Below are 57,671 nucleotides of genomic sequence, written 5' to 3' on the forward strand. Positions count from 1 at the left end.
ACCTTTTTTGAATATCCTTTTTTGAGGTTAAAATGTGAAGTCAAAGGCGAGCGCTTCGCTTCTCCAGAATCGATTCCGGTTCCTCCACTCCATGCTTCAACACCAGTTTCGATACAATCCATTAGGGATTATTTAATGTATACCATTGAGCGGGACCGTTCCGTACCCGGATCGTTCTTTCGATCGCTGTTGTCTTCACCTTTTTTGAATATCCTTTTTTGAGGTTAAAATATGAAGTCAAAGGCGAGCGCTTCGCTTCTCCAGAATCGATTCCGGTTCCTCCACTCCATGCTTCAACACCAGTTTCGATAGGTTTACAGTGTAATTGCTGTATCCAACGCCACAACCATCATGTCGTTAAATGTTTTTTGACGCTCTTCAGCTGATGTTTCTTCCCCTGTCAGCAAGTGATCACTTACCGTCAGGATTGTCAAAGCGTTCACGCCAAATTTCGCAGCAATGGTGTACAGTGCTGTTGTTTCCATCTCCACGCCAAGCACGCCGTGTTTCATCAATTTCTCAGTCACGGAACGGTCATCGCGATAGAAGGAATCGGAGCTAAATACGTTACCGACGTGGATTTTCATCCCTTTTGCTGTAGCACGATCATAGGCTTCTTTCAATAACGAGAAGGTCGCAATTGGTGAGAAATCATATCCACCGAAAACATGTTTGTTCATGCTGGAATCCGTACAAGCTGCTTGTGCAAGGACAACGTCACGTACCCGTACATGCTCCTGCATTCCTCCGCAAGTACCTACACGAATCAGGTTTTTCACTCCATACTCGCTAATAAGCTCGTTCGCATAGATTGCGAAGGATGGAATCCCCATACCCGAACCTTGCACCGAAATCCGGTGACCTTGATATGTACCTGTGAAACCGAGCATGCCACGAACTTCGTTGTAACAAACAACGTCTTCCAAATACGTGTCAGCAATGTATTTTGCGCGCAACGGATCTCCTGGCAAAAGGATCGTTTCTGCGATATCTCCTGGTTTTGCTCCGATATGTGTACTCATGTGTAATCTCCTCCGATACGATATAGATAATCTTTAGTACGATTTAGATGACCTTTAGTTCTTGATGTGGAGTCTTGTTGTGATCAAGCTTTGTTGATATCAAGTAATGTTAAAGCAACTTTTGACGCTACGCTCTCCCAGACTCTTTCCTCAACTTTGGCATTATAGCACAGCGCTTCGTATCCAGGCAGAGCAGGCACGTACAAGATGAATCCAACCATCCTGAAACGCCTCCTCTTCCCAAGACACTATTTAAAACATGTTTATTACATCCGCATCTGAACGAGGTTATTTCAACTCATTCAAAAAGCTTTTACCATACTCCGGTAATTTCACACCAAAGTTATCAGCTACGGTAGCACCGAGATCGGCAAATGTACTGCGCAGTTCCAACTGTTTACCCTCACTGAAACGTGGGGAGTAAGCAAGCAGTGGTACATATTCACGCGTATGATCTGTGCCGCGATAGGTTGGATCGTTACCATGGTCAGCTGTAATCAGCAACAGATCATCATTTGTCATTTTCGCAAAAATCTCTGGTAAACGTGCATCATAATCTTCGAGGGCTTGCGCATAACCTTGCGGATCGCGGCGGTGACCGTATAATGCATCAAAATCAACCAGGTTCAGGAAACTGAGTCCGGTAAACTCTTCGTCCAACGTCTCAGACAACTTGTCCATTCCATCCATGTTGGATACGGTGCGAACAGCTTTCGTTACGCCTTCACCGTCATAAATGTCGGAAATTTTACCCAAAGCAATCACATCCAAGCCGCCATCTTTCAATTCATTCATTACCGTACGGCCGAACGGTTTCAGCGCGTAGTCATGACGGTTCGCAGTACGTTTCCAGTTCCCCGCTTCGCCGACGAACGGACGGGCAATAATACGGCCAAGCATGTACGGATCTTCAAGCGTGATTTCACGGCAGAACTCACAGATTTCATACAGTTCTTTCAAAGGAACAACGTCCTCATGGGCTGCAATTTGAAGGACAGAGTCAGCTGACGTGTACACGATCAACGCACCTGTTTCCACATGCTCCGCACCCAGTTCATCCAAAATTTCCGTACCGCTGGCTGGTTTATTACCAATGACCTTACGGCCCGTTTTCTCTTCAATGCGCTGAATTAACTCATCCGGGAAGCCGTTCTCGAACACGCGGAAAGGTGTATCAATGTACAACCCCATGATCTCCCAGTGACCTGTCATCGTGTCTTTCCCACGGGAAGCTTCCTGCATTTTGGTGTAATACGCTTTGGGTTTATCCGCCACAGGGATACCCTGGATTGGTTCAATGTTGGACAGTCCGAGACTTGCCATATTTGGCATGTTCAGACCACCACGCTCACGTGCAATGTGACCCAACGTATCGACGTCAAAGTCATCAAATTCGGCTGCATCCGGCGCTTCACCGATTCCTACAGAATCCATAACGATCAGATGTACTCTTTTGAATGTTGACATAACTTAAGCACTCCTTCCAGCTTCCGATAATCTGACTTACAAAAACAGTCCAGTGATGATCGCGGACAGCACGCTGACCAGCGATGCACCATAAAGCAGCTTCAGACCGAAGCGGGCCACCACATTACCCTGTTTCTCATGAAGTCCCTTCACTGCACCGGCAATAATACCGATGGAGGAGAAGTTGGCGAAGGATACGAGGAAGACGGATACGATGCCTGTTGTTCTGGCAGACAATGCCGTTTGCTCGCTCAAACTGAGCATCGCCACAAATTCGTTGGACACCATTTTAGTAGCCATAATACTGCCTGCCTGAATCGCTTCTTTCCAAGGGACACCCATAATAAAGGCAAACGGTGCAAACACATAACCAAGCAGTTCCTGGAACGAAATACCGATCACCGAGCTGAATATTCCGTTAATCAAGGCGATCAGGGCAACAAAACCGATCAGCATCGCTGCTACAATAATAGCCACCTTGAAACCATCCAGAATGTACTCACCGAGCATTTCGAAGAACGATTGTTTCTCTTCTTCCTGCACTTCCAATATATCTTCTTCATCTGTAACCCGATACGGATTCACAATAGAAGCAATGATAAAACCACCAAAAAGGTTAAGCACCAGCGCTGTCACCACATATTTCGGATCAATCATCGACATATAGGCACCGACAATGGACATCGATACCGTGGACATGGCTGAGGCACACAAGGTGTAAAGCCGATGTTTCGGCAATAAACCAATTTGTTTTTTCACCGATATGAACACTTCAGATTGCCCCAGAATGGCCGAAGCAACCGCGTTATATGATTCCAGTTTGCCCATTCCGTTGACTTTGCTTAATACCAGACCAATATATTTTATAACAAAAGGTAAGATTCGGATATACTGCAATATCCCAATCAAGGCAGAGATGACCACAATCGGCATGAGTACGTTGAGGAAGAAAGGAACTCCTTTATTTGCATCCTCAACTAAAGTTAATCCACCAAAGACAAAGGCAATCCCTTCATTCGCATACTCAAGCAAGCTTTTAAATATAGTAGCAAATCCGCCAATCAGCCAGGTTCCCACTCCCGTATTCAGTAAAGTGTAGGCCAGTACAATCTGTAAAACAATCATTACCGCAAGTGGTCGATATCGAATCTGCTTCTTGCCGTTACTGACGATATAAGCCAGTCCAAAAACAACGAGTAAGCCAAGAATGGCAATAAGATATTTCATGTGATCACTCCTTTGAAGATAGTTAATCCCGTTGTATAAACAGCTCAAAGGGTATTGAATCTTACATTCAGACATGGAGGACTTTGTGTAATTTTCAGAAACCTTTATAAAGCGCTTACAATTCAATTTTATAAATAGATCATTCTAGTGAGTCAAACAAAATGCTTGAACACTGTGTAAAACATTCCCGAACCCTGTAATCGTTTCTACAAGGTTCAGGACAAAACTCATTTTAATAAGAAGAAGTGGACTGACCACCTTGCATGATTTTCACGCCAGAGCTTGCTCCGATCCGTGTCGCACCAGCTTCAATCATTTTCTGCATATCTTCGAGACTGCGAACGCCGCCAGAAGCTTTAACACCTACGTCTGGACCAACGGTACGGCGCATCAATGCGATATCTTCAGGTGTTGCCCCGCCTGTGGAGAAACCGGTTGATGTTTTTACAAAATCTGCTCCGGCTCTGACAGCCGCTTGACAAGCACGTACTTTTTCATCATCTGTCAACAGACAAGTTTCAATAATTACTTTCACCAATGTACCTGCCGCAGCTTCAACAACAGCACGAATGTCCTGCTCTACCACATCATCTTTGCCGTCTTTCAGTGCGCTAATATTGATGACCATATCGACTTCTGTTGCACCTTTGGCAATGGCATCTTTCGTTTCAAATGCCTTTGTTTCGGAAGTAGATGCCCCTAGAGGGAAACCAATAACTGTACAGATATCTACGCCAGTGCCTTGAAGCTGCTCTGCAGCGTAAGAAACCCAACCCGGATTCACACATACCGATGCAAACTGGTACTGTTTTGCTTCTTCCGTCAGTTTTGTAATCTCATTCCGGGTTGCGTCTGCACGAAGCAACGTGTGGTCGATCATTTTGGCTAATTGTGGTGTAGTCAATTGAAATCTCTCCCTTATCTGAACTGGTGAACTTATATCCTTACACTACCATGAACATATGTAAAAATCAACTTGAACATTCGTTCACGATTCATTTTGTGGATCGAAAAGTGAACTTTGTGTTACACCAGTGGAAAATTCCTTCTTCCGTGTTTATTTTCCGCCTTACATAGCAAAACATCCGCCTGAATGTCATGGCAGATGTTGTCACTGTTATACCAAATATGGAGTTGGGCAATGGACAAGAGTAGTCAGCCACATGAGTAACCGTTCTATTCGCTTTCCTATAAACGAAGCAACGCCTGCGCCGTGTATTGATCCGTAACCAGAATATTGGCATATTGGCCTTTCAGAGCCGCATGAATTGCTTCAATTTTGCGTCCGCCGCCAGCAACGAGAATGGATTTCTCCTTATTTCTTAATTCAGCCAAGTCAATCCCGACCGTCCTGCTGTTAATTTCCTCACTGATCAGATGCCCTTCCGCATCAAAAAAACGTGAACAAATGTCACCCGCACCGGACTTCATTAGAAGCTCCTGCTCTTGTTCGTTAAAATATCCCAGCTTGAACAGAAGTGCATCCTCTTTCACGGTTCCCACCGTAAATATGGCGATGTTAGCCTGCCTTCCCAGTTCAACAATGCGTCCAATGTGGCGATCGGCCTCGACCATTTTTTTCACTTCAATATTATCGAAGATCACCGGAAGCGGCAGATACCTGGGAACCGTGTGGAACGCCTCTGCAAACAGATGCACAATATCCGCAGCGTAAGTGTTTACATGGGAGTGGCTTACTCCCCCTTTGAGCTGTACCACTTCTACGCCTTTGACCTGCTTGGGCCTGAGTTGACGTGCGACCGCATGCATCGTTGTTCCCCAAGTTACGCCGATAATGTCCGCATCCTGCACCGTATCTTGTAAATAGTCCGCAGCTCTCTTGCTTATATGCTTCTGAATTTCTTCATCACTCTTCAAAGGTGCGAAACATACCAGTGCCGTCTCCAGATTGTATTTGGCTTTCAATTCTCCGCCGATAATATCAATATCCTCCAGCGGGTCCATAATTTCAATGCGCACGTACCCTCGGTCTTTGGCATATTGAAGAAGTCTCGATACGGTAGGACGTGACACACCCAATCTTGAAGCAATATCCTGCTGACTGTAATCGGATTGATAATACAATTTTGCCGCTTCAATGCTTAATCGCTGTTTCTCCAAGTCCATTCCCATGTGCATTCATCTCACTCATCTTAATTATCGTTTTTTCGCTTCGCTACAATACTTGTCTTTATATATTATACATATATTAAAGTTTCCATCACTATATTTTGCCAATAGGTCAGAATACATCCTACTTGCACTAATCAATGACTAACATGCCTTCCACTTACTCGAACTTTTGAATAAAAAAAAGCAATACACATCATACTACTCCAGTCACTGAAGCTGTTTCGATGTTCTTGTTGATGTTCAGGTTCAATGTTCACCATCTAAAGATTCCAATTTACATTCGAAAGCGAGGATTCAACACGATGTCTACTTTATTGTATATTACTGCCCACCCGCACGATCATCAAACCTCGTTCAGTATGGCTGCCGGCAAAGCGTTTATTGATGCTTACAAAGAAAGTCATGCTTCAGACGAAATCATTCATCTCGATCTGTACCGTTCCCATATTCCACATATTGACGCGGATGTATTCAGTGGATGGGGTAAGCTGCAAGCTGGAGGCGACCTGAGCTCTGAAGAACAGTCCAAAGTGCAACGGCTGAATGAACTATCTGACCAGTTCGCGAATGCAGACAAATATGTATTCGTTTCACCACTGTGGAATTTCTCCTTCCCGCCTGTGCTTAAAGCATATATTGATTCCATCTGTGTAGCTGGCAAAACGTTTCGTTATACAGAGCAAGGTCCGGTAGGACTTCTGACGGATAAAAAAGCGTTGCACATCCAAGCCCGTGGCGGTATCTATTCCGAAGGACCTGCGGCTCAGATGGAATCGGGACATCGTTATTTGGGCATCATCATGTCATTTTTGGGTGTACCGAAGCTGGATGGCATTTTTGTTGAAGGACATAACCAGTTCAAAGATCGTGCGGAGGAGATCAAACAAAAAGGAATTGAGGAAGCACAGCGTTTTGCCAAGCAGTTCTAAGTGAGATAAACCGGGCAACCTGCTGTAACTAGGACGCAACTATCCTCCCCATGATAAATAAAACCCGCATCACAGCCCTTAGAGTGGAGTTCTAGGGTTGATGCGGGTTTTTCGTGTACATCCGTACGGTATAACGGTGTGGTATAACTTATATTTATGCTCAGCCCTTGTGCGTTCCGGCACTGGCACGGCTCATCGTTTCAAGCTTGCGAGTAATCGCATGACGGTCTATTTTCAGTCCCCAGATCAACTCGATAATCTGTTCTTTCTCTTCCGGGTGTTCGGCTTGTTTCAATTCCAGCAACAGAGCATGCATCTGCTCGTTAATGTCTTCAAACTGATTCCAGAGATCCTGCCGCACCTCGGTTGAATCCACGTGATGGTTGGCATCGACTTCTTCCTTCAATGCTTGCAGGATCGCGTCTTTCCATTCCTCATCACCAAGTTGTTTTGCAATGTTCAGGAGATCCAGATAATCGTCAACAAGAAGAGAGTTCAATTCAGCATATGTTTTCATCGTTTATTGCATCCCCTTTTCGTTCTATTTACCCAGTATTATACTCGGTATTTCAGGTAATGCAATAGTTGTCGAGAAAAAGGGAATCATTCGCTTGTTTAGATGTCATATTTTGACGAATCTCATATCCTGGTAGTTCTCCCCTTGCGACTGTATAAAATTTACTATTTTAAGATTAAGTCAGATCAAGATTTAAGCTGTTGCAGTAGCTGAACTCGATAAGCTTCGCTTTCAAGGGATTGAATCTCTTTATATTCTGCATCCGTCAAAATTTTAGGTTCGCCTGCGGCCTTGGCAATCATATATATCTTGGCACTTTCTTCTACCACTTGTGTACGGTAATAGGCTTCGCGCAGATTTTTACCTGTCGTAACCAGACCGTGATTGACGAGAATAAGCGCAGCATGTTCGGTCACCTTAGCAGCAACGGCATCGGCGAGAAGCTTGGTCGTTGGCAGTAAGTAAGGCACAAATCCGATATCTCCAACTAGGGCGGACTGATCCGGAAACAGGTGCGGAAGATGCTCAAAAACAAGACTGAGGGCTATCGTATAAGCCGGGTGCGTATGCACGATTGCTTGAATATCCGGGTTAGCACGATAGCTGAACAGATGCATGAGCACTTCAGACGAAGGACGGCTGGCTCCTTCTTGTGTCTCTCCGGTCTCCATATCAATCGCGATCCATTCCTCCGGCTCCAGTTCCTCTAGCGCGAACCCGCTTGGAGATAAAAGCATCGTATTGCCTGAGCGTGCACTAATGTTACCTCCCGGCCCGACAACAAGTCCTTGAGTTACTGCCTTACGGGCATATTTGGTTAGTTCTTCTCTAATCTGCTGTTCAGACATGTTTCTCCCACTCCTTTATTGCTGATGTTGTTTCCGTTGGTTGTATTGCCGGTACTTTCCATATGCTTCCTGCCAGCACTCTGAATCCTGAGGTGTATACATCTCCGTATCGAAGGAGGCCGATACAATGTCACGGATCTCGGACAAACCGCCTACTTCACCAAGAGCCACATATTGAAGCAGGCAATTGCCCGCCGAAGATGCCTCAACGGGGCCAGCAATTACCGGAACTCCCGTAGCGTTAGCCGTAAACTGACAGAGCAGGCGATTGTGGACACCACCGCCAACCATATGAATCACAGGGGGCCTTACGCCTGTAATCTGTTCAAGCTCATCCAGCGTTTGCCTGAACTCCAGTGCCAGACTTTCCAATATACATCGAACGATGGCTCCTACGGTTTCGGGAACCGTTTGGAACGTGCGCTCGCAATATTGTCTGATTCGTTCAGGCATATTGCCTGGGCTCATAAAAACATCATCTCCCGGGGAAACCACCGATTGATGCGCACCTGCTGATACAGCAAGCTGGACTAACTCTTCATGGGAGTATATTCGATTTTCCCGTTCCCACTGGCGTTTACACTCCTGAAGCAACCACAGACCTGAACGATTTTTCAGCGTTCTAACCTTACCGCTCACGGTTCCTTCATTCGTAAATCCAAGCTCAAGAGCCTGCACACTTAACAGAGGTGAATCACGTTCCACCCCCATAAGGGACCAAGTTCCACAGCTAATAAATGCATAGTTCGATTCAGTCACCGGGATCGCCGCAAGTGCTGAAGCCGTATCATGTGATCCCACGGAAACAACTTTCATGGGACCGGTGTGTAGTTCTCTAACCAGATCGTCTGATAAATGGCCTAGTACAGTGCCTGAGTGAACCAATTGTGGAAATAACGACACAGGTAAGCCGAGGCGGCTCAATAATGGTTCATTCCATTTCACTTCCCCGCTATGCAACAAACCACTGGTACTTGCTATCGTATACTCGCATGCTTGCTCGCCAGACAGATAATAGTTAAACAGGTCCGGCAGGAATAATAGACGTGTATCAGCATCCGGATTCATTATATTATCTTGAGAATGGATCTTACTGTCCTGAAGTTCACCGAATAACTGAAATATCGTATTGATCTGCTGAGGCAGCACACCTGACATCGCATATAGCTCTTGTTCACTGATCATCTGAAGCACATCGTTCATCGATTTCGCATGACGTGCATCACGATAATGACGCGGATTCCTACGTAATCTTCCCGCACCATCAATCAGTCCATAATCCACGCCCCAGGTATCCACCGCAATGGATGTTATTCGTCCCGCCATCCCTTCAGCGCCTTTCCGTATCCCTTGTTTCAGCTCGTAAAATAAACGAAGGAAATCCCAGTACAATTCACCCCGAAGCTGAACCGACTCATTAGGAAAGCGATGAACCTCATGTAGCGTCAGTCTGCGTCCATCCAGAGCGCCCCGTACGACTCGACCACTGCCAGCACCGAAATCAGCAGCAAGCACATATGTAGCCTGATTGCTCATTTGAAAGCCTCCTTAACTCGGCAACTCAACGATACAACGGTCCGAATACATGACAAGCGCGGTAATCCGCACTCTCCGGCTCACTTGTGCCAAACAATCCCCATGCACGTGGACGGAAAATTTCTGTCTGAGGTACATTGTGCATATTTACGGGTATGCGCAGCATTGATGCTAAGGTAATCAAATCTGCACCGATATGTCCATACGAGATGGATCCATGGTTCGCTCCCCATTGATTCATCACCTCATAAACCGAAGTAAATGCTCCCGAACCCGTAAGAATTGGAGCAAACCAGGTCGATGGCCATGTGGGATCGGTGCGCTGATCCAGCGTGTCATGAACATGCTCTGGCAGATCCACCGTGTAACCTTGGGCAATCTGTAGCACGGGCCCCAATCCCTTAACGAGATTCAGACGGGTCATGGTTACAGGCATACCGCCTTTGGTCAAAAAGTCAGCCGAGTAGCCTCCCCCGCGGAAATACTCAACGGATGCCGGTCTCCATGAAGTCGCTTTCAGGCAACTTTGGACTTCTTCATCCGTAATTTCCCAAAAAGGCTTGAGCACATGCTTGCCATTTCTCGTTTGTTCTCCAGTCCCATCAAGGGCAGCAGAGCCGGAATTGATCAGATGCAGAATTCCCGCTGTCGCGTGCCCTTCCAGTTGATGACCAGTCACACGCTTCACCGAATCAGGGCTCCAATACGTGCGCACATCCGCAAAAATCTGGGCCGTATGTGTCAGTAGTGAACCAAACAACATGGATACACCGTTTAAACTGTCATTCTCCGTTGCCACAAGATAGGGTGCACGTTTACCATTCCAATCGAACGTGGAGTTCAGTATAGATTCCAAGAAATCTCCATTAGGGGCATGATCCGTCCATTGCCGTTGGCCTTGGAACCCCGAAACAATGGCATGGTGGCCCATAGCTTCCTCTTCATATCCAAGTGAAGCCAGCTTTGGATTGCCTGCCATGAGATCACGTACGATTTGGGTCATTTTAACAACGGTCTCCCATTCGTCGTCTTTACGTTTTCGATCGGACTGAAGATCCTCGGGATTGTTATCCGGTCCTTCAATGCAATTTTCCTTCACCCAGGCTAGTGCCCGCTCGTATTCTTCAGGATCGTAGATTTCTTCTTCAATCCGCCGCGTCAATTCGCTCATATCCACATATTCGTTTCGCATGCCCAGATATTCCTGGAAAAAAGAATCATTGACGATGGAACCTGCAATCCCCATCGACACGGAGCCAATGGACAGATATGCCTGCCCCTTCATTGCGGCCGCCGCAAGTCCAGCACGGCTGAACCGGAGTAGCTTGTCACGCACATCATCTGGAATGCTAGTATCACCGCCGTCCTGAACATCTTCACCATAGATGCCGAACGCAGGAATCCCTTTCTGTGCATGTGCAGACAGCACGGCAGCCAAATATACGGCTCCCGGTCGCTCTGTGCCGTTAAAGCCCCAGATGGCCGTTGGTATAGACGGTGACATATCCATCGTTTCCGTACCATAACACCAGCAAGGCGTTACCGTAATCGTTACACCAACATTCGAACGGCTGAACAACGCCGCGGCGGCGGCGGCTTCAGCAACACCGCCGATACAGGTCTCCGCGACCACGCATTCGACTGGAGAACCGTCGGCATAACGAAGTTCGGATGAGATCAACTCGGCTACCGACGTTGCCATGCGCATCGTTTGCTCTTCCAACGACTCACGCACACCCTTGCGTCTGCCATCTATTGTGGGACGAATACCAATCTTGGGAAAAGCCTGTTGATAACGATAATCCTGATGAGTCATGCGAGAACGTCCTCCTTTTAGTGCATTTCAATAAATGCATGTGGAATTGAGAATATTCTGACTGAACGATGAGCAACAAAGGAAAAAGACATCAGATTACATTACGAGTGAATATTTGCCGATAACCACACGCGTTGAATGATTGAATACGTTTACATAATTTTTAAAAAATAAACCACTCTCATTAATCATCATCCAATGTCGTTCACTGTACCTTGATGGACAATGAAACCATCATGAAAATAACGAGAACGGTCACTGTGTTGAGTAATTAAATAAATTTATAGAGATTGTTATTCAAGAAATAACTTAGAAAACGATTATCTTAACTTTTACTTAAAACGGATTGAAATAGAGCTTATGGAGCTTAATCCAGCAATTTAAAGACCGGTTAAGACCATAGAATGACCTTTTGGGTTATCGGTAACCCTAACTTACCACGCTCCTATGTTGCTGTCAATTACCATTATCCTTTAAAATGAAAGGACTATGTTGTGGAAAGGTTCGATTCCATTTGATTACAATCTATGATATTGCCAAAAAAGCAAATGTCTCTGCGATGACTGTCTCAAAAGTCATTAATCGCACAGGTCGCATCAGCACGGCTACACGTGAACGTGTGCAGCAGGTCATCGATGAACTGGGCTACATTCCTAACTCCAATGCACGAAGTCTGGTGTTGCAGCGAACTCATATGCTGTCTTTGCTAATTACGGACATTACCAACCCTTTCTATACAACGCTGGCCCGTGGAGCCGAGGATGCCGCGCATCTTCGGGGTTATCGTGTTTTATTTGGCAACAGTGACGAGGACTATCGAAAAGAAAAAGAGTACGTGGAGGCGATCCTGTCGACACGAGTAGATGGCGTGCTCTTTGCACCTGCAGGAGATCGCTCTCTTCCCCATCTGCAACAGTTGCAGGCTCGAAACATTCCATTTGTGTTTTTGGATCGAACCGTGCCCGGTATCACTTCAGATGTGATTGCCGGAGACAGCCGTGAAGGCGCAATAGAGCTCATACGTTATCTTATTCAACTTGGACACGAGCACATTGCACTGGTCAACGGTTCTTCTGAAGTTTCGACTGCAAGACTGCGTGAAGATGGTTATATCGAAGGACTGCAGGAAGCAGGGATTACACCTGATCCTTCACTTATACTTCGTACAAGCTATCGTGATTTTAGTGATGATGAAGGATTGGAACGTTTGCTCTCTAGGTCACGGCAGCCTACAGCTATTTTTGCGGCAAACAACATGCTGGCGATTGGAGTGATCCGTCTGCTGCGCAAACGAGGACTCAGAGTACCCGAGGATATTTCTGTCGTTTGTTTCGATGACCTTGATCTGGCTTCCGCCTCTGATCCTTTTCTGACCGTCATTGCACAACCTGCTTATGAATTCGGATATCAAGGAATGAATATGCTGATAGACCGGATTGAAGGGAAACTGTCATCTGACGCTGAAAATATGATCCTATCTTCCGAGCTACGAATACGTACATCCGCTTCTGTTCCGCCTACTAATTGATGTTATACAAATTGAAGTAGAGATTTCACACACTCCACTCCGATGATCAAGTTCGAGAAAAAAGACAAAAAACAGGACCTACCCGAGATCATATCTCTGGTCATCCTGTTTTTTTGTCTGATCAATTTAAGCTTTTAGTTGAATAACAAGCATATCTCTATCAGCTCACTTATAACGGATAAGTGCATCCCATAGCGTGATTATCGTTCCGACTGTAGCGCAAGAGCGATCTCTCGCACTAGACCCGGAAACCAGTCCATAAGCTCTTCAAACGTATACCCTGCATGCTCTGCTTTGGATGTGTCCATCGTCCATGATTGCTGCACTCCGAAAGGCGACATATCTTCGTCCACGGTTTGCTTCAGAATCTGAGCCTGCATGCCCGTCACCGTTTCGATTAACTGCATCATCGCCGTGAGAGTAATCGCTCCCTTGGACGCGGCATTCACAGGTCCAGTTAACGACACATTACCAAGCCAGGCAAGGAACCTTGCCGCTTCCGTTGAATGAATAAACCCAATCCCGGCATCGGGATTCGGCATACCTATCGGTTTTCCTTGCTGTACGTGTTTGATATGAAAATGAAGCCTTCTCGTATAATCATCCATACCAAGTACAATAGGGATACGCATGGCCGCTACCGGGAAGGACGCCGTTTGGAAAAACACAGCTTCGGCAAGCCGTTTGCCTTCACCGTAAGCAAAGTCCTCCTTGTTGCCGTACTGTAGTGGATACGTGTATGGATCAAAGTCCGTCTCCACAAATCCTTCTCTTGGTTCTCCATACACCGAAAGTGTAGAGGTTAACACATATCTTTTGGTTCGTCCCGCAAATGCTTCACAAGCAGCCTTGGCTTCATTCGGAGAGTAACAGATATTATCGTAGACGACATCCCACTCATCAGACTGTGCAGCCTCTGTTACAGACTGCGGGTCTTCCCGATCCATCCGGATTCGCTTCACTTCCGCTCCAAAATCAACCTCCGTCTGTCCACGAGTCGCGATCGTGATCTCGGACTTCCCCTCCCAGATCAAATGATCCACAAGTCGTTTTCCGAAGAAACGTGTACCTCCAAGAATAAGAACCTTTTTCATCTCGTTTCCCTCCAATCGTATCTGTCTAAAGTGAAGGCTTTCTTATCCGAAGCATCGTATGAGCATTACGCTGAAATTCATATGACGTTCTAACTTCAGATAGAAGATAGCCCTTATTTTCCAAAAACATCATCAGTTCATCCATATATTCATAACGCTTGCCTGACAGATCTACCGTCGGAAAAATACGTACTTCATGCCTTGTGACACGTAGCATCTCCAGCAACGTTCCAACATGGAAATCAAAATCCAACCGATCTGCATAGGTAAATAAGAAATGTGCGGATAAGATCAAATCAAACTGCTCTTCTTTAAAAGGGAGATCAGGTAGTTCAGTAGCCACATAACTATCAGGATGATGCCTCATATCTTCCACACAATCCGTAATCGCACGCAATCGTTCTTCCCTCAACCCTTCGATTGTTCCAAATCGATCCCACATGTACTTCCCTTGAACAGCATGGATCTGTTTCATCGTATGTTCAATGTCCTGAAGGCCCTTCGTTTCAAGTTCATTCCTGCCATACTGGTAAACGATATCTGCTGCTACAGCATGAGCCCCAAGCTTCCGAGCCTGACTACTGAACGAACAAGCACCTCCGGGGCAATCCAGGATGTTCTGGCCTGCTAGCTCCTCCCTAGTCAGATCAAACATACTCATGTATTCATCAAACGTTCTTCCTATAAAAACAATCTGGGATAGCTCCAGACCGCTCTCTTCTTGCTGATGCATCTGTTTGCTGTGCTTCATCTTCATGCTTAAGCTGTCTTTCAAACGTTCCCGTTCTTCTCTGCTCTGCTGATCATTCTCAATCCTCTGCTCTTCTCGGCTCATCTCTTTTACTTCCTCTCATATCAAATCTCTCGTTTAATCATTAGGAAAAACAAGACCAATCTGTTGCCTGATCTGATCCATGACCTGCATCGTCTGATGGGAGCGTTCGTACGTGTTCATCGCGGATTCTAATTTTCCTTGCTGCACCAGATTCACGAACTCCTCCACTTCATAATACATCGCGGGATGCGGCTGTTCCACCGTCAGTACCTCAATCGTACCGTCATTATAACGAATCTCTGCATGTTCAGGCGATCCAATCTTATCGATGATGATACTTCCGCGCTCGCCCATAATTTCGCTAGGTACATGTGAATTCGCGATTTTGGAGTACGTAACAACCGCATCCATCCCATCATAATTCAGCAACACACTTCCTTGCCCATCGACACCGGATTCCAGCATCATCGCCTGAGCTTGAACGTGTTTAGGTGCTCCAAATAGCGTGATGAGCGGGTATAAACAATACACACCCAGATCCATTAACGCCCCATTAGCGAGCTCAGGCTTGAAGGCGTTTAACACGATACCTTCCTTATACTTGTCATAACGCGAAGAATACTGCGAATAACCCGCTATGTACTTGCGAATAGGGCCGATTTTGGGCACATGCTTCTCTACACTTTTAAACACCGGAACGAGCGTTGACTTCATCGCTTCCATCAGCAGCACATCATGCTTACGCGCTGTCTCGATCATGCTGTGTACTTCTGCCGCATTAGCCGCCAGAGGTTTCTCACACAGTACATGCTTGCCATTTCTCAGAAAAAGCTCCGCCTGCTGTGCATGCAGTGTATTCGGCGTGGCAATATATACCGCATCCAGCGCATCACTCGCTGCCATTTCTTCCAAATCCGTAAAACGATAGGCTGCATCATACCGATCTGCAAATGCGTTAGCCTTATCCTCTGTCCGCGAATATACCGCAGTAAGCTCGAACCCTTGCACTAGAAGTGCAGATTCCAGCAACCTTTCCGTAATCCAGTTGGTACCTACTACACCGAATCGAACCATGTCTATCTACCTCTTTCGTTTATGACTGATGTTTGTTATTTGTTATTGATTCAGAAGATTAGAACGATCAATGCTATACAAGCGGAGAAATGTTCAGTTCAACTCGTATAGATGACCTATCCTTTATATTGTAGCGTATATTTCAGCAGGAATGAAGAAAGAGCTAAGGCCTCTAGGTTTTAGATGAATAGCATGTGTTGCTTCTTCGTTTGCAGTTGCTGGATTGATCTATTGATTAAGCTAGGGAGGTCCATCATGAAAAAAACAATTTTATTTATTATCATTAGTATGATTATATTTACAGGCTGCTCTAACAAAGAAGAAAATACAAATTATCCAATTTACGAGGGTACTGTGGTTTATAAAGAAGTTAAGAATGATACGTACAGATTTCTTATGCTCCAAAATATAAGTAAGGAAGATTTGGAAAATGGAAATCCCGAGAAATTTGCAGAACTAGGACAAGATCAAGAGGCTGCATATTATTACCTCGATAAAGAAAATTATGATTCGATTGAAGTTGGACAAAAAGTGAGAGTCACTGCTGACATTAACCAAAATGATTCCAACCCGCCTCTTAGATCAGCTCTGAGAATTGAAAACATCAAGGAGTAAGCTTGGATCATTCCTTACGAACTTCGTAACCGCTCAATATTGAGATCTTGCGATTTCAATTCAAAACTTCGTCATTCCCCAACCGTGCAGGGTATAATTAAAGCAGAGGTGAACATTATGAAACCTACAGAGCAACAGAATACCCTGCCTTCGTGGATTCCCCATGAATACTGGAATGCAATAATCCAGAATGATCACACATACGATGGTACGTTTTTCTACGCAGTACAAACAACCGGTATTTTCTGTCGTCCCTCATGCAAATCAAGAGCGCCGAAATCGGACAATGTTCTGATTTTTCAAAATGCAGAGCAGGCGCTGGCTCACAAGTTCAGACCGTGCAAACGCTGTAAACCTACAGGAGAACGCGTGCCAGACCAGGAGTGGATTCACGGGGTTACCGAATATATTAATAAACACTTCGCCGAACCGTTAGCGCTTGATGTACTTGCTGCTGTAAGCCATGGGAGTCCGTACCATCTGCATAGAGTGTTCAAACGCGTTACGGGTCAAACCCCTGTTCAATATATCCAAGCGAAACGTATCAGCGAAGCGCAAACCCTTCTTAAACGTACACGTCTCACCGTCAACGAAATCGCACGCCAAGTAGGGATATCGAATCCGGCATATTTCATTTCCGTTTTTCGTAAACACACCGGATATACTCCTACACTTTACAGGGAAAGGCATGAAAGTTCATGAAGACTCAATTGGCTTATAAAATTCCTAAAACGTTATTAAACAAAGGCACTGGCTTCCTGAACGGGTACACCCACACCTTAAATCCTTATACAGGATGCGCCTTTGGATGTTCCTATTGTTACGTTAGACAGATGCCTGTCAACTTATTTCGTAAGGAAGACTGGGGAAGCTGGGTAGATGTGAAAAAAGAAGCCTCCGGCATACTCGCCAAAGAATTGCTGCGCGCCCGTAATAAAGGAAAAGTAACAATTTTCATGTCGTCCAGCACCGACCCGTATCAACCCGTCGAAGCGCAGGAACAAATTACACGTTCGTTGCTGGAAACGATGCTGATCGAACCGCCGGATTTTATCTTGGTGCAGACCCGGAGTCCGCTTGTTACTCGTGATATCGATGTATTGAAAAAGCTTGGTGAACGTGTGCGAGTAAGCATGACCGTGGAGACAGATCAAGACGATATCAGGAAGCACTTTACCCCCTCTGCGCCACCTATAGCAGGTCGCTTACGTGCACTTAAACAACTACGGGAAGCTGGTATTCCGACTCAAGTAGCCATTGCGCCTGTATTGCCAAGCAGTGAACAGTTTGCGTCTACTCTGAGGCCGCTTGTTCAGCGCGTGTGTATTGATGACTATTTCATGGGTGACGGCAGCGAAGGCAAGCGCACACGGAGACTTGGGATGGAGGCTCTTTATCAGGAGATCGGGATGCAGCACTGGTATCGACCGGATGCTCACAAAATGGTTGTAAAGCAAATGCAGATGCATTTTGCAGAACAGGAGATCTATATTAGTCAGGCTGGATTTGAGCCTTGATTATAAATACATTCTGCTAAATGTCAGATAAAACAACGGTAAATTTGCAATATACACTTGCACACGATACTCTTGCTACACAAAACAGCCTCTTTACCAGTTTCTTGGAAAGAGGCTGTTTATTCCTGTTCATGCTGGTTAGAAGTTGTACCCTTCTTACTGATCCAGCGTATATAGTGGCAGGTTCACTGGCAACGCCGCTGGACGCCGACATGTGCTCTGCATCTTGTAAAAGGTCTGCTCATCCGAAGAGTCATGGAAAGCCCACATGGCTTCAAGCACGTGGTAGGCGAGCTCGCCGCTTGCCCGGTGTGCGCGGCCGCTTTGAACGGCATACGCCATATCCGCCACGCCGATGCCGCGCGTATTTTCCTGGTACCCTGGAAGGAGCGGAGCTTCTGTCCATTCATGTTCACCCATCAAACGATAACGAACTGGGCCACCAAAGGTGTTCGGGTCAGGGACCTGCATTGTGCCATGTGTGCCGTAAATCTCAATCGGAGGTAATGCACTTCCGCCAAATACATCAAAGCTTGTAATCAGCGTACCGATGGCTCCCTGCTCAAATTGGAGCAGACCGGTGACATGGGTTGGAATGTCAACGGGGATGATCTGACCTCTCTTTTTCTCACTCGTAATGGTTCGTTCTGTCATCGCTTTACCCGTCATTCCCGCAATGGACTTAATGGGTCCCAGCAATTGAACAAGCGCGGTCAAATAATAAGGCCCCATATCAAACATCGGCCCTCCGCCGCTTGCATAATAGAATTCGGGATCAGGATGCCAGAATTCATGTCCCCGGCTCATCATGAAGGCCGTTGCCGCTACCGGCTTCCCGATAATACCATCCTCTACGAGCTGCAGTGCTGTCTGGATGCCTGAACCGAAGAAGGTTTCAGGTGCACAACCTACAAGAAGGCCTTTGCGTTTGGCTGTTTCAAGTACAGCCTGCCCTTCTTCACGGGTAACCGCAAGCGGTTTTTCAACATAAACGTGTTTGCCCGATTCCAGCGCACGTATGCATACTTCGGCATGCACGGCAGGAATCGTCAGATTGATGATCAGCTCGATCTCGGGACTCGCAAACATTTCGTCCACAGTGTATACGTTAGGAACGTTGTATGCAGCAGCTTGCTCCTCTGCCCGATTCCGATCCAGGTCGGCAACCGCAACCAGCTCAAGCACCTCGAAACGGTGGCAGTTCTCCATATAGATGCCGCTGATTTTACCACAGCCGATAATACCTACTTTCATTGTTCTCATGCCCTTGCTCCCTTCGCCGTGGATCTGATATGTGTTTAAAGTTCTCTTATGGATGTCGTGTGAGTACGAAATTACGAACTTACAAACTAACTAGTATATTGAATTGTAAAACATTAGGTCTGGTTGTCTGCCATACCTGTGTATACCTCTGTCGCCGCATCGGTTTTGCGGCTCTTCGCCAGTTCCTTACCTGCGGCTGTCCAGAGGAAACCGCTGCGCATCATCTCGGTTACGGGCTTCATATCTACGATGTCTGCATGGTGTCCCAGTGAATTGTAAAATACACGTCCTGCACCCCAGCGCTTCGTCCACGCTACAGGCATATCGACAGGCCCATTGGCGGCGTGAGGCCCGGATACAATCGGGAAACGGGTGGTTGCCAGCACTTCCACAGCCGGGTCCACGTGCAAGTAATACTGCTCACTTTTCACCTGAAAATCTTCAATATGTTCGAAAAGCGGACTGGAGCCACGCTTCATATTCACCATGTATTCCACTCCATCGTTGCCTGGATGAGCCACCCACTGTCCGCCCGTCATAAACTGCCAGTCTACGTTGTTACGGAATGCGTCACACATCCCGCCGTGCAGACCCGCAAGGCCGACACCGCTCTGTACAGCCGCTGAAACGTTATTCACCAGTTCCTGCTCAATCTGCCCCATTGTCCATAGAGGCACAATCAGATCCAGACCGAGCAATTTCTCTGCGTCCGCATACGACTCCAAAGTGTCAGAGACTTCGACTTCGAACTGCTCTTCCTTCAAAATACGCTCAAAAATCGCGGCTACTTGCTCCGGCTCATGTCCATCCCAGCCGCCCCATACAATCAGTGCTTTTTTCATCGCTAGATCCTCGCTTTCGATTCATTCAATATTCTCTGTTTTTGTCTTCTAACCTTATCTCTTCCGTATCGCTTTATTACATCGTTACATCTCTTCAAGGGTTACCCAGCGACGCTCCGTTACCGAACGTTCTACGGCTTCAAGTACGGCTTGGCAGGCAACCCCGTCATGGAAGTTTGGCGACGGCTGACGGCCTTCCGATATAGCGGTTACAAGTTCCAGCATTTCATGTGTAAACGTGTGTTCAAAACCAATTGTATGTCCCGCAGGCCACCAAGCCTCGGCATATTTATGCGCAGGATCGGTAGCGAGTACGCGGCGGAAGCCCTGTACATCCTCATCATCCTTCGTGAAGTACACTTCCAGTTCATTCATACGTTCAAAGTCAAACCGCACACTACCCAAGCTACCGTTAATCTCAAAAGAGTTTGTGCTACGATGCCCGGCTGCGAAACGTGTAGCTTCAAAACTGCCAAGTGCTCCGCCTGCAAAGCGCGCCAGGAACAACGTAGCGTCATCCACGGTTACCTCACCTTTTGGTGCATCCGCACTCGAACTGCCTTTTGCACTAAGACCCGTCATCTCGGAAGCGAGCGGACGCTCTTTGATGAACGTTTCACTCATGCCAATAACCTCCTGAAATTCACCAACGAGGAAACGAGCGAGGTCAATCAAGTGAGCACCGAGATCACCGTGTGAGCCGGAACCTGCGACTTCTTTTTGCAGACGCCATACGAGCGGGAAGTTCGGGTCCAGAATCCAATCCTGAAGGAAAAACGCACGGAAATGATAGATTTTGCCTAAACGTCCGCTTTCGATCAGATCCTTTGCCAGCTGAACAGCCGGGGAGAAACGATAGTTGAAGCCAACCATATGGGTTATACCAGCTTTTTCTGCAGCCTGAAGCATCTCGCGGGAGTCAGCTAACGAAAGCGCAAGTGGTTTTTCACAGAACAAGTGCTTGCCTTGACGTGCCGCCTCCAGCGCAATTTCTTTGTGAGCATCACTTGGAGCGTTAATATCAATGAGATCAATGTCATCCCGCTTCACCAACTCACGCCAATCCGTGACACTCTCAGCCCAACCAAATTGGTTTGCCGCCGCCTGAACTCCCTGCTCATTTCGACCGCAAATGACTGACATTTCAGGCTGTAGCGGTGCAGACGGGAAAAACATGGGCAGACTGCGATAGGCATTACTATGGGCCTTCCCCATAAATTTGTATCCAACCATTCCTACGCGAAGACGTTTTGACATCATCATTTCCTCCCTTAATAGAATGTAAAAAAACATTTAATAGAATGAAAAGAACATTTCATGATAAATGGCAGACTTCAGAAGTTATAAATCAGCAGTTTCTAGCTCCATCTACTCTTCAATACGACGGTTGGAAGAGGCACGAATAATCAATTCCGTTGGTAAAAGAGTGCGTAACGAATCAAAAGTCACTGTGGAATGATACCCTTTCGGACCTCGCGCATCAGCTATGCCATTTGTACCTTGCATCAGTTTGGATACAGCAAGCTCCCCCATCTCGAAAAAGGGAACCCTGACGCTACTCAGCGCTGGAACTGCCATCTCGGCCGCATCCGAGTCATCGTAGCCTACAAATGCCGGAAAATCCTGGGTACGTACGCCTCGTTCCCGCAAGCCATGCATCACACCAATGGCCATCCTGTCATTCGCTGCAAATACCGCATCAATCTCATGCAAACGATCAGCTATCGAAGCTGATGCCTCAATGCCGCTACGCCTGCTGTAGTTGCCTTCAAATAACAGACTAGAATCCAGCTCCATGCCCGCCTCATACAGCCCCAATCGCACACCCTCCAATCGATCCTGACTGTTCGAATAGCTGTCGGGTCCATTCAAAAAAGCGATTCTACGATTTCCCTGATCGGTAAGATGACGTATAGCAAGCCTGCTTCCCTCCACATGATCAGCATCCACTTCCATGAATGACTCATTCGCAAAATGCTGATTCATGACGCAAAACGGGTGCCCTTCCCGATCCAGCTGCTGCATGGCCGCCAGCTCATCCTGATCATGTCTCGCACCAAGAATGATACAGGCATCAATTTTTTGTCTGCGAAACAGATCGGTATAATTCATGGCCTCACCTGCGGTTTGAAACATGACCAGCAGATCAAGGCCGTTGTCTCTCGCTTTGCTTCCGATACCACTTAACATTTCCGAGAAAAAATAGGCTGAAAACAGATGTGCCTTCGGAACATACGGCAACACAACGCCCAAATTGCCGCTCTTACTTCTGGCAAAGCTGCGAGCAAGTGCACTGGGTACATAGCCTAGCCGCTCGGATGCTTCAAGTACCCTGCGGCGAGTCTCTTCCCTGATGGGTCCAACTCCGTTTAAAACTCTGGACACCGTCGCTTCGGAAACTCCCGCAAGCTCAGCGACTTCTCTGCGAGAAGCCATGTCCTTCACCTCCTTCAGATGAAATGTGCACGTAAAAATCAAAAAATTTATCGAGAACATATATTTATGTACGCGCGTACATTTTCTCATGCCATGTAACCGTTGTCAATGCAAAAACAACAAAAAGAATGAGGAATTCGGGATTCACCTTTTTTCCTCATTCTTATTTGTCAATAATGTAGCGCACAAGTGCGTTCTATGATTTTAATATATAGATGAAGTAAACATTTTAACCTTTTGTAATTACGCTTGTTTCCTTGGCAGACTGACTGAATTCAGCCTGTTCCATCTCTTTAGTCAATTTCCGGACCATGCGATCTGATGGCTCGGAGGAAGCCTGAAGCTTACGAACCTTATGCAATACCTCTTTGTTCGGCAGGAAATGCAGGGAACGAATAAAACGAATGGTTTTCGTTTTGGCACGCATGACAATCGAATCTGTCTCCGCCCGGTCATCTGCAAGATAACGCACGCCGCCAAGAATCTCACCAGGCGTTACTCCCGTTGCGGCAAAAATAACGTCCTCTGTACCGATCATGTCTTCCATCGTCAACACTTTGTAAGGGTTATCAATTCCCATCTGCAAGCAGCGCTGAAATTCATCTGCATTGGCTGGCATCAAACGGCCTTGAATCTCTCCTCCGAGGCAGGACAAGGCTGCTGCAGCCAGCACGCCTTCAGGGGCACCACCTGATCCAACATACAGGTCAATACCCGCTTCAGGGAAAGCCGGAGCCATCGCTCCTGCAACGTCGCCGTCACTAAGGAATTTGATCCGCACGCCAACTTTGCGAAGCGCTTTGATCGTGCTCTCATGCCGTACACGATCAAGGATCATGACCGTGAGATCAGAGATATTTTTATTTAGCGCAGCAGCCGCTTTTTCCAGAGTCACCTCAATCGGATCTTCAATGCTAACTTTGCCTACCAGCGCAGGACCAACCGCCAGTTTCTCCATATACATGTCCGGAGCGTGAAGCAGATTTCCTTTTCCCGCCACCGCAATGACCGATAATGCATTGTTCAGCCCTTTAGCCACAATCTCTGTACCTTCCAGAGGATCAACAGCGACATCAACCTCCGGTCCCTCCGCATTGCCGACTTCTTCACCGATGTACAACATTGGGGCTTCATCCATCTCCCCTTCCCCAATCACGACCGTGCCTCGAATGGACACGGAATCGAACATGGCACGCATGGCTAAAGTAGCCGCTTCGTCTGCACTATTCTTGTCGCCTCTTCCCATCCAAGGAGCTGAAGCTAAAGCCGCCAATTCTGTTACTCGGACAATTTCCAACGCCAGTTCGCGTTCCATGGTTGCCACTTCCTTTCTGATTTCCCACAGCATAACGTGAAGGTCATCTGAAAATCTATCGCAAATCCATATCAAATCAATCTATAAATAGCGTAGCATCAGCTTTTTCATGAGATTTCCCTTATATTTCTATTTATTAATCCGAACAATTCAACCTGATTTAGGAGTAGCCTTAAGGCATGTATAAATTCCTTTTTTTGTATTAAAACATTAATATTTTTTCCAATTTCTATTATCGTTTTTTTCTCTCCTGTAACATCAGGAAATTTGTGTTGCCATTCTAAACTTGTGGAGTATTGTAACCCTAGCTCTGACTGTCATTTTAGCCAAAAGTCAGATGGTTGACCTGCCCATTTTTCAGTAGAATCGAAAACGATTTTCGGGAAATAATCTGGTGTATAAAAGTTTCAAATAAAATGGAATTTGTTCACAACAATCGAGTGTCTCTTCTGTGTCGAAATTCAGTTCATAAAAGAGTGAATTTTAGTATTAATCAGGACTTTAGCATTCCCTAATACCATAGATGTCATCTATAAAGGATATTGAAAAAAATAAGTTTACATAATATTTGTTATGAATACAAATCCATTATTACACTTATAAAAATTACATTTACTACCATAAGTATAGCTTTCTAAAATAAAACATAACTCCCTTCAGCCTCGGATTTTTATCCATACGCCTCTTTCTTTACACATAACAAAACAAGACCGGATCAGTTTAACGAGATACTGACCCGGTCTTGCTTGCTTTCGTTTAAGGTTCCACACCCCATACCAACTGATCACTTACGTATCCGGTTATTTTGCTGTGATTACCATATTGATTGCCCGTTGCCATGAAGGAATAATCATCGGACTGATTGTAATTAGACCAGTTATTTTTAGAAAACCGAGCTTGTATCTCTGCGCTTTCACCCGGATTCAGCACCCCGGCGTTACTAGTGAACCCCAGTTCAACATAGTAGTCAGCACCAGTTACTGGTGTGTCCAGCTTGATGAAGGTACTGGTAACGTTGGCACTTCCTACACTTGCCCAATCTGACCAGAAAGTCTGGGCTTGCTCACCATCAATCGTATAATAATACCGCACCTTTACATCACTGAGATGAATAGCCGTATTCCCGGAATTAATCAGCTTGAACTTGGGTGCGATACCGTTCGTCGAAGCGCTCGTATTGCCGTTATACGCCTGAATCGTTAGCTTGCTGTCTGGTGGTACTACAACAATGGAACTATCGATTACATTCAACTTAAGAACAGCATCTTTACCATTGTTGAAGTGAAAAGTTAGGCTCGTTTGTCCAAGCGGTAGTGTTGTTAGATAGGCTTGCTTCAGCATCACTGTTGATTCAGATGCCGTATAATGCTGGCCGGAAACCAGATTCACACCTCCCTTAGAAACGCCCGTAAACTGATGCCCATTCAAGGTAAGCGAAATCGTAATATCCTCAGCATGACTTGTTTCCTTGTCAAAGGTTGCACTTCCGGGTGAGATGACCGCACTTGGATTGGGCTGGTTCGCCTTCAGATCCGGCAACTCATCCAGAGTAATGACATAATCGCTTTGATAGAGCGTTTTTAACGTGGAAGCATAGTTAAATGCTTCGCTCATCAGATGCTCGCCGTACCACGGAAGGAAATAAAGCCAGCCCGCTTTTTCCTCTGTCAGATTTTTCACGCTTGGAACGGTATCGTTCTCTGTCATTGCCACCATTTTTTTGCCATTGGTCAAGTTCACAAGCTGATAAAATGTGGACGTAATAGCATCCTCATTAGGCACACCGGATAATCCATCGTAACGATTGTAGATCGTATTGTATTTGTCAAAGCCCACAAGGTCTACTTGATCATCCCCCGGATACCAAGCTGGTGAAGTACTGTAAACGTAGCTGTTGTAAGTCCAGATCAGGTTATGCAGGTCATACGTTTCAGTCAGCTCGGTGTAGATCATATCCCACAGCTTCTTATACACATCCGCTCCGGCAGAAGCCCACCAGAACCAGGCTCCCTCTCCGTTCAGTCCTCCGTTCCCTTCTGCTTCATGGTAAGGACGGAAAATAACCGGCACATCGTTATCCTGTAATATCTGGAGCTGCTCCGCCAGATCTTCAATGGTCATCATGACATACTGATATTCCTTCGTACCAGGAATGACAGCCTTTGCGGTATCAAAGTTCGTTTCGGTTGGTTTGTAGGTCGCCTCTTTCCAATCGACAAAATCGCCAAGTTGATACGTAGTAAAGTTACGCGGCACATTGATATGCCAAGATGCGGTTGCAATGCCTCCGCGGTTGTTCACCCAGTCGATCAACCGATCCGTTGTACCATCTTCCCAGCCATAAAGCGGGTTGTAGTTCATAAAATCAAAACCGCGAATGGCCGGATATTTACCCGTCAAATCATGAATCCACTCAAACTCCAGCTCAGAATTTCCGTCATTCCCTCCTCCATAGATCTCCTGTTGCCCCGATATGATCTTGTGTCCGTATACCTCCGTTAGATAATTCATCAAAAGCTGTGTTTCCGGCGTAGCCTGTGAATCCGTGAGCACAGGTTGTACGTTTAGCGGATCAAGATCGGCATAATCCACTGTGAACGTATCAAAATACGCATAACCCCAGCCAGCCTTCAGTTGAATTGTGTTGCTTCCCTTGTTTAATTTGTGGAAACCAAAATCATAATCCGACCATGTTGTCGTATATGGAAGCATGTAAGAGCCTTTCGTTACCCCGTTCACTGCCAAGTATTGAAGTCTGCCATCCATACTAAGCTCCTGCATAAAACGGGTGGAAATACTGTACATCCCCGTTTCGGGAACGGTTACATCTAATGTGATCGTTCCCGATCCCTGCATCCAGACAAATCCGCTTCCCGAATAACCTGGCTTCGGCTGTCCGTAAATCTGAGTTACCACTTGCAAATCCGAGGTTAATTGTGCATCTTCACCTTCAATCGTGAGCAATGGGGCATCCGCTTGCGCAGGTGCAGGCAATGCCAGCATACCCAACAACAAGGTACTGACCAGCATGATTGCCAATGCTTTCCGAACCCTCTCCCTCCATCCATTCTTCGTTCCCATCTCCATTCGGAACTTCATTGCCATCTCCCTTTCCATCTGAAATGTGAGAGCGAAATGTGCATAACCCTATTCATGATGGCGCTTTCATATGTAAACATATCACGAGTGGATAAAATTGTAAATATATGGTTATATGAATCAAATAACACTATGTGTATCAAGACAATATAATCATCATACCTCAGGAAAACTTCACAAACTTAAATCCCGAAAACGCTTAAATTTTTGTTTTTAAACACTATGTTTTTTTAACAATCTAGTCATGCTTATGTAACGAACCTCTTCATTCATCTGACACTTGAAGAAACATACTTTATTCTTTTTTTATCCCCTGACATCCAAGTAATCAGGAATTCGGGTAATGTGCCTTTGCTTTTGTCCGAGGCAAGCTCTTCCACGTTTTTCGTTATATTTAAATGGTAGTGACCATCAGGTGACGACACATCATGATATTCGATCGTATCATTCGGGTATACAACCATAACCTTTACGTTACTTGCTTTTTTCGCCTTAATCATATCAAACGTTACAGTTGCATTGTACATTCCCTGATCTTCCCCGTAACTTTCGACAACCTGACTCGTATTTACGACAGCCTCATTATTCTCAATGTAGTTTACAAGTAGCATAATCACAAGCAGACTTAACACTGTACCGAGAAACACATGTTTTTTCTTCATTTTTAATCACCCCGCACAAAAAAATAAGAATTTTCTACGGGCAGCACTTGATCTCCACTCGCAGGAAATTCTCTATTATTTTTAATATTACCATATTTTTGTGTAAAGATTGATATTTTCTTTCTTCGGACATTCAGGTTTCAGCATTATCTGTTTGTAAAATGTTTACTGTTGATGTGCTTGCGCCTTCTTTCATCGCTGTTTCAACCGTTCCTTGGGCTGTATAACGCTCACTTGCCTTATTTACCGCGCGTATGATTCCCCCATAACCTGTACAGCGACAGAGATTACCGCATAATCCGGTTTCAATCTGCTCCCGAGAAGGATCAGGACATGCGTCCAGCAAAGCCTTGGTTGAAATAATCATCCCTGGAGTGCAGTATCCACACTGAAATCCGCCTTCTTCCACAAAAGCTTGTTGAATCGGGTGCAACTCTCCCTCTTTCTCACCATGCAGTCCTTCAATGGTCGTAATGTCGCTTCCCTCACTCTGATACGCCATCACGAGGCAGGCATTAACTGGCTCTCCATTCATGAGAATCATGCACGCACCACAACGTCCGACCTCACAGGATACTTTGGTTCCCGTTAGTTCTAGTTGATTCCGAAGGATATCGACAAGCCGCGTTCCGGGAGAAACGGACAGTTTTCTCAGTTGCCCATTCACTCTAGCGCTCCATGTCTGTTCAAGAGGCTGATTATTCATGATGGCTTCACTCCTTCTGGCAAAAGAACATTCAACGGCTTGCTGAGTTGCTCGCGCGGCACGGGGAGCTGAATAACCCATACACCTGTCGCCTGGTGTATAGCTGCAGTAATTGCAGGGGCAAGTGCAACGGAACCAATCTCGCCGATTCCTCTAGGTCCGAATGCATCTCCTTCAGGCAGATCTTCAATGGCCTCGACTTCAAGATTCGAATGAATATCCTTGATTGTCGGAATTAAATACGTATCCAGATTGGCTGTGACGTAACGGCTCTGCTGCATGACAGCATCCTCGGTTAATGTAAATCCAAGAGCCATCACACTGCCACCTTCAATCTGGCCTATATAGCCCATCGGATTGATTACCGGCCCCGCCGCCACAATATGTCGTGTATCCAGAAGTTTGCTTTCGCCCGTCAGCGTATTGACCTCCACCTCTGCGGCTACAGCGGCATACGTGTAGAGGTAATGACCACCCATGACATTGTCAGGCGTAGTCGGATAATGAAAGGTGGTGTCAAAAATCCATTCCTGCGCATCGTCCTGTTTTACAAGATCCGCATAAGCGATGACTAAGCGAGGGGCAGAGGTTGAAGAGGAATCGTCTGATTTCATCCAAATTCCCTCACGCCCTGTCATGAGTTGCTCTGCTGGAATTCCAGAAAACTGCGATGCAACTTTAAGTAGCTTTGTACGGAACGGGTGCTGCAAGCGTTGCAAAGCCATCCAGGCCATCGTGGTGGAACGGGATGCCGTACTGGAGCCACTATGGGGTACACGGTCTGTATCCCCAATAACAATGCTCAGGTCTGATGGTTGGCACTGGAACAGATCACAGAGCATGATCTCCAGTGTGGCGACAAGACCTTGCCCGAATTCCTCGTAGCTGAAAGCCACCTCAATCTTGCCCTCCGCATTCAGCGACAAACGTCCGCCAGCCGGATCTGGTATGCCGTAACCAAGCCCGGCGCCATGCATCGCGATGGCCGCACCTATTCCTCGCTTGATCCAGGGTGGGCGGGACGGTTCCTCTTGGACATGAAGTTTTTTCTGCCATAGCTCCGAGCGGTCCAGCGCCTCCCATACTTGATATAGTCCATCCGTGGGCAGAATGCGCTGGTTCAAGGGACCCGGATCATGTTTCTGCCGCAGATTACGCCGTCGAAACTCCCAAGGGTCCATATCCATGATCTGTGCCAAACGGTCCATCTGACCTTCCATTGCAAAGATTGCCTGATTGCCTCCGAATCCCCGAAACTCTCCGGATAATCCATTGTTTGTATACACAGATACCCCTTCTACATCCACATGCGGAATCATATACGGCCCCATACAATGCTCGGTACAGAAGTTTAATACGGGTGCTCCAAGCGTTGCATACGCACCGGTATCTGCCGTAATACGAACCCGATGTGCCTGCAATATCCCCTCACGGCTTATACCCGTTTGCATCTCGATCTTCATCGGATGACGCTTCAAACCAGCCCGAACGGATTCTTTACGCGAGTTGTGCATTTTAACAGGGCGGCCGCATTTTAACGCGAGCAGTGCACCGTAAGGTTGCACGTTCAATTCATCTTTTCCGCCAAACGAACCACCAATAGGTGAAGATACCACTCGAATGTGTTCTTCCGGGCAGCCAATAATACGTGCGAGTTGCATGCGATCCTTATACCCATGCTGTGTTGCCGCATAGACATGAAGACGCCCCATCTCGTCAGGCACAAACAGGCCTCCCTCTGTCTCCATATACGCATGCATTTGTCTTGGCGTATAATAAGTCTCCGTTACAATATGAGCACAAGCGGCAAAAGCTTGCTGGGCATCTCCACGTTTGATCTCTGTACGATGAAGCACATTGCCTGGACCATGTGGATGCAGTTCAGGCGCCCCAGGAGCCAGTGCTGCAGCCGTGCTGTCTAGCGGCTCCAGCTCGTCATACTGTACGCGAATAGCTTCTATGGCGAGCAAAGCTCGTTCAGGTGAATCGGCCGCAACCGCGGCAATCGCATCCCCCACATAACGAACAACATCTTCACAGAAGACGGGCTGATCCGGGGTTGCGATTCCAAAGCGGTTGAGTCCAGGCACATCCTTGGCCGTTAACACCGCATATACACCCTCCATCGCCTCCGCTTCCGATGTATCGACGGACAGTAGCCGTGCATATGGATATGCACTCCGCAGTACTTTTCCATAGACCATGTCGGGCAAGGACATATCTGTTAGATACTGCAACTGTCCCGTGACCTTTGGAGGGCCATCCGGCCGCAGATGCCAGCGATTCCCACTCTGTTCCCGGTTAAGCAGCATGATGTCTCTCCCCTTCCATTGCTCCTTTTTTAAGCCCAGCCTGAATTGCGATTATCTTCGTTGCGATCTAGGTTTCCGGGATTCCTTAATACACTGCTTGGTATAGATGCTTTTGATGCTGTATGCTTCACAGATACTGCCGGCTATGGATGAAAAGCCTGCCAAAGCCCGGCCCCAAGCATATTTCCTGCCGACTGGATCCTGTAGCTTTCGCTTGCAAAAGCATCCGTATAGGATACAAATTCAGCAACAGCCTGCGTTGCAAGCCCGGCGGCTTGAGAAGCATCCGCTTTTCCTGATCGAAGCCACTGCTCCGTTTCGGTCAGCCTCACCGCCATACCAGAGCCGCCACCGACAGCAATCGCAATGCGTGCCCATCGCCCGTCATCCGGGTTAACCTCACCGTGAAAAGCTACCGTGACAAGCGAGGCAGTAAATGCCTCTCTACGGCCTAATTTACGATAGAAGGAAATTTGATGATTTCGTTCGGATAGGGATTGCTCGGAATCGAACGTGTATTGTTCAGAATCATAAGACGTTAGATTTACTGCGGCATTTCTGGACGGAATATGAATGGAGATTAATACATCATCTGCATTCAGCTTGCTATCACTTCCATTTTCAAGCCATAATGCCACGTGCTGCGTCTCCATACCGCGACAGGTCAGCCAGTGGAGCTCCGCGTCATATACAAGTAACGCCGGTAACGTATCCCCTATACCTGAAGCGATATTCCCGCCAATCGTCGCCAGATTTCGAACAGAAGGAGCTGCTATAGCCAAGATAGCCTGATGCAAAATGGGAAACTTGCCTAGCAAAGGATCTGCCGCACAATCTCTTAATCGGGTCATGGCTCCAATTACAATCTCATCCCCTTGGATCGAGATTCCATTGATCTCGGGAATGCAAGCCAAACTAACTAAATGTTCAGGTAAAACCTTTAATGCAGCCTCCCATTGTGTTCGCAATAACGTGCCTCCAGCTACATAACACCGTGTTCCTTCAATCTGTTCCCTAATGTTTTGTAATTCTTGTAACGTATCTGGCTGCCACACCGAGGGCTGCGCACCTGAGCCGTATCCCGGCAGTACCATGGCTCTCCCTCCTTTATTCCTCCATTTCATTTCCCCTACGTTCCCAATCGTTTGCAGTGTTCTCACGGAGTCGCGTAAATTCAGGCTTCCCTCCACATCCGCTCTTCTGCATATTTCAGAATTTGTTGCACTTGCAACTCCGTATCAGCGTCCCAGAAACTCTCTCGCCCTAAAGACACCTGTACCCCTTGGTATTTAGGATTACGGAGCATTTTGCGTGCTCCTTCATCTCCATGCAGGGATAGTAACGGGCCGAACATATGTGAGCGAAAAGCAACCGGGGGTTTACTCCCTTCATTGTCCGTACCCGCAACATAATCACACAGCGGATTAGAATCCAGTACCGCGGTGACCTGATTAATATTCTCTGTCGTAATCAGAGGCTGGTCTGCCATCAGCATCAGTACCCCCTTCGGTCTGTACTCCATCGCCGTCAATATACCGCAATGAATGGAGTTCGCCATGCCGCCAGCAAAATCGTTGCATAATACAAAACGCAATCTTTTTTCGGGATTATATGTGTAAGAGAATACCTCGTGCCATTTGGAAGGTAACCATTCAAGACTATCCTCTGGTTTGACCACACAGACGATTTGATCCAACCGGGAATTCAGAGCAGCCTCCAGTGTCCATGCTGCCAGTGCCCTTCCATCCGGCATCATAACCGATAGTTTATCTCGCCCAAGTCTGCTGCTCTTGCCAGCCGCCAGAACGATTCCTGTCGTTTGCATAAGCACTGCTCCTTTTTTCGGTTACTAACGCAGATTTAACAGTCGCCGGCTTACGTCTGGCCGCAATCAACTCTGCAACAATACTGACCGCGATCTCCTCTGGCCCATCTGCACCAATAGGCAAACCAACCGGACTATGCACGTGTTGTAATGGCGGCAAGCCATCGAACAAACGAGCTGTTCGGGTACGTGAACCCATGATGCCGAGATATGCATAGTTGCAGTTGCTACCTTTTAACAACTCTACCCATTCTCGTTCACGGGGGAATTGATGACTCATCAGGATGAGATAGTCGTACTTATTGATGTTCAGTTGCGGAAAAACTTCCTGAGGAAAACCGTGCACCAGTTCCACATCTGGAAATCGTTCAAGCGTACACAAGGACTCTCGCCAATCTGTGATGACAACTCGAAATCCGGCGGATTGAGACAGTCTGGCAACCGGTACAACATCATTTCCGGCACCAACGATAATCAAACGTGGTTTGGGCGTATATAGCGAAGTGAAATGTTGAGGAAGATTCCAAGGATTATTCCTAACCGCCAGATTAGGAGGACAGGACAAAGACAAATCATTTTTGGAACATTCAGGTTGTTCATTTGCAGTTAAATAGTGTTCTTGTCCTGGCTCGGCTGACTTGACTGACTCGACCTTCGAATAACTATACGTAACGTTAGTGTAATCTTCATTAAATGATCTCAAAAGAGAAACCGCCAATGCCGCATCCAAACATTGCCGCATCTGTTTCATCATGTCACGTAGCTCTCCACAGATCGGCTCAAGCAGAACCATTACAAGGCCACCGCAACCAATCGTTTCTCCCCAGGAAAAGTCATCTTCAGGCCGCATATCATAGCTAGCCAGCTCAAGTTGTTGCATCTCCAGCACGCGGCTCACCCTGGCTTGCAGGTCATTCTCCAGACAGCCAGGACTGATACTGCCGTACATCCTGCCATCCTCCGTTATAAGCATGGAAACCCCTTGTTTGCGATAGGCATGCCCCTCCACTTTAATCGCAGTAGCAAGTACACTCCGGGTTTCCCGAAGGGCAACGGCACACAGATCATGCATTTCCATCGGATTGCCCCTTTCTGCCCTCTGCCTTTCAACATGCACCTGTACTGTTTCGATGGCAACTGCTTCTACGGTTCCGACTATAACCGTTTCATTAGCCGTGCAATGCTTTTATCCGACTCTCGTAATACGATGCCGCGGTCAATGGTTTGTATTTTACGATTGTTCAGCACGATACTGCCATCAATGATGACCGTTTCCACACAGCTACGGGTAGCGGAATAAACGATACGGGAGTAAATGTCGGTCTCATAGGACGGGTACGTATGAAAATCATCAAGGTCCAGCAGGATCATATCTGCCTTTTTGCCGACTTCTAGACTGCCAATCTCTCTGGACAACCCCAGCACTTCCGCCCCGCCCATCGTTGCCATGTGTAACACGGTTCTGGCATCCATCACCGTCGGCCCGTGCGGCACCTTCTGGATCAAAGCTGTCATACGCATCTCCTGGAACATATCCAGATTGTTATTGCATGGTGCACCGTCTGCACCGATCCCCACTGCGATCTGCCGGTTCAACAGGTCGGGGATGTCCGCAATTCCGGAAGAAAGTTTCATATTCGATCCGGGACAATGGGTAACTTTGACACCACGTTTACGAATAATCTCCTTCTCTTCTTCACTCAGCCATACACAATGTGCAAGAACCAATCTGGGGGTAGCTAGGCCGATGTGATCAAGATAAACGATGTTCCGCATGCCTCTCTCGTGTTCGACCAGTTCGATCTCTCCACGATTCTCGGAAGCATGGGTGTGCACTTTGACGTGATATTTATTCGAGAGGTCACGTACTTCCGTAAGCAGTTGTTCCGTGCAGGATACAACAAACCTTGGACAAAAAGCATATTGAATACGACCTCCACCGAATCCGTTCCATTTTTCTAACAAATCAACACTTTGTTGCAGCGAATCCGCCGTATTCTCACGCAGAGGCTCAGGAACCTCATCTCCATGATCCATCATCACCTTGCCTGAGATGACCCGAATTCCACTCTGGGCCATCGCTTGAAAAGCCGATTCCGTATGATTCACGGTCTCCATATCCAGAATGGTCGTTGTGCCGCTAGAGATCAATTCGCCTAGGCCTAGCATTGCGGAGTAATACACCGATTCTTCGTCATGTGCCGCTTCTAACGGCCAGATGCGCTTGCGAAGCCAATCCATCAGCTCCATATCGTCTGCACGTCCACGAAACAACGTCTGGCATAGATGAATGTGGGTCTGGATAAAGCCGGGCAGTAACACTTTCCCTCGTGCATCAATGACTTGATCTGCCAGGTTCTCATCGATATGCACTGCCATTTCTTTGATTTTGTTATCTTCGATGAGAAGATCTCCCGTAAATACTTCCTCTTCTCTATTCATCGTGACCAATTGCGCGCCTTTGAGTAGAATCGTGCCCATGCCCATCTCCCCTATCCCGTCCTGTCTTTTCTTCAACTTCCCCGGTATGTGCTATATCCCCCCGGTGCTATCAACAAAGGGATATGATAATGGCTTTTTGTGTCTCTTACGGCAAAACGAATAGGGACTTCGGTCCATAATACATGTGACATATCCGTTTGAACTTGTTGTGCAAAATAGGGTTTAACATCAAAAAGCAGTTCATATTCGCCTACTTCCAGCTTTCCTTCATCAAGTAAGGGTGCATCCAAACGTCCATCCGAATTGGTCAACGACTCGGCTACCTTCAGGGCATTCCACTCGTTTCCTGACCATTTTATAAAATAGAGTTCAATCCTCACTCCTGCAGCAGGAGCACCCTTGGATGTATCCAGTACATGTGTAGTAATTCGGCCAGCATTCGCTTGCATCAGGCATTCACCTTCGATCTCTATGTTTATCCTCTTTCCTCAGATCACGTTGCACGCTTGGTCATCCATTGCTGCAACCGGATTGTGGCAATTTTAAATACTTCATTCAATGCCGTTACGAATTCTTCTTGCTCGCTCCTCTGTAGCCGTTGTCTCATGGAATCAAGAATGGATTCCTTTGTATGGCCCTTCACCGCTAAAATAAACGGAAAGCCAAATTGCCTTGTATACCCCTCATTCAACTGCTTAAGCTCGTTATAATGTGCCGGTGTTAATGAATCCAGGCCAGCGCCTGCCTGCTCCTGAACGGAGCTGGTACTCATGCTGATGCGAGCACCCAAATCTGGATGCTTGCGGAGCAGTTCCAGCTTATCTTCATTCTCCGAGTCAAGAACTTGTTTGGTCATGACCTGCATCATCTCTTCCCAAGAACCGAAGGGCCGAAGCCCGGCAGAACGTTCTGCAATCCACGCAGATTCTTCAAACAGAGAGCCAAATTCCTTGATGAACTGTTGATCAGACCAGCCGTTAACGAGATGTATAAGATCATCCATGTCATAACCCCCGGTCTCTATTTAATTAATTGTTCCTCATTCTATTCACTGTTTTAGAATACAGCAACATTATTTACGTCTTTTTGTGATATAACATAACATCAAACAAGTGGATTGTTATCCGCGCACGGAATTTATCTCTAGATGCTGGCTATCTATGTTAATAAACCGCACTCACCGATGAAGGCAGTGCGGTTTTATTAGATTTTGATATAACTCATGATTAACCCCTTGAGCATCACTTACATATCACTTACATCACGAGCATCAGCGGCACTCTAACCATGCAAGCGTTAGGGATTACATACGAACTCTTGCAGGCGCTTTATCTCGCACGAATTTACGGAAGGTAAAGACCAGCTTTAATTTGAGCAGATCATTCGTCTTTTTGAAATCCATTTGCAGCAGACTGCCGATCTTCTCCATACGATAAGTTACCGTGTTGCGATGCACATATAGCTGTTTGGCTGCTTCATTAATTAAGCCATCATTTTCAATAAAAGACTCCAGGGTGCTCATAAGTACCTGATTGGGATCACCGTCTCTGGCAAGTAATGGTTCAAGCACTTTATTACAATAATTCTCCATAATTTGTTCCGGCACGTGTTGGAAAACATACGCAAATTCCAACATCTCAAATTGCAGTGCACGATCCTTCATGCCAAGCCTCTGAGCCAGCTGACGTGTATCCAGACACTCATGGTATGCTTCACGCAGTGAGGTCGGCTCATGCTTCATTTTGCTTATCCAAAAACGAGGCCCCGGTGCACCTTTGGCTTCTTGAGCTGTGAACACATCCCCGAATCGATTCAGGAGAAAGGCGGACAACTCCTCACCATAATCACGCCCGGTCGGACAACTGTAGATGGACAGTATTCCTTCACTCATCTGAAAATGCTGGGAAGCCGTAAATTGCATGAGCGGATTGTACTGCAACTCACGATGAATCTGTTTGAGAAGTTTCCCCTCAGCGAAGACGTTAGGTTCAAGGGTGGTTAGCACACACTGATACGTTTCTCGAAAAAGGTGTACTCCTTTATTTTCGCTCAAAGTTATGAGCTCCTGCATTGTCAATTTCTGATCCATATATTGGCTCAGCAGCGTCCGCATTTCATCCTGAACCGTTGGGTTGATATGCTCGCGGTAGGTCATATCCATGTAAAAGGCGAGCACATCCGCCGCTTGCTGAAACAGTTCCTCCTCCGCTCGCAGAGACAAGGCAGAATCCGTGTACACCAGTAGGAAACCAAACTCCTCATCTTTTTGTTTGATCGGCACTCGATGGCAACTTCCCTGGTTCCATTTCACCCGGTGCATGACTGATTTCCAGGGCCAGCCTTGCGTGACCGCCTGGTCCGACATGACGTCATCGTTCGCATAGAGTACGTGCCCTCGCGAGCCGATGACGGCAACCGGATAGTTGAGGATCGTTGACATTTCAGCAAACACATTGCGATGTTGCTGCTGTTGTAAGGCAAACTGCATGAGTTTCTTTTGTTTCTGTACAACTTCATGCAATAGCCGATGACTGCGTTCATGTTCCGCTTTAAACAAGGCGTTCATCTGGTCAGAGAAAGTGAATTGAAACGGAAGCTCCAGAAGTGGCATCCGAAGTCGATCGGCCTCCTCAACGATGCCTTCTGGAATCGATTCCCAGAATCGTCCCAGCTTGATGCCGATTCCCGCACATCCACGTTCGTTCAGACGCTGCATTAATCGAAGCGCGTCTGTCTCACTGTCTTTGATCATAAAAGCAGTCGTAAACAACATTTCTCCAGATTTGATCCAATCTGCAATGTCAGGAGCGTCCATGACGTTGACTGATTTCATCATCCGTGAAGTCCCTTCCCGACCCGCAATCAATTTCGCTTCGGACAGCGGGTATACCTGTAATGCTTCTTTAACGGTAAGCTGCATGGACATGACCTCCCATATATTTAACGTAACTGTGTAAACGAATAGTTTAAAATGGCCTTTTAACTCCTTAACTACATAGATTTAGGGATGAGGAATTGAAAATCTTCAATTATTTGTTAAGTATTATAACATCATTTTTCAAAAAGAAGCTTACATGAGAAAAAAAATAAACCTATGCCCTCCTGACACAACATCAACATGCTGTCATTAGACATAGGTTCTACATATTTTTAATTAGCGTTTTATGCTCAGACATGGAGTCAAGCAAAGCCGATCGTTCAAATCTCCATCTTTTCTTGACTCATCCATAATTTCATGCGGGATAACACGTCTTTGATATTCAACGGTTTACTGAGATAGTCCGTGGCTCCGGCAGCGATACATTTCTCCCGATCTTCTTTCATCGCTTTTGCCGTGAGTGCAATGATGGGAATCTGAGTCAAACCGAGATGCTCTCTGATCCGGCGGGTGGTTTCATATCCATCAAGTTCCGGCATCATGATATCCATAAGAATAACATCCGGCTGAAGTCCTCCTTGCTCTAACATCTCGAGACATTCCGTTCCATTCTGAGCAGAGATCACCTTCATACCGTACTGCTCCAATGCATTCGCTAGCGCATATACGTTACGGATATCATCATCCACGACAAGAATCTGCCGCCCTCTAAATAACGATTCCTCCAGTGGAGTTAGCAAAATTTCCATTCCCTTCCTTTCCGACTCCATCTGAGGTGATGAAGGGAGGATACGTTCTTCTGCTATAGCACCGGCTGCCTCATAAACAAACAGTCTAGAACCTTGCTCCTCCTGCGAAACCTCTTGACCTTTTCTATAGAGCGGGAGAAACAGCGTGAACACACTGCCTTGGCCCAATCGGCTCGTTGCCGAAATTGAACCGCCAAGTAATGAAGCGAGCGATTGAGAGATGGACAGCCCTAGTCCCGTACCGCCATATTTACGCGCCGTTGCTCCATCAGCCTGTTTAAATGCCTCAAAGATCTGGAGCAGTTTATCCTCCGCAATACCAATTCCCGTATCACTAACGGAAAAAGCAATAACTTCGGTTTCCTGATCGGCGTGTTCCGGGTCAGTCAGACGCACCTGAGAAATGGTCAGCGCCACTTCCCCTTCGCTGGTGAACTTAAACGCATTCGAGAGCAGGTTTCTAAGAATCTGATGCATCCGCATTTCATCGGTTTCAATCGTAGTCGGAAGCGGACTTTGCAACTGAATACGAAAATCGATTTTTTTCTGTTCAGCTGTTTTCAAGAAATACTGATTCATCACTTCAGGCAACGTGTCGAGGTAAACATCATCAAATTCTACTTCCATCTGTCCAGCCTCAACCTTCGACAGATCGAGAATATCGTTAATCAGGTTAAGTAAGTCTTTACCTGATCTGTGAATAACGGCTGCATAGTTCTGCTCCTCACCGCTCAAATGATGATGTTTGTTTTCCGCCAATATCTCGGACAGAATCAACATGCTATTTAGTGGAGTTCGTAACTCATGCGACATATTCGCCAGAAATTCGGATTTATATCCCGAACTGATTCGTAGCTGATCCGCAGTTACTGCAAGCTCTTGAGCTGTATTTTCTGCTGCACCTTTCTGATTCTCCAAGCGTTCATTCAGCATAAACAACTCTTCCGTCTGCATCTGCAATTCTTCTGTCTGAGACTGCATCTCTTCGGTTTGGAGCTGCAGTTTCTCCGATTGTGCTTGTAACTCTTCGTTCAGGACCTGTGATTCATCGTAAAGATGCTGGAGTTCCATCCGGGTGACAGTAGAATGAAGTGAAACACCAAAGATTACTGCCAATTCTTTGATCAAATCTAGGGACTTCTCCGACATAGGCGTCATTGAAGCAAGTTCCACTACAGCAATGGTCTTTCCTTCAAACAGGATAGGAACCACGGTGAGCGAATTTGCCGATGTATGACCCAGCCCGGAAGCTATACGAATGTAATTCTGGGGCAAATCATTCATTCGTAGCACCCTTTGCTCAATCGCACTTTGACCAACCAGCCCCTCACCTGGGGCGAGTGATATTTTGCCAAGAGAACGTTCCTTCTCACCATCTCCAGCATATGCTGCCACGCGTAACAACCTGTTGTCTTTCCAGTGATACAGCACACTGTATGGAATCTCCAGCATCACTGCAAGCTCACTAAGGAACAAGCGGGACAACCCCTCCACTGTAGTCGGATTTTGCAAAAGGGTAGCTACGCCCGTAAGTTGATCCTTGACGCGATTTTGCTCCTGTACTTCATCTAACAGTTTATTGGTTTCATGACCAAGATCAGCCACTTCATCCTTTGTTCGTACACGAATACGTTGCTTCAAGTTGCCGCCTTTGGAAATATCGCTGATCGTTTGCTTCACCTCTTGAAGCGTTCTCACGATGTTGCCAGAAACAATAAAGGCTGCGGCAATGGACAACGCTGCAATCAGACCCCACAGAGTGTACATGATGGTCAGCAAAGTCGAGCTTCGCTCTGCCAAGTCTGTCACCCTTGCTTCTGTCAGCAAAATTTCGGTGTTGCGGAAGGTAGCAAGCTGGGACCGAAGCAGATCAATTTCCGTTTTCCCCGGATCGGACTGAAAAAAAGCGAGAACCTTATCCTGATCCCCTTCTTTCTTGAGCTGAACAGATCGTTCACCGGCAATCTCAATCCAGCGGTTGATATGGGATTTAATATTTTGCAAGCTTTGTTGCTGTGCCGGATTATCACTGATCAGGGCAAATAACTGATCATAATTCGAATTCCATTCGGAAAGGCCCTGATCATAAGGCTCAAGATAACTTTCCTTACCGGTAAGCATAAAACCTCGCTGTCCTGTTTCCATATCCAATACGTTTTTCTCAATCGCGTTGGTCAGATTATGTACATCCAGATCATGATGACTAATAAAATCATTTTCCTTCTGCAACACATCGATTTGGGCCGAAAGAATCAGTAGTACTACACCAAATAAGAGCACAACCACAAGATAGCCCAATACAATTTTGGAGCGTATCGTAAATCTTCTCGTTTTAGACAACGTGGAACCCTCCAAATATAGACGAATGCTGAATCATTGCATGAAATCTGTTGCATTAGTATTTTATATGTATAGATATCAGCTGACAAGCAAAATATGTGATTACATAAGAAAAACGACCTGCTTTGCAGGCCGCTTTTACGGGACTTTATTCATAGACATTTAGAATTGACACTTATAGGAGTTTAAAATCAGTTTAGGCCTTTGGTGCAATCATTTTAGCCGGGTCTACATATTGATCGAATTGTTCCTCTGTAAGAAGTCCGGTTTGTAACGCCGCTTCCTTCAGGGACAAACCTTCTTTATGAGCAAGCTTTGCAATTTTAGCTGCATTCTCATATCCAATATGAGGATTGAGTGCAGTTACCAGCATAAGCGAGTTATCCAGATTGTGTTTGATCTGATCCAGGTTCGGCTCAATACCCACTGCACACTTGTCATTAAATGCAACAATAGAGTCAGCAAGCAACTGTACAGACTGCAGGAAATTATAGATGATGACAGGCTTGAATACGTTCAGTTCAAAATTACCTTGGCTCGCCGCGAATCCAATCGCCGCATCGTTACCCATCACTTGTGTCACAACCATCGTGATCGCTTCGCTCTGTGTCGGGTTCACTTTACCTGGCATAATCGAGCTGCCCGGCTCGTTCTCAGGGATACGAATCTCACCGAGACCGCTACGCGGACCGCTTGCAAGCCAGCGTACGTCATTGGCGATTTTCATCATATCTGCTGCAAGCGCTTTTACTGCACCGTGAGCATACACCACTTCATCATGGCTGGTCAGAGCGTGGAATTTGTTCGGTGCAGATACGAAATCTTTACCTGTATGTTTACCAATCTCCTTGGCTGTTAGATCACCGAAGTCAGGATGCGCGTTAATTCCGGTTCCTACAGCCGTACCCCCAATCGCAAGCTCCTTCATGTACTCTACGCTTTCGCGGATCATACGTTCACTCTTACCGAGCATAGCTTCCCAGCCGCTAATCTCTTGGCCAAGCGTAATTGGCGTAGCATCCTGAAGGTGAGTACGTCCAATTTTGATGATATCCTTAAACGCTTCCACTTTTTCCGCAAAAGTCGCTTTCAACACCGCAATTGCTGGCAACAACTGATCTTCCACCGCAAGAACGCCCGCGACATGCAGCGCTGTTGGGAAGGTGTCGTTGGAGCTTTGCGACATATTAACATCATCATTCGGATGCAGGCGCTCTTCTTTACCTTTTTGCTCCAGCAGTTGATTACCCAAGTTAGCAATGACTTCATTCACGTTCATGTTGGATTGAGTACCGCTACCCGTCTGCCATACAACCAGTGGGAAGTGATCATCAATACGTCCTGCAATAATCTCGTCAGCCGCATAAGCAATCGCATCTGCTTTCGCCGCTGATAATTTGCCTAATTTATGATTACTGGCCGCAGCACTTTTTTTCAAAATGGCCAGAGCACGCACCAATTCCATCGGCATATGCTCGCGTCCAATCGGGAAATTTTCCTTGCTGCGCTGCGTCTGAGCGCCCCACAGCCTGTCGGCTGGTACTTTCATTTCGCCTAACGTATCTCTCTCAATGCGGTATTCCACTTGCTTGTCCTCCTCCAAAATGTTGGTCTGGGTCTCTACAAAGCTTGTGTATCTCGTCATATTATACATGATTTACGAACAGGTTTTCACCTTTTCGACAAAATTGTAAGCGTAGCGCAAAACGAATAGGTCGGAAGCGAGTTCAATCTATCCGGTTTTATTTTTGAGCAGCAATCGGATACAAACGGCTGGTTTGTTCATACAGTTCACCTGGCTGTAATCCAACGAGACCACTCTCTTCTGGGGAAACCCCTTCCACATTCGGGGCATTAACCAGATTCATCTGTGGTTCCGGACAGAAAAATTCATTGCAGGCATTGTTGTTCCAGATCATCCAATGTTTATAGGACGTGCCTACATCGTACACCAGTTTGTCTCCTGTGCGATGATCTGTCAGTTCCATGTAATTGCGGCCATTTTGCGGCTCAGCAGTATAGTGGTTATCCATCGCTGCAAAAAACGGATTAACTCCGCCCTGTTTAAGTTGTTCTTCCTCCGTTGTAAGCGGTTGAAATTGTCCTGTCGGCAACGAACGCTCGTTTAATTCACGGCGCTGGCCAATCGTCACTTTGGCTGTATAATCCGAAGACTGGCTATCCGGTGCAAAAGGAACTTTGATTGCTGTATGGAAAGCAAACAGGTTCGGCATATATTCTGAGCCCGTATTGTTCACGATTAACTGCTGCTGCAGACCATGACTGCTCAATGAATAACGAAGCGTTACACTGAAGGTAAACGGCAGATATTTGTAAAAAGCATGGCCTTCTCCGATGTTTTGGCTGAGCGTAACATAGCTCTCCAGATCGTTAGAGCCGAATCCCTCAACCGTCCACGGCGCATCATGCAAAAATCCGTGCAAATGGTTGCCTGTTGCAGGTTCGTTAATCGGCAGTTGATAGACTTTGCCATTCCATGGGAAACGTCCGTCTTCATACCGGTTTGGCGGAGATAGAATCGGAATACCATATACGGCAGGCGCCGCCATAAATTCATCCATCTGATCCTGATCCGGCTCGCGCAGGTAGCTGTATCCTTTTTCCGTATCCCGAAAAGCTACCAGGTTCGCGCCAACGCTCGGAATAACCGCTGCTTCAAATGAACCAAAGCGCAGCCATACCGCGGGAATGCCGCCAAATTGTTCTTCGAACGCTGTATTCTGTTGTGTCATCGTTATATGTACCTCCTGCATACTAAGGTTATATTATACGGCTCGACTATATCATGATTGCGCATAAAAGAACAATCTGAGATCGAGAACAAATTAAACATGCGAGCGCAAAAGAGCGCAAAACAAAAGACAGCTGTTCGATCAGCTGCCTTGATCACTCATTGTTAGACTTTGTTGAGCTTTATCGTTTTCCAAGTCACCCACGAGTGAGTGTCTATGTTGTCTCATTCTACATACTTGCCCTGTTTGGGTACCGTATCTTCTTCAAAATGCATGTCGAGATCTCTTAGCGATTCACGTAACATCTCTCCGCTTAACATATGTCCATGCCCAGTCACAACCGTTCTCGGCTCCAGTTGCCTGATACGCTGAACCGATTCATGTGCTTCCTCCCAATCCGTTGTAAAATACGCCGGAGGGCCGTGTAACTGTTTGTCCTGAAGCAGAACACTCCAGAGCGATTCCTGTTTGACCGAGACAATCGCATCACCCGCAATCAGTAATCGATCTGCTTCGCGGAACAAGGATATATGCCCCGGTGTATGACCTGGCGTATGAATCCAGTTCCAATCCTTTGCGCCGGGCACCGTATGATCTTGGGGTAGACTGAATACCCGATCATCCAGATTAATCGCTTCGTTTGGATACGTAAATGACAACTGCGCCATAAGGCCCCCACCCACGGAAGGGTCTGCAGGAGGATAATTTTTCAAACCTGTGAGATAGGGTATCTCTGACGGATGAGCGTATACCGGCACTCCCCAGAATTGCTCCAGTTCAATTACCGTTCCCACATGATCAAAATGACCATGCGTTAAAATAATGGCAGACGGCGGACCTTGAAAACGCTCGGTTGCCACATCAACAATGTGATTCGTGAATTTTGACATTCCTGTGTCCACGAGGACCCAGCTCCTGCTTCCCGGTTTTCCAATGAACACGACATTCACAAAAAGGGTACGCAAGCTCAAAATATCAGGAGCAATTTCCTCAATGCTGGTCATTCCTGATGTAATCAGATTGTCAGATGCCATTCACGATTACCTCCCATCAGGCGAATTGTCTCTCTGGTTTAGTTCATCTCGTAGACTTCCCTTTTCTGGAACATCTATTCGGAATCTCAAAAATAAAAATAGACGGCACGAGCCCTCCTCAGGGCACACACCGTCTAGTATAGTCAGGTAACTCGGACAATAGAACAAGAACATTTACTTTACGTTAAGCGGGGTATGCATCCAAGGCTGCATCAAGCAATTGATTGTACAAATCATCGTCATTTTCAAGCAACTCGTCCATTTTTAGCAACTCTTCTTCGTCACCCGATTGTTCCGTGAAGTGCAGGCTATAGTCCCAATCCTTGCCGTTCTTGCTCATAAACGTAATTTCATATACGGATTTATCACCATCTGTCTTGAACACCGTGCTTCCTACGAAACTTTTTTCATCCTCACGACGCATTTCTGCGCGAATAATTTCAATACTCACTTTTATACTCTCCTTTAATCTCTCGTTTAAAGCCTCACTTCAATAAATCTTCGATTCAAGCGTCCAAAAAACTCTCTTTTGGTGCTTTTCTCCAACTTTCTGGCAAAGCTGTTTGGTAATTATTATTGGTTAATTGTACAATATATATCGTAGCAACGTATACATTATTCAATGAAGGCCCTATGCTGAATCCTCACAAACTTCAAAGAGGACTATAATAGACCGCCAGCTACGATATTCATATCACATTGGAGGAAAAAATAGCATGAACAATTTTGAATCGAATCTGCAACAATATGCTGAACTGGCTGTCAAAGTAGGTGTCAATGTCCACCCTGGACAAACATTAGTCGTAAATGCGCCAATCACGGCAGCTCATTTTGTACGATTGATCGTTAAAGCTGCCTACAACACGGGTGCAAAACTGGTCAAAGTCAACTGGAGTGACGAAACCGTTACCCGTCTTCATTATGATCTAGCGCCGGATGAAGCGTTCTCCATTGAGCCTAAATGGTTTGCAGGTGAAATGACGGAGCTTGTTGAAGAAGGTGCGGCAATCCTGCACGTTATCGCGGAAAATCCGGATCTGCTAAACGGAGTTGCACAGGATCGCATCGTAACGAGTCAGAAAGTGCGCGGCAAAGCGCTGGAGAAATATCGTGCCTATCAAATGGCTGATAAATTCAGCTGGTCGATCGTTGCTGTCCCTTCCCCTGAATGGGCCGCTAAAGTATTCCCGGATCTGCCTGAAGCGCAGCAAGTAGACCGTCTATGGGATGTTATTTTTAAAACGGTACGAATCGGTGAAAAGGATGCTGTCGCAGAATGGAAAACTCACCTGCAAAACCTTGACTCCCGCGCTGATCTGCTGAACAGCAAAAAATATAAAAAACTTCACTACACCGCGCCGGGTACAGACCTGACGATTGAGCTTCCCGAAGGTCATATCTGGGTATCCGGAGGCAGTGTAAACGAGCAAGGACATGTATTTATTGCCAATATGCCTACAGAGGAAGTCTTCACGGCTCCGCTGAAAACCGGTGTAAACGGTACCGTCCGCAGTACGAAACCACTCAGTTACGGTGGCAATCTGATTGACGGCTTCTCTCTCACATTTGAGAATGGACGCATTGTTGACTACACTGCTGAGCAAGGTCTGGACGCGCTGAAAAACCTGGTCGAAATGGATGAAGGCGCACATTATCTAGGCGAGGTTGCCCTTGTTCCACATCAATCTCCAATTTCGGACACGAACATTCTGTTCTACAATACATTGTTTGATGAAAATGCATCCAATCACTTGGCAATCGGTAATGCCTACGCTTTCTGTCTGGAAGGCGGCAAAACGATGTCCAAGGAAGAGCTGATCGAACATGGCATGAACTCCAGTCTGACTCACGTTGATTTCATGATTGGTTCAGGTGAGATGAACATCAACGGCGTAACTTCCGAAGGTGCAGAAGAACCGATCTTCGTGAACGGCAACTGGGCATTCTAATTTGCTCCATGCATAAGAGAGGAGATTTCTCCTCTCTTTTCTGTGTCTGAATTGTACTTACATTTGAGGATAATGGAGGGGAATACAATGTTAAGTTTTGAACAAAAGCTGGATCGATACGCTGCACTCGCCGTCAAAGTCGGGGCAAACGTGCAGCCGGGGCAGATTTTTGTCATCAATGCCATGATTGATGCAGCACCACTTGTGCAACTACTGGTACGCAAAGGATATGAGGCCGGGGCCAAACAAGTTATCGTGAAATACTCCGATGAAACGGTCAACCGTCTTCGCTTTGAAATGGCTCCGGAGGTGTCCTTCGAGGAGCTTCCAAAGTGGCATGCGGCAGAGATGGAGGAACTTGCTGAGAATAATGCCGTTTTTCTGACGATTTTATCTTCCAGCCCTGATCTGATGAAAGGCATTGATCCGGCTAGAATCTCGGCGAACCAGCGCTCCTTTGGTCAGGCGATGGCTAAGTATCGTCAGTATCTGCAAGCTGATAAAATGAGCTGGACTGGCATTGTTTGCCCTTCACCGGATTGGGCGGCCAAGGTATTCCCTGATCTCCCGCAAGCAGAACAGATGAATCAGCTCTGGGATGCGATATTTGCCGCAGTACGCGCAGACGTTGAAGATCCGATTGCTGCGTGGGAACAACATATTGAACGACTGGAGTCTCGAGCCGTCGCGCTCAATAACAAAAAGTACCATGCACTACATTACATCTCCCCGGGAACGGATCTTACGATAGAGCTCCCTGAAGGACATATTTGGGCGCAGGCTGGTAGCGTAAACGAACAAGGTACCCCTTTTGTAGCCAATATTCCTACGGAAGAAGTGTACACCGCTCCAGCGAAATACGGTGTGAACGGCACAGTGGCGAGTACCAAACCACTAAGTTACGGCGGTAGCATTATTGACCGTTTTACCCTCACATTTGAGAAGGGACGGATTGTGGACTTTCATGCAGAGGAAGGTCAGGAAACGTTGGAACGTCTCATCTCCATGGATGAAGGTTCTCATTACCTCGGTGAAGTTGCGCTTGTACCTTTCCACTCTCCGATCTCGGAAAGCGGAATTCTGTATTACACAACGCTGTATGATGAGAACGCATCTTGCCATCTGGCAATTGGCAGTTCGTACGCTTCCAATATCGAAGGAGGCAAAACCATGTCTCCCGAAGAGCTTGCGGAACGCGGTATGAACTCCAGTATCACTCATGTAGATTTCATGATGGGTTCTTCGGAGACTGACATCTACGGCATTACAGCGAGTGGTGACCGTGAACCGATTTTCCTGAAAGGAAATTGGGCCTTTTAAAAAAGAAACTTTATGTAACCACGATTTCATATCTATAACTATCGTTGCGGTGAACACTTTAAATTGTACAGGCGATTTTGCTGCCATGGATTCCATGGTATGCATAATCGTCTGTTTTTTCTTTTTCAGCAAACGTCAAACAGGGTCGGAACTCCCTCTTTTCCGGACTGTAATCAGGTCTATCGGACATTGTAACGTTTCCATAATCTGTTGTAAAATGTAATGATACCAATGTTTGTGGACTGTTGACCAGAAAGGAGAACACTATGGCCAATCGGCTCCAGCTTTTACTTGCATCCGATTTTCATCAATTAGGACCTGTACTTCAGGAAGAAGTCTATTATGAATACTATAATATGGTGTATGGATTAATCGTATATATCATCAAGGAACGTGCAGCGGCAGAAGATATTATTCAGGAAGCTTTTATTAAAATCATTAAAAACAAACCCCTCTTCGAAGACGAGGTTAAACTTAGAGCCTGGCTCAAAGTAGTCACCCGGAATACCGCAATAAATTATTTGAGAAAAAATAAAAATAACCGTAACCAACTCGACGCAGACAGTGTCTTTATAGATATAGAGACGATGAATCAAACCGCTGTTTCGGTTGAAAACATAGTCGAGACTCAGATGATGCAAGAATCCATCGAGCGTTACCTCTCTCAGCTGAAGCCGGAATATCGCGTTCTGGTTGAGTTACGGTGGAAAGAAGGCTTTTCTTATCGGGAAATTGCTGAATTGTTGAGCACCACAGAAGACATTGTGAAACAGCGATTATTCCGGGCAAGAGGTAGTATCAAGAAGAAACTACATAAGGAATGGGGTGGAAGCATTGAGCAAAGGCAAGCTAGATAAGCTTGAACAACCATTCGAATCAGGTCTGGAAGATGAATACTTTGATGCAGCGTTTGAGCAGGCGTTTGATGAAGCTTTCCAGCAAGCTGCCTCCGCCCCCTCTGCCGCCCGTACAGAATCGATGCAGCAATCCTGGCAAAAGGTACATAAAGAGATCGAAAGAATTGGCGCACGTAAACGTAAAATACGCACCTTCAAGCTATCGGGCATCGTGGCAGCTTCTGTGACCATTGGAGCTGTTATTTTCAGTCTGCCCTCGGGAACACAAGCCGTATCTCCTATTGTTCAATCGATCAAGGATTGGAGTAATGGCATGAAATCGATTATGGTTGAGGATAAGTCTGTAAATCTGAGTCCCGATCCCTCAACCGCCAAAACACCGCCACCACCTGACCTTGAATCGAGCACAATTATCCATGATGAAGCGGAAGACATTCCTGCCTTTGAACTCAACAAACATGTTTTCCGCCCCGTTGCGGTTACGGAAAAGATCGCTCGTGATGGATTTATCGGTGAATTTATTATATCCAAAGCCATTCCTGCCCGTTTTGACAAGATAAAATATGAACTCGTACTGGATACAGAGAATCCCGTCAATCCTGACAACTATTACGAGTCCGATATGATGAGGGTGAAATACTCCATCCAGGGTAAAAGTGATACAGACGAGCTTATCCAGTTCGATTATGAATACGTTAAGCCAGGGCAGTCTCTTGAGAAAACATCACTGCAGAAGAGCACTGTTGTGAAGCTTGCAGATGATAGTGAAGCACTCATGTATGTTGGACCACCCTTCAATTCTATTCAGTGGATGACAGGTTCTCTAAGTATGAGTCTGTTTGGAACCGTGACTGAAGAGGAGATGCTTGCAATCGCCAACGATTTCCTGGAGCAAAATTCTCCTGCCAAATCAAAATAAATTAAAACAATACACTAGGCGATGTATGTGTAGACTGATCCGATGTCATCCCATCATGAGCAGTATGAACACTAGTGACACGATAATAATAACCGGATGTGACCTCCCAATCCGAATTGGATCGAAGAAGATTCGTTTGGGTCTGTGTCGAGGAGCTGCCTCCGAACGTTACCCAAGCTGTTCCTGTCCATCGCTCCAATCGATAATTCACAGACAAGGTTTTCATGTCTTTGAATGTTCTAGTCGCTGTTTTTACGATGGCATGAAGTCCGTCTCCGCGTGTTAATGTACAAGTCGCCTGATAGATATGTACGGGTTTGGCAGCCCTTGATTGGAGGAAATACTCCTGAGGTTCGAGTGGCGGCGGAGCGGTTCGAGCTCCCGATGTCACGTTGATGATCGGACTTGCAACTGCGGACGGATCGGCAGACAGGATAAGAAAAACTGGCGCAGTCAAAGCCAGAACCAGACTTACTTTCAAGATTGGCGTACGGCATATTTGTCTACCTCGTCTAAGAATATTATGCATCTTCATTCCTCCTCAGCTCTGTTTTGATTTTTGGTGTAATCTATTAAACGGACGGAATGGATAACTGGTTTCAAAAAAATAAGGACGCCCGATGGTTCAATCGGTAGCGTCCTTTAAACATTTTCCAGATAAATAAAATCGTGAAACCTAAAATAATCCATCTCGTATGATGAAGAATAGGCTTCATTCGGGAATCTAAATCTACTTTATGCAAACAGCAACATCATTTTCTGATTATCTGATTCGAACAATTTGTTTATGCTCAATAGCATATACCTCATCAGCTACGTTCTCGACTAAACGAGTATCATGCGAGATGAAAACAATTGTGCCTGCATAACTTTTCATCAAATGCTCTAGTGCCTCCATTGCAGGAATATCAAGAAAATTACTCGGTTCATCCATAAGCAAAATATTGTATCGGCCAAGTAACACTTTCGCCAGCTGCAACTTCATGATCTCGCCGCCGCTTAATACAGCTAGCCGCTTGCGTATATCATGCTGAGAAAATTCGAGAGATGCTAATACAGCTCGAATCTCAGGCACCTGATAGTCACAGTTCTCCTGCATGAATTCCATGACGACCTGATGGCGGTCAAGTGTGTATGCATGTTGTGCAAGATAACCGATCTCTACCTTAGGAGATATGGTGATGCCCTGTTCACGGTTTAAAATCATGTTAAGCAACGTAGTTTTCCCTGCACCGTTCGCACCTGTCAGCGCGATCTTGCCCCCAAGCGGGAATTGAAAAGAAGCGTTTTCCAAAATGACAGTATCACCAAATCTTTTATTCATCTCTTTTCCTATAATCGGAAATGGATTGTGAAGTCCTGATGCATGACTCTGACGAAAGTGAATCGTACGATGCATCTCCGGTGCTTGGACATCACCTAACGCTTCAATCCGTTGTTCCAGATTTTTGGCGGCTTGATGAAGTTTCTTTTGTTTACTCCCCACAGATTTCTGATGGGCAAGTCTGCCACCTTGATCAGAGCTATTTTTCCTTGCGGCCCCTTTCTCTTTCTGATCGATTTTCCGAGCCTGATTCTTTTTTTCAGACATTGCTTTTTCCAGTCGTCCTCGTTCATTGACATATTGCTGATACTGGATTTCCTGTTTTTTCTGGTTTTCTTTCTTCTGCGCCAAGTAATCGGAATATCCACCCCAATACTCGGTAATTTTCCCATCCTTCAGTTCCCAAATTTTATCAACCACCTGATCAAGAAAATACCGATCATGACTGATAACCAGCAACGCTCCCGTATAAAAAGAGAGCTGATGAATCAGGAAATGGATTGCCTCTGAATCGAGATGGCTCGTGGGTTCATCCGCAAAAATACCGTGCACTGACTCAGACAAAGCCTTAGCAATTTTCAGCCGTGTTTCCTGCCCGCCACTCATTTGATCAGCATCTACACCGTTTATCCCAAGCTTACCCGTTAATGCATAATCCATCTCCCCCTGATCTCCGGCCTGCTCCATCTGCGGAATATAAGAAAAACTGCCGTTCCTCAGCACTTTCCCACAAGATTCGGGAATCTCACCCAGTAATACTTTTAACAATGTGCTCTTGCCCGCCCCATTAGCGCCAACCAAGCCGATCCGGTCATATTCATAAAGCTCCAGTTGTTCAATATCTAGTACTTCACGGCCCGAATATTCCACTACAATCTCTTTTGCTTTAATTAACAAACTCATTATAGGTTCCTCCTCAAAAATCGCAGTTTTTACGCTCGCAGGATGACCTGCGATTTTTGAAGGGGATTATATAAAGAAATACCAATGCATATATCTCATGAGGTCTTCCCTCCTTTCTATGTCAGGTATTAAGGATGTAATAAAAAATGCAGATCCAAGCCCACTGTGGACTTAAATCTGCATTACTCACGTGTAGAAGACACCTCGAATCAGCATAGCACAAATAAGCTACCCTATTCGAAACCTATGTCTTTCCATACGTAAAATAAGCAAATCAAAAAAGCCCATGATTGTGGAAAAATCCGCTTTTTTGACCTGCTTATCGAAGACGCATGGAATGAATCATGGGAACGAGCCTCCTCTTCTTTTATTAAATTGAATATTACCATGAGGTTCTTCCAGCGTCAACCAGCCAAGAAACTTGTTAGGGAGCAATCAAAAAAGCCGCTAAATAGTAGCGGCTTACATGTAAGGAGCCTTTTAAGAACTTTTAAGAAACGTCGGTATACTCAAAATCTTGAATTTCATGCTCACTGAGAAGCTAAGCTCCTTCTTCTTCAACCAGCATTTCAAGCTTCATCACATGTACACGCGAGATTCGCTTGTGTTCCGTCTCCTCGATAATAAACAAATACCCATCATATTCAACGGATTGCCCAATTTCAGGCGGAATCGCATCCACTCTGGAATATAACCAGCCGCCAATCGTATCGTAATCCGTTCGATCCATCTCAATGCCGAATCGTTCACTAACTTCTTCAATCAGCATTAATCCGTCAATCGAGTATTCCATTTCATTCACTTGTTCTATGGTTGGACGCTCCTGATCAAATTCATCCTGAATCTCACCAACAATCTCTTCCATGATATCTTCAAGCGTGACCATACCGGATGTTCCCCCGTATTCGTCGATCAGAACAGCAATTTGTGTTTTGCTACGCTGCATACGCTTGAGCAGATCACTAATTAACGTCGTATCGGGCACAGCCAGAATCGGACGAATCACGGATATGGTGTCTGTTAACTGTGAACGCATCAGATCCTTAATGTGAATAAAGCCGATAATATGGTCCTTGTCTCCGTTATATACCGGATACCGGGTACGCATGCTTTCGCTCGCAATCTCCATATTTTCGAGCATGGACTGATTGGCGTTCAGACAGATCATTTCCGTCCGCGGAATCATGATTTCACGGGCGGTTGTATCCGTAAAATCAAATATATTATCAACAAGTGCTAATTCAGTGTTATCAATTAAACCGCTCTTATTGCTTTCTTTCATGAGAATGCGTATTTCATCTTCACTATGCGCTTCATCCAGTTCTGAAGCAGGTGCCATCCGAAACAGTCTGAGCAAAGCATTAGCCATGCCGTTCAGTACCCAGATAAACGGATACATCAATTTGTAAAAGAACGTCAGCAGTGCCGCAGACCACAGTGTAATGGCCTCTGACTTTCGGATTGCCATCGTTTTGGGAGCCAGTTCACCCAGGACAATATGCAAAATCGTAATAATGACAAACGCAATGACAATCGAGATGCCATGCACATATACAGGACCCAGTCCAAATGCCGTAAATACAGGCTCCAGCAGTCGTGCAATGACGGGCTCTCCCAGCCATCCGAGTCCAAGTGAAGCTAACGTAATACCTAGCTGGCAAGCCGATAAATACGCGTCCATATTACGTATAATGTTTGACGCATATTTCGCATTGCGATTACCCGCTTCTACTAAAGCCTCAATTCGGCTGCTCCGCACCTTGACCATTGCAAATTCTGCCGAGACAAAGAAACCATTCATTAATACCAGTAAACCAATTAAAATCAAACTCATAATACTCGGTAAGGGGTCACTCAAATGTTCTTCCTATTCGCCGTGATCGTTCGGCAAATAGGTCCACCTCCTTCGAAAATGTAGGATATTAGCCATTCTGCCGTTCATATGCAATTTCAACTTCCCAATGCTTCCACCTCCTGCTGTTTACGCCATAATAACATGGATATACTTCTTTTATTATATAATTCTACACTACACAGTCAATCCGTGTCCTATGACACCTAAAGGCCAAATCGACAAAATTCGTTTACAAAAGTAGCAATTTCGTTGTTTTATTCACATTTTATGAATACAGGCAGTCCTTTAAATCTCACATAACATCTTTTCAGTTGGGTTCCAGCGCCAACTGGATGGATGATTTTTTCCAATAATCAATCCGCCAACCCAGTATTCATTCTCACTCAGGATACTCCAGTCGATTTCACCATTTAACGCCTGAACGCCCCGTTCCGTCAGCGACATCACAGCATCATGAAATGCCTGATCATGCTCATTAAACATCGGAAAACTTGTGGCTCCTGTCATTCGAATGAGTGCATGTGGGCCTTCAGACATCCTTTTCAAATGAGCCCAGTATTCCAGATCACCCATGCCGAGCACATGTAGCTTGTCTCCTACCTTACGAAACAGGTCATGTGGACGATGAATACCTGCTCTGATGGTTTCCAATGTAGTCTGTTCAATACTACCCAAGCCATTGGTTACGGAAGGCAACCTGGACAGATGCGCCTCGAATGCGGCTTTTGCAAATGGGAGTTCATTCATTCCGGACTTTAAGTATTCTTGATGCAACCGAATGTCAGATGAGCTGTACGCTTCCCAGAACTGTTTACCAGCCTGAAGTTCCTGTTTTTCAATGACATGCCAGTTGCCTGACAAACTTCCGATCTGCTTCGGAGTAAGCTGTCCCAGTCCTCTGAAATGCTCTACCTCGGGATACGAATCGATGCAAAGGAGATTCAGACGTATATTTTGTAGATCTTGGCCGCTAAAATAATGTAGCAAATAGGATAACATCGTTTGATCATAAAGGTCATACTCGAACCATAACACAATCTCTTTATACTGCTGTAACGAACGAAGCTTCTCGTCTAATGACTCAATCTGCAAATACACCTTCTGGGGTATGCCAAGTTCCTCCTCCAAAACAACAGCACGATGCTGACGAGCGCTCCTGTCCGCCATAGCTGTAGTTACAGGACCATACGTATACAATTCCCTCCAGACGAGAATGTCTCCTTGTATACCGCTTTCCCGTAAGCGATTGGCCGCATGATCCCCATTCATAATATGCAACATGCCTTTTCCTCCTTCATGAAGTTCATTGAACACGGATGCCAGATTTCGTATAGGCAGTGAACGCTTGAGTTTTGTTCGGGCATCAAACAGCCTTTTCTTTAATGCAGATACATTCACATCAAGAAAGTCCGATATTTCTTTAAGCGTGTAGCCTTGAAAATAAAACAGTTCAACCACAACTTGCAGCGATGATGGCAACTGGGCAATTGAACGACGTAGCGTCTCCTGTAGCTCCTTCTGGATCGCCTGAGCTTCTGGATTACGGGTCTGATCTTCTTCAAGGAATACTGTCTCTACTTCTTGTATAGGAACCACCGAATGCCGCTTGCGTCTGAGCCAGCGATAACATTGCCTTTCTACAATGATTTTGAACCACCCCGGAAAAGCTTCCGGCTTCTCCAATTTGAACAGATTAGCGAATGCTTCGGTAAACGCCTCCTGTACAACATCTTCTGCACCATGTTCATCCTGTAACTGCTGATAGGCCACAGCAAGTGCCATTCCGCGAAAATGCGTCACCAGTTGCTCATAAGCCTCCGTTTCTCCCTGTATTGCTCCTTCAATCCATGATTTCAATACCGCGGACTCCCTTCATCTGTCGTTCATTGCTGCCTGAACTTGTATATCTATTGCTTCTTTTGTGTTCTCATATGTAAGTGCCTTGAACTCTTGATTAGGTTACTTTATTTTCGACTACAAATGCAAAAGCCGTCCTGCCTGCAGATGTTCACTGCATTCAGGACAGCATGGATAGACTTATGTGTCGGTATTAACGAAGGATTAACGTCTGCTTGGCGCTTGCGGATAGTTGCCAACAACGCCCGGATATTGATAAAGCAGCGGCTCATCAAACGTTGCATAATCGAAGTTCACCATCAGCAACATGATTCTTCTGCCTGTTTTAGGATCACTGATAATGATGTGGTCACGTCCAGCTGCTTCGATAATCCCTTGGAAAATACGAGCATTCCATTCTTTGTTTCCTTCGTATGTCATGTAGAATGTACCGAATTTACCCAGGTTTAAACGTAAAATATTTTCAATGTACGATTGCTCAAACTGCGGAGCTGTAGTGGAAACGACCGTTCCTGACGGTGTCATCGGGCTTCCGCTGGATACGAGTGGCGGTACGCTGGTGGAGCTAGGAGACACCATCCCAGGTGATACCATGCCGGGTGTTGGTGCCATCGACGGCATGCCATTACCGACTTTGTAAGCCGTTCCCTGAACTTGAGAATTCGCTTGTGCACCCAATACGGAATTGGCTTGCTGCCCCATAGTTTGGGTTGGTTGATAAGGTGTGTTAATCACGATAATTCCTCCCTGAATATGAAAATGTTAATCGATTAGTAGACGTCCGGACAGTCTTCCCCAGTTGGACTAAAGAAACAATGCGCCTTGAAACGTCCCGTGTTGGGCTGGTTATACCATGTCGCCGGACAATCTCCAACCGGTCTGAAAAACCATAACGAGTTGCTCGCCGGCCAGAAACGCTCCCCGTTAATGACCCGTTGTGCGAGCCGAATCTCGGATTGTCTCGCCCGCTGATAGAAGTATCCCTTCTGCGTGGACTCAAAGCCCCCCGGATTCTGAAAGACCATGCGGTTCATATCACGGATGTTGCCAAAATCCAGGCAGTCCGCCAGCACACGATTCACGCCAACATTGCCTACCAGCAACATGCCTTGATCCCCATCACCCTCGGCTTCTGCCCGCATTAGTCTCGCCAAAAGCTTGACGTCCTCCGAGTTGGTCTTAATTACTGCCATCGCCTGTTCCCTCCCTTGTAGCAGCTGTTCATCACCGTACATCGTATTGTGCAGGAGCCTATTCGGTGACACTATTCCAGATTTTTTCCACAAAAAAAGCCCGGAACCTCACGCGAGGTGAAGTCCCAAAGCCTTTTTCTAACACAAATTAATTTTGCCATGCTCTTGAATTTCTTTAAGGTTTGGCTTCAATCCAGTAATCATAAGCATGGACCAGATTGCCTTGATATGCTTTGTATTTAGAGAGCAGGTCTGGCAGTTTATTGAGCTGACTCTCCATTTCCTCGGCTCCTTTTTCGTGAAATGAAATATGTGTGCCTTCAAAATTTTCTTTCATTTCGACGGAAATGAGCAGTCGTTTACCCAATCGATCCGCAATCTCCATTTCCTGACTTACAACTGCAGCGATCCCGTTGGAGCCTTCTGCAGAGTTACGGAATGCCATTAGAGATACATGATCGAGCGTATCAATCATAAACTCCGTCACAGAGATATCCTTACCTGGTAGCGGGTAGGTATCCAGCCACACCGCAAGATCTGCACTGGTTTCAAGGTTACTGTCTTTCTTCGTTTCTTCTTGGAAATAGGCGATGTTCGATGCCCACTCGGTCAGCAGCGTATTCCGGTTAGCCTCCCATTCGGGCAACGTATAAGGCTCGATATCCAGATGGATGCCCTCGAACCGCTCGTCCGGTTCCACTTCGGCATTGTAGTTTTTCACATAATCGATCAGTCGTTTG

At 46.2% G+C, this 57,671-nt stretch carries 50 protein-coding genes (1 of these 50 running past the window's edge); 9 read left to right on the forward strand and 41 right to left on the reverse strand.

What is annotated here, in order from left to right:
- Positions 1 to 314 precede the first annotated feature (314 nt).
- The 6 genes from deoD to FS818_RS08460 all read right to left on the reverse strand — a co-directional run bounded on the left by deoD (position 315) and on the right by FS818_RS08460 (position 5,843).
- Positions 315 to 1,022, reverse strand: a complete 708-nt coding sequence (gene deoD, locus FS818_RS08440) for a purine-nucleoside phosphorylase (RefSeq protein WP_145331338.1) — start codon at positions 1,020 to 1,022, stop codon at positions 315 to 317.
- 83 nt (positions 1,023 to 1,105) lie between these two features.
- A complete protein-coding gene (locus FS818_RS28740) occupies positions 1,106 to 1,243 on the reverse strand; it encodes a hypothetical protein (protein ID WP_186375439.1) in 138 nt (45 codons plus the stop codon).
- Positions 1,244 to 1,310: 67 nt separating this feature from the next.
- Positions 1,311 to 2,489 carry a phosphopentomutase gene (gene deoB, locus FS818_RS08445; protein ID WP_145331340.1) on the reverse strand — a complete coding sequence of 393 codons (1,179 nt, stop codon included), beginning with the start codon at positions 2,487 to 2,489 and terminating at the stop codon, positions 1,311 to 1,313.
- Positions 2,490 to 2,525: 36 nt separating this feature from the next.
- Positions 2,526 to 3,716 (reverse strand): NupC/NupG family nucleoside CNT transporter, encoded by a 1,191-nt coding sequence (locus FS818_RS08450; protein ID WP_145331342.1) that lies wholly within the window; start codon positions 3,714 to 3,716, stop codon positions 2,526 to 2,528.
- 232 nt (positions 3,717 to 3,948) lie between these two features.
- Positions 3,949 to 4,596: a deoxyribose-phosphate aldolase gene (deoC, locus tag FS818_RS08455; RefSeq protein ID WP_145332812.1), complete on the reverse strand. Its 648-nt coding sequence runs from the start codon at positions 4,594 to 4,596 to the stop codon at positions 3,949 to 3,951.
- Positions 4,597 to 4,904: 308 nt separating this feature from the next.
- On the reverse strand, positions 4,905 to 5,843 hold the full coding sequence (locus tag FS818_RS08460) for a sugar-binding transcriptional regulator (protein WP_123066531.1): 939 nt from the start codon (positions 5,841 to 5,843) through the stop codon (positions 4,905 to 4,907).
- A 308-nt stretch (positions 5,844 to 6,151) separates the two neighbouring features.
- On the opposite strand from FS818_RS08460, the gene FS818_RS08465 reads away from it, so the two are divergent.
- Entirely contained in the window at positions 6,152 to 6,778 is a 627-nt protein-coding gene (locus FS818_RS08465) for an FMN-dependent NADH-azoreductase (RefSeq protein ID WP_145331345.1), read from the forward strand.
- A gap of 160 nt (positions 6,779 to 6,938) precedes the next feature.
- Here FS818_RS08465 and FS818_RS08470 read toward each other — a convergent pair whose 3' ends face one another.
- The 4 genes from FS818_RS08470 to FS818_RS08485 all read right to left on the reverse strand — a co-directional run bounded on the left by FS818_RS08470 (position 6,939) and on the right by FS818_RS08485 (position 11,495).
- On the reverse strand, positions 6,939 to 7,295 hold the full coding sequence (locus FS818_RS08470; protein ID WP_145331347.1) for a hypothetical protein: 357 nt from the start codon (positions 7,293 to 7,295) through the stop codon (positions 6,939 to 6,941).
- Positions 7,296 to 7,480: 185 nt separating this feature from the next.
- Complete coding sequence (locus tag FS818_RS08475) at positions 7,481 to 8,143, reverse strand: class II aldolase/adducin family protein (RefSeq protein ID WP_145331349.1); 663 nt, start codon at positions 8,141 to 8,143, stop codon at positions 7,481 to 7,483.
- 15 nt (positions 8,144 to 8,158) lie between these two features.
- A complete protein-coding gene (locus tag FS818_RS08480; protein WP_145331350.1) occupies positions 8,159 to 9,679 on the reverse strand; it encodes a rhamnulokinase in 1,521 nt (506 codons plus the stop codon).
- A 25-nt stretch (positions 9,680 to 9,704) separates the two neighbouring features.
- Positions 9,705 to 11,495, reverse strand: a complete 1,791-nt coding sequence (locus FS818_RS08485) for an L-fucose isomerase (RefSeq protein ID WP_145331352.1) — start codon at positions 11,493 to 11,495, stop codon at positions 9,705 to 9,707.
- Positions 11,496 to 12,009: 514 nt separating this feature from the next.
- Between FS818_RS08485 and FS818_RS08490 the strand changes: the two genes are divergently transcribed.
- Positions 12,010 to 13,023: a LacI family DNA-binding transcriptional regulator gene (locus FS818_RS08490; RefSeq protein WP_145331354.1), complete on the forward strand. Its 1,014-nt coding sequence runs from the start codon at positions 12,010 to 12,012 to the stop codon at positions 13,021 to 13,023.
- Positions 13,024 to 13,223: 200 nt separating this feature from the next.
- On the opposite strand, the gene FS818_RS08495 is transcribed toward FS818_RS08490, so the two are convergent.
- From FS818_RS08495 to FS818_RS08505, 3 genes are read right to left on the reverse strand one after another with little or no spacing between them, the layout of a single operon-like run.
- Entirely contained in the window at positions 13,224 to 14,117 is an 894-nt protein-coding gene (locus tag FS818_RS08495; protein WP_145331356.1) for an NAD-dependent epimerase/dehydratase family protein, read from the reverse strand.
- A 25-nt stretch (positions 14,118 to 14,142) separates the two neighbouring features.
- A complete protein-coding gene (locus FS818_RS08500; RefSeq protein WP_397351728.1) occupies positions 14,143 to 14,952 on the reverse strand; it encodes an SAM-dependent methyltransferase in 810 nt (269 codons plus the stop codon).
- Between the two features lie 33 nt (positions 14,953 to 14,985).
- Positions 14,986 to 15,966, reverse strand: coding sequence for a Gfo/Idh/MocA family protein (locus FS818_RS08505; RefSeq protein ID WP_145331358.1), 981 nt, complete (start codon positions 15,964 to 15,966; stop codon positions 14,986 to 14,988).
- Between the two features lie 255 nt (positions 15,967 to 16,221).
- Here FS818_RS08505 and FS818_RS08510 point away from each other — a divergent pair, with 255 nt between their 5' ends.
- From FS818_RS08510 to FS818_RS08520, 3 genes are all read left to right on the forward strand, one after another.
- Complete coding sequence (locus FS818_RS08510) at positions 16,222 to 16,581, forward strand: DUF3221 domain-containing protein (RefSeq protein ID WP_145331360.1); 360 nt, start codon at positions 16,222 to 16,224, stop codon at positions 16,579 to 16,581.
- Positions 16,582 to 16,698: 117 nt separating this feature from the next.
- The gene (locus tag FS818_RS08515) at positions 16,699 to 17,283 is read left to right on the forward strand and encodes a bifunctional transcriptional activator/DNA repair enzyme AdaA (RefSeq protein ID WP_145332814.1); all 585 of its coding nucleotides are present in this window, start codon (positions 16,699 to 16,701) and stop codon (positions 17,281 to 17,283) included.
- A complete protein-coding gene (locus tag FS818_RS08520) occupies positions 17,280 to 18,098 on the forward strand; it encodes an SPL family radical SAM protein (protein WP_145331362.1) in 819 nt (272 codons plus the stop codon). Before FS818_RS08515 ends, FS818_RS08520 begins: the two co-directional genes overlap by 4 nt.
- A 156-nt stretch (positions 18,099 to 18,254) precedes the next feature.
- On the opposite strand, the gene FS818_RS08525 is transcribed toward FS818_RS08520, so the two are convergent.
- The 21 genes from FS818_RS08525 to FS818_RS08625 form a co-directional block, all read right to left on the reverse strand.
- A complete protein-coding gene (locus tag FS818_RS08525) occupies positions 18,255 to 19,361 on the reverse strand; it encodes a Gfo/Idh/MocA family protein (RefSeq protein WP_145331364.1) in 1,107 nt (368 codons plus the stop codon).
- 113 nt (positions 19,362 to 19,474) lie between these two features.
- Positions 19,475 to 20,203, reverse strand: coding sequence for a ThuA domain-containing protein (locus FS818_RS08530; protein WP_145331366.1), 729 nt, complete (start codon positions 20,201 to 20,203; stop codon positions 19,475 to 19,477).
- An 84-nt stretch (positions 20,204 to 20,287) separates the two neighbouring features.
- Positions 20,288 to 21,460, reverse strand: coding sequence for a Gfo/Idh/MocA family protein (locus FS818_RS08535; RefSeq protein WP_145331368.1), 1,173 nt, complete (start codon positions 21,458 to 21,460; stop codon positions 20,288 to 20,290).
- Between the two features lie 111 nt (positions 21,461 to 21,571).
- The gene (locus FS818_RS08540) at positions 21,572 to 22,639 is read right to left on the reverse strand and encodes a LacI family DNA-binding transcriptional regulator (protein ID WP_145331370.1); all 1,068 of its coding nucleotides are present in this window, start codon (positions 22,637 to 22,639) and stop codon (positions 21,572 to 21,574) included.
- 229 nt (positions 22,640 to 22,868) lie between these two features.
- Positions 22,869 to 23,954 (reverse strand): class II fructose-bisphosphatase, encoded by a 1,086-nt coding sequence (glpX, locus tag FS818_RS08545; RefSeq protein WP_145331373.1) that lies wholly within the window; start codon positions 23,952 to 23,954, stop codon positions 22,869 to 22,871.
- A gap of 756 nt (positions 23,955 to 24,710) precedes the next feature.
- On the reverse strand, positions 24,711 to 27,035 hold the full coding sequence (locus FS818_RS08550) for a glycosyl hydrolase (protein ID WP_145332815.1): 2,325 nt from the start codon (positions 27,033 to 27,035) through the stop codon (positions 24,711 to 24,713).
- Between the two features lie 287 nt (positions 27,036 to 27,322).
- The gene (locus FS818_RS08555) at positions 27,323 to 27,715 is read right to left on the reverse strand and encodes a hypothetical protein (RefSeq protein WP_145331375.1); all 393 of its coding nucleotides are present in this window, start codon (positions 27,713 to 27,715) and stop codon (positions 27,323 to 27,325) included.
- Positions 27,716 to 27,848: 133 nt separating this feature from the next.
- Positions 27,849 to 28,421 carry a (2Fe-2S)-binding protein gene (locus tag FS818_RS08560; protein WP_145331377.1) on the reverse strand — a complete coding sequence of 191 codons (573 nt, stop codon included), beginning with the start codon at positions 28,419 to 28,421 and terminating at the stop codon, positions 27,849 to 27,851.
- Complete coding sequence (pucD, locus tag FS818_RS08565) at positions 28,418 to 30,733, reverse strand: xanthine dehydrogenase subunit D (RefSeq protein WP_145331379.1); 2,316 nt, start codon at positions 30,731 to 30,733, stop codon at positions 28,418 to 28,420. The genes FS818_RS08560 and pucD overlap by 4 nt, the downstream gene beginning before the upstream one ends.
- 143 nt (positions 30,734 to 30,876) lie before the next feature.
- Positions 30,877 to 31,827, reverse strand: coding sequence for an FAD binding domain-containing protein (locus FS818_RS08570; RefSeq protein WP_186375440.1), 951 nt, complete (start codon positions 31,825 to 31,827; stop codon positions 30,877 to 30,879).
- A gap of 80 nt (positions 31,828 to 31,907) precedes the next feature.
- A complete protein-coding gene (locus FS818_RS08575) occupies positions 31,908 to 32,558 on the reverse strand; it encodes an NTP transferase domain-containing protein (RefSeq protein WP_145331383.1) in 651 nt (216 codons plus the stop codon).
- Positions 32,500 to 33,636: an XdhC family protein gene (locus FS818_RS08580; RefSeq protein WP_145331385.1), complete on the reverse strand. Its 1,137-nt coding sequence runs from the start codon at positions 33,634 to 33,636 to the stop codon at positions 32,500 to 32,502. Before FS818_RS08580 ends, FS818_RS08575 begins: the two co-directional genes overlap by 59 nt.
- A 77-nt stretch (positions 33,637 to 33,713) precedes the next feature.
- Entirely contained in the window at positions 33,714 to 35,039 is a 1,326-nt protein-coding gene (locus FS818_RS08585) for a 5'-deoxyadenosine deaminase (RefSeq protein WP_145331387.1), read from the reverse strand.
- A 32-nt stretch (positions 35,040 to 35,071) separates the two neighbouring features.
- Complete coding sequence (gene uraH / locus FS818_RS08590; RefSeq protein WP_145331389.1) at positions 35,072 to 35,449, reverse strand: hydroxyisourate hydrolase; 378 nt, start codon at positions 35,447 to 35,449, stop codon at positions 35,072 to 35,074.
- 44 nt (positions 35,450 to 35,493) lie between these two features.
- The gene (gene uraD / locus FS818_RS08595) at positions 35,494 to 36,003 is read right to left on the reverse strand and encodes a 2-oxo-4-hydroxy-4-carboxy-5-ureidoimidazoline decarboxylase (RefSeq protein ID WP_145331391.1); all 510 of its coding nucleotides are present in this window, start codon (positions 36,001 to 36,003) and stop codon (positions 35,494 to 35,496) included.
- A 300-nt stretch (positions 36,004 to 36,303) separates the two neighbouring features.
- Positions 36,304 to 37,920, reverse strand: coding sequence for a PucR family transcriptional regulator (locus FS818_RS08600; RefSeq protein ID WP_145331393.1), 1,617 nt, complete (start codon positions 37,918 to 37,920; stop codon positions 36,304 to 36,306).
- Between the two features lie 278 nt (positions 37,921 to 38,198).
- A complete protein-coding gene (locus FS818_RS08605; protein WP_260989813.1) occupies positions 38,199 to 40,967 on the reverse strand; it encodes a CHASE3 domain-containing protein in 2,769 nt (922 codons plus the stop codon).
- 196 nt (positions 40,968 to 41,163) lie between these two features.
- Positions 41,164 to 42,552: a class II fumarate hydratase gene (gene fumC / locus FS818_RS08610; protein WP_090924818.1), complete on the reverse strand. Its 1,389-nt coding sequence runs from the start codon at positions 42,550 to 42,552 to the stop codon at positions 41,164 to 41,166.
- 157 nt (positions 42,553 to 42,709) lie between these two features.
- Positions 42,710 to 43,720: an aldose 1-epimerase gene (locus FS818_RS08615; RefSeq protein ID WP_145331397.1), complete on the reverse strand. Its 1,011-nt coding sequence runs from the start codon at positions 43,718 to 43,720 to the stop codon at positions 42,710 to 42,712.
- 224 nt (positions 43,721 to 43,944) lie between these two features.
- Entirely contained in the window at positions 43,945 to 44,754 is an 810-nt protein-coding gene (locus FS818_RS08620) for an MBL fold metallo-hydrolase (RefSeq protein WP_145331399.1), read from the reverse strand.
- A gap of 184 nt (positions 44,755 to 44,938) precedes the next feature.
- Positions 44,939 to 45,205, reverse strand: a complete 267-nt coding sequence (locus tag FS818_RS08625; RefSeq protein WP_253494269.1) for a hypothetical protein — start codon at positions 45,203 to 45,205, stop codon at positions 44,939 to 44,941.
- Positions 45,206 to 45,470: 265 nt separating this feature from the next.
- Between FS818_RS08625 and FS818_RS08630 the strand changes: the two genes are divergently transcribed.
- The 4 genes from FS818_RS08630 (at position 45,471) to FS818_RS08645 (ending at position 49,799) form a co-directional block, all read left to right on the forward strand.
- A complete protein-coding gene (locus tag FS818_RS08630; RefSeq protein WP_145331401.1) occupies positions 45,471 to 46,703 on the forward strand; it encodes an aminopeptidase in 1,233 nt (410 codons plus the stop codon).
- Between the two features lie 87 nt (positions 46,704 to 46,790).
- On the forward strand, positions 46,791 to 48,023 hold the full coding sequence (locus FS818_RS08635) for an aminopeptidase (protein WP_145331403.1): 1,233 nt from the start codon (positions 46,791 to 46,793) through the stop codon (positions 48,021 to 48,023).
- A gap of 266 nt (positions 48,024 to 48,289) precedes the next feature.
- The gene (locus tag FS818_RS08640; RefSeq protein WP_145331405.1) at positions 48,290 to 48,880 is read left to right on the forward strand and encodes an RNA polymerase sigma factor; all 591 of its coding nucleotides are present in this window, start codon (positions 48,290 to 48,292) and stop codon (positions 48,878 to 48,880) included.
- The gene (locus FS818_RS08645) at positions 48,858 to 49,799 is read left to right on the forward strand and encodes a hypothetical protein (RefSeq protein WP_145331407.1); all 942 of its coding nucleotides are present in this window, start codon (positions 48,858 to 48,860) and stop codon (positions 49,797 to 49,799) included. Before FS818_RS08640 ends, FS818_RS08645 begins: the two co-directional genes overlap by 23 nt.
- Before the next feature lies 1 nt (position 49,800).
- On the opposite strand, the gene FS818_RS08650 is transcribed toward FS818_RS08645, so the two are convergent.
- The 7 genes from FS818_RS08650 to FS818_RS08680 all read right to left on the reverse strand — a co-directional run.
- Entirely contained in the window at positions 49,801 to 50,328 is a 528-nt protein-coding gene (locus FS818_RS08650) for a hypothetical protein (RefSeq protein ID WP_145331409.1), read from the reverse strand.
- 234 nt (positions 50,329 to 50,562) lie between these two features.
- Complete coding sequence (locus FS818_RS08655) at positions 50,563 to 52,026, reverse strand: Msr family ABC-F type ribosomal protection protein (protein WP_145331411.1); 1,464 nt, start codon at positions 52,024 to 52,026, stop codon at positions 50,563 to 50,565.
- A 541-nt stretch (positions 52,027 to 52,567) separates the two neighbouring features.
- A complete protein-coding gene (locus FS818_RS08660) occupies positions 52,568 to 53,860 on the reverse strand; it encodes a hemolysin family protein (protein ID WP_145332817.1) in 1,293 nt (430 codons plus the stop codon).
- A 306-nt stretch (positions 53,861 to 54,166) separates the two neighbouring features.
- Positions 54,167 to 55,738 (reverse strand): sigma-70 family RNA polymerase sigma factor, encoded by a 1,572-nt coding sequence (locus FS818_RS08665; protein WP_145331413.1) that lies wholly within the window; start codon positions 55,736 to 55,738, stop codon positions 54,167 to 54,169.
- A gap of 204 nt (positions 55,739 to 55,942) precedes the next feature.
- Entirely contained in the window at positions 55,943 to 56,440 is a 498-nt protein-coding gene (gerQ, locus tag FS818_RS08670; RefSeq protein WP_145332818.1) for a spore coat protein GerQ, read from the reverse strand.
- 68 nt (positions 56,441 to 56,508) lie between these two features.
- Positions 56,509 to 56,931, reverse strand: a complete 423-nt coding sequence (locus FS818_RS08675) for a cell wall hydrolase (RefSeq protein WP_090916552.1) — start codon at positions 56,929 to 56,931, stop codon at positions 56,509 to 56,511.
- 175 nt (positions 56,932 to 57,106) lie between these two features.
- A protein-coding gene (locus FS818_RS08680) for a hypothetical protein (protein WP_145331415.1) crosses the window boundary here: on the reverse strand, positions 57,107 to 57,671 show its end. Its footprint extends 1,196 nt past the window's final position; the window shows 565 of its 1,761 coding nt (coding positions 1,197-1,761); its start codon lies off the right edge, out of view; it ends in the stop codon at positions 57,107 to 57,109.

Source organism: Paenibacillus xylanexedens, from assembly GCF_007680605.1.
In the GTDB taxonomy this organism is placed as follows: domain Bacteria; phylum Bacillota; class Bacilli; order Paenibacillales; family Paenibacillaceae; genus Paenibacillus; species Paenibacillus xylanexedens_B.

Coding starts and splice junctions, on each gene's coding strand:
- FS818_RS08495 (WP_145331356.1), bottom strand. CDS start 14,117: ATGAAAAAGGTTCTTATTCTTGGAGGTACACGTTTCTTCGGAAAACGA.
- FS818_RS08460 (WP_123066531.1), bottom strand. CDS start 5,843: ATGGACTTGGAGAAACAGCGATTAAGCATTGAAGCGGCAAAATTGTAT.
- FS818_RS08530 (WP_145331366.1), bottom strand. CDS start 20,203: ATGAAAAAAGCACTGATTGTATGGGGCGGCTGGGATGGACATGAGCCG.
- FS818_RS28740 (WP_186375439.1), bottom strand. CDS start 1,243: ATGGTTGGATTCATCTTGTACGTGCCTGCTCTGCCTGGATACGAAGCG.
- deoB (WP_145331340.1), bottom strand. CDS start 2,489: ATGTCAACATTCAAAAGAGTACATCTGATCGTTATGGATTCTGTAGGA.
- FS818_RS08660 (WP_145332817.1), bottom strand. CDS start 53,860: ATGAGTTTGATTTTAATTGGTTTACTGGTATTAATGAATGGTTTCTTT.
- uraH (WP_145331389.1), bottom strand. CDS start 35,449: ATGCAAGCGAATGCTGGCCGAATTACTACACATGTACTGGATACATCC.
- FS818_RS08505 (WP_145331358.1), bottom strand. CDS start 15,966: ATGGTTCGATTCGGTGTAGTAGGTACCAACTGGATTACGGAAAGGTTG.
- FS818_RS08520 (WP_145331362.1), top strand. CDS start 17,280: ATGAAGACTCAATTGGCTTATAAAATTCCTAAAACGTTATTAAACAAA.
- pucD (WP_145331379.1), bottom strand. CDS start 30,733: ATGCTGCTTAACCGGGAACAGAGTGGGAATCGCTGGCATCTGCGGCCG.
- FS818_RS08615 (WP_145331397.1), bottom strand. CDS start 43,720: ATGACACAACAGAATACAGCGTTCGAAGAACAATTTGGCGGCATTCCC.
- FS818_RS08630 (WP_145331401.1), top strand. CDS start 45,471: ATGAACAATTTTGAATCGAATCTGCAACAATATGCTGAACTGGCTGTC.
- gerQ (WP_145332818.1), bottom strand. CDS start 56,440: ATGGGGCAGCAAGCCAATTCCGTATTGGGTGCACAAGCGAATTCTCAA.
- FS818_RS08480 (WP_145331350.1), bottom strand. CDS start 9,679: ATGAGCAATCAGGCTACATATGTGCTTGCTGCTGATTTCGGTGCTGGC.
- FS818_RS08470 (WP_145331347.1), bottom strand. CDS start 7,295: ATGAAAACATATGCTGAATTGAACTCTCTTCTTGTTGACGATTATCTG.
- deoC (WP_145332812.1), bottom strand. CDS start 4,596: ATGATCGACCACACGTTGCTTCGTGCAGACGCAACCCGGAATGAGATT.
- FS818_RS08620 (WP_145331399.1), bottom strand. CDS start 44,754: ATGGCATCTGACAATCTGATTACATCAGGAATGACCAGCATTGAGGAA.
- FS818_RS08550 (WP_145332815.1), bottom strand. CDS start 27,035: ATGGGAACGAAGAATGGATGGAGGGAGAGGGTTCGGAAAGCATTGGCA.
- FS818_RS08525 (WP_145331364.1), bottom strand. CDS start 19,361: ATGAGAACAATGAAAGTAGGTATTATCGGCTGTGGTAAAATCAGCGGC.
- FS818_RS08585 (WP_145331387.1), bottom strand. CDS start 35,039: ATGGGCACGATTCTACTCAAAGGCGCGCAATTGGTCACGATGAATAGA.
- FS818_RS08640 (WP_145331405.1), top strand. CDS start 48,290: ATGGCCAATCGGCTCCAGCTTTTACTTGCATCCGATTTTCATCAATTA.
- FS818_RS08655 (WP_145331411.1), bottom strand. CDS start 52,026: ATGAGTTTGTTAATTAAAGCAAAAGAGATTGTAGTGGAATATTCGGGC.
- FS818_RS08540 (WP_145331370.1), bottom strand. CDS start 22,639: ATGGCTTCTCGCAGAGAAGTCGCTGAGCTTGCGGGAGTTTCCGAAGCG.
- FS818_RS08515 (WP_145332814.1), top strand. CDS start 16,699: ATGAAACCTACAGAGCAACAGAATACCCTGCCTTCGTGGATTCCCCAT.
- FS818_RS08535 (WP_145331368.1), bottom strand. CDS start 21,460: ATGTCAAAACGTCTTCGCGTAGGAATGGTTGGATACAAATTTATGGGG.
- FS818_RS08580 (WP_145331385.1), bottom strand. CDS start 33,636: ATGGAAATGCATGATCTGTGTGCCGTTGCCCTTCGGGAAACCCGGAGT.
- FS818_RS08570 (WP_186375440.1), bottom strand. CDS start 31,827: ATGGTACTGCCGGGATACGGCTCAGGTGCGCAGCCCTCGGTGTGGCAG.
- FS818_RS08575 (WP_145331383.1), bottom strand. CDS start 32,558: ATGCAAACGACAGGAATCGTTCTGGCGGCTGGCAAGAGCAGCAGACTT.
- FS818_RS08485 (WP_145331352.1), bottom strand. CDS start 11,495: ATGACTCATCAGGATTATCGTTATCAACAGGCTTTTCCCAAGATTGGT.
- FS818_RS08510 (WP_145331360.1), top strand. CDS start 16,222: ATGAAAAAAACAATTTTATTTATTATCATTAGTATGATTATATTTACA.
- FS818_RS08635 (WP_145331403.1), top strand. CDS start 46,791: ATGTTAAGTTTTGAACAAAAGCTGGATCGATACGCTGCACTCGCCGTC.
- FS818_RS08475 (WP_145331349.1), bottom strand. CDS start 8,143: ATGTCTGAACAGCAGATTAGAGAAGAACTAACCAAATATGCCCGTAAG.
- FS818_RS08450 (WP_145331342.1), bottom strand. CDS start 3,716: ATGAAATATCTTATTGCCATTCTTGGCTTACTCGTTGTTTTTGGACTG.
- FS818_RS08650 (WP_145331409.1), bottom strand. CDS start 50,328: ATGCATAATATTCTTAGACGAGGTAGACAAATATGCCGTACGCCAATC.
- FS818_RS08555 (WP_145331375.1), bottom strand. CDS start 27,715: ATGAAGAAAAAACATGTGTTTCTCGGTACAGTGTTAAGTCTGCTTGTG.
- FS818_RS08500 (WP_397351728.1), bottom strand. CDS start 14,952: ATGAGCCGAGAAGAGCAGAGGATTGAGAATGATCAGCAGAGCAGAGAA.
- FS818_RS08560 (WP_145331377.1), bottom strand. CDS start 28,421: ATGAATAATCAGCCTCTTGAACAGACATGGAGCGCTAGAGTGAATGGG.
- glpX (WP_145331373.1), bottom strand. CDS start 23,954: ATGGAACGCGAACTGGCGTTGGAAATTGTCCGAGTAACAGAATTGGCG.
- deoD (WP_145331338.1), bottom strand. CDS start 1,022: ATGAGTACACATATCGGAGCAAAACCAGGAGATATCGCAGAAACGATC.
- FS818_RS08465 (WP_145331345.1), top strand. CDS start 6,152: ATGTCTACTTTATTGTATATTACTGCCCACCCGCACGATCATCAAACC.
- FS818_RS08675 (WP_090916552.1), bottom strand. CDS start 56,931: ATGGCAGTAATTAAGACCAACTCGGAGGACGTCAAGCTTTTGGCGAGA.
- uraD (WP_145331391.1), bottom strand. CDS start 36,003: ATGGATGATCTTATACATCTCGTTAACGGCTGGTCTGATCAACAGTTC.
- FS818_RS08600 (WP_145331393.1), bottom strand. CDS start 37,920: ATGCAGCTTACCGTTAAAGAAGCATTACAGGTATACCCGCTGTCCGAA.